This window comes from Pseudomonas sp. SBT1-2, from assembly GCF_028640875.1.
GTDB classification, from domain to species: Bacteria; Pseudomonadota; Gammaproteobacteria; order Pseudomonadales; family Pseudomonadaceae; genus Aquipseudomonas; species Aquipseudomonas chlororaphis_I.
In genome coordinates, this window is record NZ_JAQZAA010000076.1 from 55,647 (window position 1) to 98,730 (window position 43,084).

Here is a 43,084-nt window from a genome sequence, read left to right on the forward strand (position 1 = left end):
ACGCGGTGCGCTGAGGATCGTGATCGCGGGCCAGCCTCGCTCCTGCGCAGGAAAGAGGCTGGCCCGCGATAATCGCACTGCCATCAATCAGGCTTGGCTACTTTCCAGGCGCCGTCCATCTTGCCGTCGCCGGTCATGTCACCGGCTTTCTTGTCCATCACGAAGGTGTACAGCGGCTTGCCGTCGTAGGCCCACTGCATGGAGCCGTCGTCACGCTTGATGACGGTCCACTCGCCCATAGCCTTGTCGCCGCTGGCGGCCATCAGCGGCGGCCAGTTGGCGGCGCACTTGTCGTTACACATGGACTTGCCATCGGCATCCTTGGCAAAGGTGTACAGGGTCATGCCCTTGTGGTCGACGTACATACCGTCTTTGACCATCGCCGGTTCCGCGGCGAACGCCAGCCCCGGCAGGGCCAGCGCAGCGCTCAGCAACAGGGTTTTCCAGGATTGCGTGAGTTGAGTCATAGAAACCTTCTTTGGTGGTTGTCAGGATTCGGACCCAAAGCTTAGTCCACGAATGCAGCCCTCGCCCCAGCACCTAAAATACTGTCACACGACTGCAATAATTCCGTTATCTAATGCGGCGCAAGACAGTTAAATGACAAGAGGATTAAGCATGGTTGGCAGGAGCATTCTGATCGTTGACGACGAAGCGCCCATTCGCGAAATGATCGCCGTTGCGTTGGAAATGGCCGGCTACGACTGCCTGGAGGCGGAGAACTCCCAGCAGGCCCATGCCATCATCGTCGACCGCAAGCCCGACCTGATCCTGCTCGACTGGATGCTGCCCGGCACCTCCGGCATCGAGCTGGCCCGGCGCCTGAAACGCGATGAGCTGACCGGTGACATCCCGATCATCATGCTCACCGCCAAGGGCGAAGAGGACAACAAGATCCAGGGCCTGGAAGTCGGCGCCGACGACTACATCACCAAGCCGTTCTCCCCTCGCGAGCTGGTCGCGCGCCTCAAGGCCGTACTGCGCCGCGCCGGCCCGACCGACGGCGAGGCACCGATTGAAGTCGGCGGCCTGCTGCTGGACCCGATCAGCCACCGCGTGACCATCGACGGCAAACCGGCCGAGATGGGCCCGACCGAATACCGCCTGCTGCAATTCTTCATGACCCACCAGGAGCGCGCCTACACCCGCGGCCAGTTGCTGGACCAGGTCTGGGGCGGCAACGTCTACGTCGAAGAGCGTACCGTCGACGTGCATATCCGCCGCCTGCGCAAAGCCTTGGGCGATGCCTACGAGAATCTGGTACAAACCGTGCGCGGCACCGGCTACCGGTTCTCAACTAAAAGTTGAGAAAGCTGCAAGCCTCAAGCTGCAAGAAAGAGCAAAAGCAAACGCAGATCCGCTTCAACCTTGCAGCTTGTAGCTTGCAACTTGCAGCTGATCCGCTAAGGATCCCAAGTGAACCAGAACTGGCATGGCACCCTGATTCGCCACATGCTGCTGTTGGTCACCGGCTGCCTGCTGGTCGGCCTGATCAGCGGTTACTACGGCTGGAGCCTGGCCCTCGGCCTGGGGATCTATCTGGCCTGGACCCTCAAGCAACTGCTGCGCCTGCACGAATGGCTGCGCCTGCACCAACCTGATGAAGCACCGCCCGATGGCTACGGCCTGTGGGGCGAGGTGTTCGACAGCATCTACCACCTGCAACGCCGCGACCAACGGGTGCGCGGGCGCCTGCAAGCGGTGATCGACCGGGTCCAGGAGTCCACCGCGGCGCTGAAAGACGCGGTGATCATGCTCGACAGCGACGGCAACCTGGAATGGTGGAACCGCGCCGCGGAAACCCTGCTGGGCCTGAAGACCCCGCAGGACAGCGGCCAGCCGGTGACCAACCTGGTGCGCCATCCGCGCTTCAAGGAATATTTCGAGCAGGACAATTACAACGAGCCGCTGGAAATCCCCTCGCCGACCAACGACCGCGTACGCATCCAGCTGTACATCACCCGCTACGGCAACAACGAACACCTGATGCTGGTGCGCGACGTGACCCGCATCCACCAGCTGGAACAGATGCGCAAGGACTTCATCGCCAACGTCTCCCACGAGTTGCGCACGCCGCTGACGGTGATCTGCGGCTACCTGGAAACCCTGCTCGACAACGTCGAGGAAGTGAACCCACGCTGGAGCCGCGCCCTGCAGCAGATGCAGCAGCAAGGCGGGCGCATGCAGACCCTGCTCAACGACCTGCTGCTGTTGGCCAAGCTGGAAGCCACCGACTACCCGTCGGACAACCAGCCGGTGCCGATCGATGCGCTGCTGCAATCGATCAAGAGCGATGCCCAGGCGCTGTCCGGGGAGCGCAACCAGCGCATCACCCTGGAAGCCGACGCGCAGATCCAGCTCAAGGGCAGCGAGGCGGAACTGCGCAGCGCCTTTTCCAACCTGGTGTTCAACGCCGTGAAATACACCCCGGCCGAGGGCAACATCCGCATCCGCTGGTGGGGCGACGAGCAAGGCGCGCACCTGAGCGTGCAGGACTCGGGGATCGGCATCGACAGCAAGCACTTGCCGCGCCTGACCGAACGCTTCTACCGGGTCGACTCCAGCCGCAACTCCAACACCGGCGGCACCGGCCTGGGCCTGGCCATCGTCAAGCATGTGCTGCTGCGCCACCGGGCGCGCCTGGAGATCAGCAGCGTACCCGGCCACGGCAGCACTTTTACCTGCCATTTCGCCCCGGCCCAGGTGAAAAGATTCCGCGCCGGCACCCTGACCGACCAGCGGTGACAGCTACGCGCCACTAGGCAATCGCCCTGCCAGCCGCTACATTGGCTGGCTTGCGCCTGCCATTGCGCCGCGCATTTCTCTCTTTTTCGAATACACGGAACCCGCAAAACTCCATCATGGACCCTTCCCCTGGTTTTACCCTCGCGTCTCTTTTCGCCGACTTCGGCATGATTCTTTTTGCACTGCTCCTGGTTCTGCTCAACGGCTTTTTCGTAGCCGCCGAGTTCGCCATGGTCAAATTGCGCTCGACCCGGGTCGAGGCCATCGCCCACAAGAACGGCTGGCGCGGACAGATCCTGCGCACCGTACACAGCCAGCTGGATGCCTACCTTTCCGCGTGCCAGCTGGGTATCACCCTGGCCTCCCTCGGCCTCGGCTGGGTCGGTGAACCGGCCTTCGCGCACCTGCTGGCGCCGCTGCTCAGCGCCGTGGGCGTGGACTCGCCGGAAGTGGTCAAGGGCGTGTCGTTCTTTACCGCCTTCTTCATCATTTCCTACCTGCACATCGTGGTCGGCGAGCTGGCGCCCAAGTCCTGGGCGATCCGCAAGCCCGAGCTGCTGTCGCTGTGGACGGCGGTGCCGCTGTACCTGTTCTACTGGCTGATGTACCCGGCGATCTACCTGCTCAACGCCAGCGCCAACACCATCCTGCGCATCGCTGGCCAGGGCGAGCCCGGCCCGCATCACGAACACCACTACAGCCGCGAAGAACTGAAGCTGATCCTGCACTCCAGCCGGGGCCAGGACCCCAGCGACCAGGGCATGCGCGTGCTGGCCTCGGCCGTGGAAATGGGCGAGCTGGAAGTGGTGGACTGGGCCAATTCCCGGGAAGACCTGATCAGCGTGGAGTTCAACGCGCCGCTGAAGCAGATTCTCGCCCTGTTCCGCCGCCACAAGTTCAGCCGCTACCCGGTCTACGACAGCGAGCGCAACGAGTTCGTCGGCCTGCTGCACATCAAGGACCTGCTGCTGGAACTGGCGGCGCTGGACCATATCCCCGAATCGTTCAACCTGGCCGAGCTGACCCGCCCGCTGGAACGCGTTTCCCGGCACATGCCGCTGTCGCAGCTGCTGGAACAATTCCGTAAAGGCGGTTCCCACTTCGCCCTGGTGGAGGAAGCCGACGGCAAGATCATCGGCTACCTGACCATGGAAGACGTGCTGGAAGTGCTGGTCGGCGACATCCAGGACGAACACCGCAAGGCCGAGCGCGGCATCCTCGCCTACCAGCCCGGAAAGTTGCTGGTGCGCGGCGATACCCCGCTGTTCAAGGTGGAACGCCTGCTGGGCATCGACCTGGACCATATCGAGGCCGAAACCCTCGCCGGCCTGGTCTACGAGACCCTGAAACGGGTACCGGAAGAAGAAGAGGTCATGGAAGTCGAAGGCCTGCGCATCATCATCAAGAAGATGAAAGGCCCGAAAATCGTCCTGGCCAAGGTGTTGATGCTCGATTGAGCAAGGCCTGAGCCCCCTATCGCGAGTAATCGACGCTCGATTGCTCGCGCCCCCCTCCCCTGATGACACCCGCCCCGCAGATCACCCTGTAGCCGCTGCCGAAGGCTGCGATAAGGCCGAAGGCCTTCAGCGATCTCAAGATCCTGCGCCCGCTTCGTCGGAGTGCCACCCAGGTCGATCGCAGCCTTCGGCAGCGGCTACACGGCTACTTTTTGCCTAGCGCGAAATTCGGCAGGCTGCCGATGGGCTGGTTGAACTGATAGGGAATCGACACCAGCCCCAGCCCCGTATTGCGCTGCACCACGAAGTGCAGGTGCGGGCCGCTGCTGTTGCCGGTGTTGCCCGACAGCGCCAGCGGGCTGCCCACCACGACCCGCTGGCCTTCACGCACGCATACCGAGCCGCGCTTGAGGTGCAGGTACACCCCCATGGTGCCGTCGTTGTGCAGCACCCGCACGAAATTGCCGGAAGGGTCGGTGCCGCGCCCGCTCTGGCGGTTCTCGGTCTTCACCACCACCCCGCCCCGCGCCGCGATGATCGGCGTGCCCTCGGGCATGGCGATGTCCATGGCATACCGGCTCTTGGGGCCGAAATGGCTGTACCGGCCGTTGGCGCCCTGGGTCAGGCGAAAGGGGCCGCCACGCCAGGGCAGCGGGTAACGATAGGCCTGGGCGGCGCCTGCAGGGTCGCCCAGGGAATAACGGAACTGCGGGACATAGATCAGCGGCTTGCCCGCCTGCATCGCCGTGAGCTGCGCCAGGCGCTGTCGGCTGCGGGCCGGCAGTACCCGGCGAATCGGCTGCCTGGGGGCGCTGCGGATGTTCTTCAGGCCGGTAAACCCCAGCTCGATCTCCACCGGCGCATACAGGTCGTTACGCACAAAGACGCTGTCCACCCCCCAGCTCTTCTCGACGTCCAGACGCACCTGGCGCTCCAGGTGCTCGACCATGCGATCGCGAAACACGAACACCTGGGCGCCCGGCGACGGACGGTCGCTGTAGGACACCACGCCGTTGGCGTCGGTGGACTTGTAGATGGTCATGGCCATGGCCGAGGTGGCAGCCAGCAACAGACCACAGGAAATCAGCAAGTGCGTGAACATGGGCAAGATTCTGAAGAAAGCCTGAAGTCAGGCTAGCAGCCCGACGTGGACTTTGTATGAATCAACCCTGCACCAGAGGTTCCGCTGCCGACGAACTGAAACTGATATCGACACCCAGTTGCGCGGCGTCGGAGAGATTGACCAGCGCATCCAGGGAAAACTTGTTGATCTTGCCGCTGAGCACGTCGTTGAGTCGCGGCTGGGTGATATTGAGCCGCCGGGCGGCCTCCTTCTGCGAAACGCCCCAGGCCTTGATGGTCTTGCCCAGTTCCAGCATGAGCTTGGAGCGCAGGCGCATATTGGCGGCTTCCTGCGGCGAACCTTCGAGCGCGTCCCAGACACTGGCGAAACGCTCGGTATGCATGTGATCGGTCATGGCGTGCACTTATCTCCTGAAGTCTGGCCCGAGCCAGCTCGATGTCCCGCGCTTCGGTCTTGCGGGTGGTCTTGCGCATGGCGTGCAGCACATAAATGGCCGCGGGCCGGTTGGCCACGTAAAACACCCGAAACGCCCCTGAATCCTCACTGATCCTGATCTCGAACACTCCCGGCCCCACGGTTTTCATCGACCGGCAGTCATAGGGCTGCTCGCCCTGCTGCAACAGATCCAGTTGAAAACCCGCGGCCCTTCGCGCATCCAGCGGAAAAGCCCGGAGGTCCCGGAGCGCGCTCCCGACAAACACCACATCCTTGTGCCTAGGCATCGAACCTCTCCCGTGACTGACCCCGGAGAGGTTAAACAACCCGACCGCCACAGCGCGCGGCCGGGTTGTTTCAAAGCGTGGCCAGGCACAAGAAAAGCCGAAAGCACAGACCACAACCTATATCAGTACAGATATAAATCAACCTGAAAAACCGAGAATCGGACACACGGCAGCAAACCACCGCCCCCTCCCCCAACGCCTTGTACTGTACGGCCTGCAAGACATCACAGCCATCCTCCAGCAACGGATGCAAGGCCTGGGTGACACGCCCCAGATCACCTTCGTCAGCGTGCAGAAGCGTGGTACAGGAAAGTGTTTGCAGCAGGTTTCGCGTGGCGCTCCGACGAAGCGGGTACAGTTTTTTGAGATCGCTGAAGGCCTTCGGCCTTATCGCAGCCTGCGGCAGCGGCTACAGGGTCGGGGGCAGCCGTCCAGAACATGTGGCGCCAGAACGGACGTCATCGCGGGCAAGCCTCGCTCCTACAGAGGCGTGGTTGCCCGCGAAACTGGGGGCAGGAAACCGTCAGGCGCCGGGGACGAAGTGTTTCTGCGCCGTGCCGCGGGCGATCAGGCGGGAGATGTAATCGAGCTTCTGCGCATCCTGGTCGACGAAGCGGAAGGTCAGCTGCAGCCACTCGCTGTCCGGCTTCGGCTCATACGCCACCACTGCATGCAGGTAGCCGTTCAGGCGCGCCACTTCGGCATTGTCACCCTGCTCCAGGTCCAGCACCGCGCTGTCGAGCACCTGCGGCAGCGTATCGGTACGCTTCACCACCAACAGCGCCTCCTTGATGCTCAGCGCCTTGATCACGCACTGCTGGGTACCGCTGGGCAGGCGCAACTGGCCCTGGCCGCGACCACTGGCAGGCGCAGCGGCGGCAGGAGCCGGCGCCTTCACCGGCGGGCTGTTGAGCAGGCCACGGGACGGCGCAGCAGCGGGAGCAGGAGCAGAGACGACAGCAGGCTTGGCAAACGGATTGACCGCCGCAGCCGCCGGCGCGGCGCCGATGACTTCGGCCTTGCCGCCGGTCAGGGCACTCAGGGAGTCGTTGCCGAACGCCGAGTTCATCTTGGTCGGCGCGCTGTTCATCAGGGTGTCGAGCTTGCCGACCTTGTTCAGCGCCTGCTTGACCTTGGTCAGCAGCTGCTCGTTGGTGAACGGTTTGCTGACGTAGCCGGAGACGCCGGCCTGGATCGCCTGCACCACGTTCTCCTTGTCGCCACGACTGGTGACCATGATGAACGGCATGGCCTTCATCGCTTCCTGGCCGCGGCACCAGGTCAGCAGCTCCAGGCCGGACATTTCCGGCATTTCCCAGTCGCACAGGACCAGGTCGAAGGCTTCACGGGCCAGCAGGGCCTGGGCTTTACGGCCGTTGATGGCGTCCTCGATCTTGATGCCAGGGAAGTAGTTGCGCAGACACTTCTTCACCAGGTCACGAATGAACGAAGCGTCATCCACCACCAACACACTTACCTTACTCATCGACCACCCCTTTAAAAATCCCGGCTAGCATAACGCTTTACTGATGGCACTTTGCCAAAACTCTTCAGTCACGCCAGGACTTTTCGTTCGCGGGCGCTGCTTTTCAAGTTCAATCCCATAAACGAAAACGCCCGGCCAAAAGGGCCGGGCGCTTCTCTCGGGCAACCTTACTTATCGTCAGCTTCACCCGGAACATTAGCGCTTTCGGCGCTTGTGCCTTCAACTTCTTCCTTCATCCGCTTGAGCCCCAGATGGCGCACATCGGTGCCGCGCACCAGGTAAATCACCAGCTCCGAGATGTTGCGCGCGTGGTCGCCGATCCGCTCCAGGGAGCGCAGCACCCAGATGATGCTCAGAACGCGCGAGATCGAACGCGGATCTTCCATCATGTAGGTGGCCAGCTCGCGCAGCGCGGTCTTGTACTCGCGGTCGATGATCTTGTCGTACTGGGCCACCGACAGCGCCAGGTCGGCGTCGAAACGGGCAAAGGCGTCCAGCGCATCACGCACCATGTTGCGCACCTGGTCGCCGATATGCCGCACTTCCACGTAGCCACGCGGGGCCTCGCCTTCTTCGCACAGCTGGATGGCGCGGCGGGCGATCTTGGTCGATTCGTCGCCGATGCGCTCCAGGTCGATCACCGACTTGGAGATGCTGATGATCAGGCGCAGGTCGGAAGCCGCCGGCTGGCGACGGGCGAGAATGCGCAGGCATTCTTCGTCGATGTTGCGTTCCATCTGGTTGATCTGGTCGTCGATCTCGCGCACCTGCTGGGCGAGCCCCGAGTCGGCTTCGATCAGCGCGGTGACGGCGTCGTTGACTTGTTTCTCGACCAGCCCGCCCATCGCCAGGAGGTGGCTGCGCACCTCCTCGAGTTCGGCGTTGAACTGCTGGGAGATGTGGTGAGTAAGGCCTTCCTTCGAAATCATCTTGTTCACTCCGCGAAAGTTGCAAGCTTCAAGCTGCAAGCTTCAAGCAGTTAAATATTGATCCGGTACCGCACCATTTCTGTCTTGCCGCTTGAAGCTTGCGGCTTGCAGCTGCTTCCTAGCCGTAACGACCGGTGATGTAGTCTTCGGTCTGCTTCTTCGCCGGATTGGTGAACAGGGTGTCGGTGTCGCCGAATTCCACCAGTTTGCCCATGTACATGAACGCCGTGTAGTCGGAGACGCGCGCGGCCTGTTGCATGTTGTGGGTCACGATCACGATGGTGAACTTCGATTTCAGTTCGTAGATCAGTTCTTCGACCTTCAGGGTGGAAATCGGGTCGAGTGCCGAGCAGGGTTCGTCGAGCAGCAGCACTTCCGGCTCCACGGCGATGGTCCGGGCGATCACCAGACGCTGCTGCTGACCACCGGACAGGCCGAGCGCCGAGTCGTGCAGGCGGTCCTTGACCTCGTCCCACAGCGCCGCGCCCTTGAGGGCCCACTCGACGGCCTCGTCGAGGATGCGTTTCTTGTTGATGCCCTGGATACGCAGGCCGTAGACCACGTTCTCGTAGATGGTTTTCGGGAACGGGTTGGGCTTCTGGAACACCATGCCCACGCGGCGACGCAGCTCGGCCACGTCTTCGCCCTTGCGGTAGATGTTGTTGCCGTAGAGGTTGATCTCGCCTTCCACGCGGCAGCCGTCCACCAGGTCGTTCATCCGGTTGAAGGTGCGCAGCAGGGTCGACTTGCCGCAGCCGGACGGGCCGATGAAGGCGGTCACGCGCTGCTTCGGAATGTTCATGCTGACGTCGAACAGCGCCTGCTTCTCACCGTAGAACAGGCTCAGGCCCGGGACTTCGATGGCCACGGTTTCCTGCTCCAGGCTCAGGCTCTGCTTGTCGCGGCCCAGGGCTGACATGTTGATGCCGTGGGTATGTGCTTCTTGCTGCATGGGTAACTCCCTACGCTAACAAATTCGTTTCAGTGAGCCGCTGGCCTCACCAGCGGTAACGCCGTTCTCTGTAGGAGCGAGCTTGCTCGCGAAAGGATGGTGAGACCAACGCAGCGTCTGCGCCTGGAAGATCCCATCGCGAGCAAGCTCGCTCCTACAGGGGGTGGCGGTGATTAACTGTCCAGTGCCTTGTATTTCTCGCGCAGGTGGTTGCGAATCCACACTGCCGACAGGTTGAGCGTCGCGATCACCAGCACCAGCAGCAGCGCCGTGGCGTACACCAGCGGCCGCGCGGCCTCGACGTTCGGGCTCTGGAAGCCGACGTCGTAGATGTGGAAGCCCAGGTGCATGATCTTCTGATCCAGGTGCAGGTACGGGTAGTTGCCGTCCACCGGCAGCGACGGCGCCAGTTTCACCACACCCACCAGCATCAGCGGCGCCACTTCACCGGCGGCGCGGGCCACGGCGAGGATCATGCCGGTCATCATCGCCGGGCTGGCCATCGGCAGCACGATCTTCCACAGGGTTTCCGCCTTGGTCGCGCCAAGGGCCAGGGAACCTTCACGCACGGTGCGGGGAATCCGCGCCAGGCCTTCCTCGGTGGCCACGATCACCACCGGCACCGCCAGCAGCGCCAGGGTCAGGGAGGCCCAGAGCAGGCCCGGAGTACCGAAGGTCGGCGCCGGCAAGGCTTCCGGGAAGAACAAGCGGTCGAGGGAGCCGCCCAGCACATAGACGAAGAAGCCCAGGCCGAACACGCCGTAGACGATGGCCGGAACACCCGCCAGGTTGTTCACCGCGATGCGGATCACCCGGGTCAGGGTGTTCTGCTTGGCGTATTCGCGCAGGTACACCGCGGCCAGTACGCCGAACGGGGTCACGATCATCGCCATGATCAGGGTCATCATCACCGTACCGAAAATCGCAGGGAAGATGCCGCCTTCAGTGTTGGCTTCACGCGGGTCGTCGCTGAGGAATTCCCAGACCTTGCTGAAGTAGAAACCCATTTTGGTCAGGGTGCCCATGCCGTTCGGCTGGTAGGCGTGCACCACCTTGCCCAGGCTGATTTCCACTTCCTTGCCGTTGGCGTCCCGGGCAGTGAGGCTGTCGCGGTTGAACTGCGCGTGCAGGTCGCTGAGGCGGGTCTCGACGTCCTGGTAACGGGCGTTCAGCTCGGCGCGTTCGCTTTCCATGTCGGCCTGGGCGGCGGCATCGAGCTTGCCGTCCAGTTCCAGTTTGCGACCGTGCAGGCGGATACGCTCGAGGCCGGCGTTGATCGCGCCGATGTCGACTTTCTCCAGGGTCTTGAGCTGGGCAGCCAGCTTGTTCACCCGCTCGATCCGCGCCTGCAGTTCCGGCCAGGCCGCTTCGCCTTCGGCGATGACCTTGCCATCCTGCTTGACGTTGACCAGGTAGCCGTAGAAGTTGCCCCACTCGCGCCGCTCGATGGCCATCAGCTCCGGCGGCGTGGTCTGGTTGGTCAGCCAGTCGCCGACGATCCAGGTGAAGTCGTTGCCGTTCAGGTCACGGTTGCCGACCTTGATCAGCTCGCGGGTCATGAACTCGGGGCCTTCGTCCGGCACCGGCAGGCCGGCGCTCTTCAGGCGTGCCCGCGGCACTTCTTCTTTCTGTACCACTTCGCCGATGACCAGGTGGTTGGCCTGGCCCGGTACGTCGTAGTGGGCATGCACCAGGTCCGCCGGCCAGAAGTGGCCCAGGCCGCGCACGGCGATCACCGCCAGCAGGCCGATGGTCATGATGACCGCGATGGACACCGCGCCACCGCTGATCCAGACGCCCGGGGCGCCGCTCTTGAACCAGTCTTTTAGGGAGTTCTGTTTCACAGACTTCTACCTTTCTTAAAGCGACGAGTATTTCTTGCGCAGACGCTGACGGATCAGCTCGGCGAGGGTGTTCATGACGAAGGTGAACAGCAGCAGCACCAGCGCCGAGAGGAACAGCACGCGGTAGTGGCTGCCGCCGACTTCCGACTCCGGCATTTCCACCGCGACGTTGGCCGCCAGGGTGCGCAGGCCTTCGAACAGGTTCATTTCCATGACCGGGGTGTTGCCGGTGGCCATCAGCACGATCATGGTTTCGCCGACCGCGCGGCCCATGCCGATCATCAGCGCCGAGAAAATGCCCGGGCTGGCAGTGAGGATCACCACGCGGGTCATGGTCTGCCACGGGGTCGCGCCCAGGGCCAGGGAGCCCAGGGTCAGGCCGCGCGGCACGCTGAACACGGCGTCTTCGGCGATCGAGTAGATGTTCGGGATCACCGCGAAACCCATGGCCAGGCCGACCACCAGGGCGTTGCGCTGGTCGTAGGTGATGCCCAGGTCGTGGGAGATCCACATGCGCATGTCGCCGCCGAAGAACCAGTTCTCCATGAACGGGCTCATGTACAGCGAGAACCAGCCCACCAGGATGATCACCGGGATCAGGATCGCGCTTTCCCAGCCGTCCGGCACCTTGAGGCGCACCGACTCGGGCAGGCGGCTGAAGACGAAACCGGCCACCAGGATGCCGATCGGCAGCAGCATCAGCAGGCTGAAGATGCCCGGCAGATGGCCTTCGACATAAGGCGCGAGGAACAGGCCGGCGAAGAAGCCGAGGATCACCGTCGGCATCGCTTCCATCAGTTCGATCACCGGCTTGACCTTGCGGCGCATGCCCGGGGCCATGAAGTAAGCGGTGTAGATCGCCGCGGCAACCGCCAGCGGCGCCGCCAGCAGCATTGCGTAGAACGCTGCCTTGAGGGTACCGAAGGTCAGGGGCGAGAGGCTCAGCTTGGGTTCGAAGTCGGTGTTGGCCGCGGTCGATTGCCAGACGTATTTAGGCTCGTCGTAGTTCTCGTACCAGACCTTGCTCCACAGCGCGCTCCAGGACACTTCCGGGTGCGGGTTGTCGAGCACCAGCGGTTGCAGCTTGCCGCCGGCTTCGACGATCACCCGGTTGGCCCGTGGCGACAGGCCGAACAGGCCTTCGCCCTCGACCACCTGGTCCACCAGCAGGGTGCGGTGCGCGGTGCTGTGGAACACGCCGAGCTTGCCCGAGGCGTCCAGCGCGACGAAGCCTTTGCGGCGCTCTTCAGCGGTGATTTCGATGATCGGCGTGGTGCCCATCTGGAAGGTGCGGATCTGCTTCAGGCGCAGTTCGCCGTCCGGATCGCGGGCCATGAACCACTGGGCCAGGCCGCCCTTGGAGGTACCGATGATCAGCGAGATGCCGCCCACCAGCTGGGTGCTGGCCGTCACTTCGGCATTGGCATCCTCCAGCAGCTTGTAGCGACCGTTGAGGCTCTTGTCGCGCAGGCTGAACACGTCGGCCTGGGCACGCCCGTTGATCACGTACAGCCACTGTTGGCGCGGGTCGATGTACATGGCCTTGACCGGTTCGGTCATCTGCGGCAGCTCGATGCGGTTCTGCTCGCTGGTGACCTCGCCGGTCATCATGTTTTCTTCGCGGGTCAGCTGCAGCACGTGCAGTTGCGCGCCGCTGGAACCGGCCACCACCAGCGCCGAATCGGTGGCGTTGAGGTTGACGTGCTCCAGGGCACCGCCCTGCTCGTTCAGCACGATCGGGGTTTCACCGTAGGGGTATTCGATGGCCGGCGAGATGGTCTTCTTGCCGTCCGGGTAGCTGACCTTATAGGTGTGACGGAACACCAGCGCCTGGCCGTTGGACAGGCCAACCACCACCAGCGGGCTGCCCGGCTGATCCTTGCCGATGGCGGTCACGGTGGCGCCAGCCGGGATCGGCAGGTCGACGCGACGCAGCTCGGCACCGTTGTCGATGTCGAAGAACAGCGCCTGGCCCTTGTCGGAAACCCGCATGCCGACCTGGTTCTGCTCTTCCAGGGAGAACATCAGCGGCTTGCCGGCGTCCTGCATCCAGGCCGGGGTCAGCGGGTCCTTGGCGGTCAGGTCGGCGCCCTGGAACAGGGGCAGCACGACATAGGCGAGGAAGAAGAAGATCAAGGTGATCGCGGCCAGCACGGCCAGACCGCCGACGAGGACGTACCAACGGGTCAGGCGATCTTTCAGCGCGCGGATGCGGCGCTTGCGTTGCAGCTCAGGCGTATTGAAGTCAATGCGCTTGGGGGGAGAAGTCGGAGTCATGGTGGAGTTGGCCAGATCATTCATGCGCACACCCTAGCGATCCTGTATGACAGAAAGATGACAATGCAGTGACGCAACAAATCCGCCGCGTAGCAGAGCTGGCAGCGGATCGAAAATTGGGGGGTGTAGGAGCGAGCCCGCTCGCTCCTACAAGGTCCGGGACTGGCCCGGACCTAGGGTGTTACTTCTTTACGACAGCAGAGCCTTCCTGCAGGCCCAGGTCAGCCAGTGCCTTGGCGGCGACTTTGGCTGGCAGTGGGATGTAGCCGTCTTTCACCACGACTTCCTGGCCCTGTTTCGACAGAACCAGTTTCACGAACTCGGCTTCCAGCGGGGCCAGAGGCTTGTTCGGGGCCTTGTTGATGTACACGTACAGGAAGCGGGACAGCGGGTACTTGCCGTTCAGGGCGTTTTCTTCGGTGTCTTCGATGAAGTCGCTGCTGCCTTTCTTGGCCAGGGCCACGGTCTTCACGCTGGCGGTCTTGTAGCCGATGCCCGAGTAGCCGATGCCGTTCAGCGAGGAGCTGATGGACTGGACCACCGAAGCCGAACCTGGCTGTTCGTTGACGTTAGGCTTGTAGTCGCCTTTGCACAGGGCTTCTTCCTTGAAGTAGCCGTAGGTGCCGGATACCGAGTTACGACCGAACAGCTGGACCGGCTTGTTGGCCAGGTCGCCGGTCACGCCCAGGTCGCCCCAGGTCTTGACGTCGGCTTTGGCGCCGCACAGGCGGGTCGAGGAGAAGATCGCGTCAACCTGTTCCATGGTCAGGTGCTGGATCGGGTTGTCCTTGTGCACGAACACCGCCAGGGCGTCCACGGCAACCGGGATGGCGGTTGGCTTGTAGCCGTACTTCTGCTCGAAGGCCGCCAGTTCGGTGTCCTTCATCTTGCGGCTCATCGGGCCCAGGTTGGAGGTGCCTTCGGTCAGCGCAGGTGGCGCGGTGGCGGAGCCAGCGGCCTGAATCTGGATGTTTACGTTCGGGTATTCTTTCTTGTAGTGCTCAGCCCACAGGGTCATGAGGTTGGCCAGGGTATCGGAGCCGACGCTGGACAGGTTGCCCGACACACCAGTGGTCTTGGTGTAGCTCGGGATAGCAGGGTCAACAGCGGCAACCGCGTGGGCAGTCGCAACGCCAGCAGCGACAAAAGTCATTGCCGCCATCAAACGCTTCAGTTTCATGCCTTACTCCTAGCAGATAGGGTGTGTTAAGTCGGGCCAAGTATCTGTAGGCCGTGTGAACACTCTATGGCTGAAATATGACAATTAGATGAAAGGCCAGCATTCGCGATGGAAGGCTGGCCTTTTTTTATAGAGGGTTTTGTAGCCGCTGCCGAAGGCTGCGATCGACCCGAAGGGTCGCGACGATCGTCAGCGCGCAGAAGGGCCTGCGGCCTTGCGGCAGCGGCTACAGGAAGGCCCGGATCAGCGATCCTTTTTCCACAGGTACAGGCCGACCAGGATCCCGATGCTGCAAATAATTGCAACATAATAGGCCGGGCCCATCGGGCTCTCCTTGAGCAGCGCGGTCACCACCATCGGCGTCAGGCCGCCGAAGATCGCGTAGGCCAGGTTGTAGGAGAACGACAGGCCGCTGAAGCGCACCACCGCCGGGAACGCCTTGACCATCACATAAGGCACCGCGCCGATGGTGCCCACCAGCAGGCCGGTCAGCGCGTACAGCGGGAACAGCCAGTCCGGGTGATCCAGCAGGCTGTGGTAGAAGGTCCAGGAAGTCGCCAGCAGCAGCGCACTGCCGAACACGAACACCCGGCCCGCGCCAAAACGGTCGGCCAGCGCGCCGGACGCCACGCACCCCAGGCTGAGGAACACGATCGCCAGGCTGTTGGCCTGCAACGCGGTGGTCGGGCTGAAGTGATAGACCGTCTGCAGCACGGTCGGGGTCATCAGGATCACCACGATGATCCCGGCGGACAGCAGCCAGGTCAGCAGCATCGAGAGAATGATCGCGCTGCGGTGGTCGCGCAGCACTGCGCGCAGCGGCACTTCCTCGGCCAGGGCCTTGCGCAGTTGCAGCTCGGCGAACACCGGGGTTTCGTGCAGCCAGCGGCGCAGGTACACCGAGAACAGACCGAACACGCCGCCCAACAGGAAAGGAATCCGCCAGGCGTAATCGGCGACTTCGCCCGGGGTGTAGATGCTGTTGATCGCGGTGGCCACCAGCGAACCCAGGAGGATGCCGGCGGTCAGGCCCGAGGTCAGGGTGCCGCAGGCGTAGCCGATATGCCGCTGCGGTACATGCTCGGAAACGAACACCCAGGCGCCCGGCACTTCACCGCCGATGGCCGCGCCCTGGATCACCCGCATCAGCAGCAACAGGATCGGCGCCCACATGCCGATCTGCGCGTAGGTCGGCAGCAGGCCCATGATCAGGGTCGGCACCGCCATCATGAAAATACTCAGGGTGAACATCTTCTTGCGCCCGAGCAGGTCGCCGAAGTGCGCCATGACGATCCCGCCCAGGGGCCGGGCCAGGTAGCCGGCGGCGAAGATCCCGAAGGTCTGCATCAGGCGCAGCCACTCGGGCATGTCCGCCGGGAAGAACAGCTTGCCGACCACCGTGGCGAAGAACACGAAAATGATGAAATCGTAGAACTCCAGCGCGCCGCCCAAAGCGGACAGCGACAGGGTCTTGTAGTCATTGCGGGTCAACGGACGAGCCGGTTGCGCGGGCTGCGCGACGCTCGAAGGCACAGTGGTCATGGCAAGGGCTTCTCTTATAGTCGGTTCTGGAAGCCGCAACAGCGCTGGTTGTGGCCTGGCAGGTTCGGCACGATAGCAAATTGTTCGAAAAAGCACATAGATGTGCACAATTGACAGTCAAAATCAGAACCGGATGGTCGTCGTGGAGCCTGTCGATCGATATACTCGCAGGCATTGGAGCAAAGCCGCCCCGGCAAGGGTTGCTGTGCGAAAACGCCGCTGGGCGCCCCAGGCGCCGACTCGGCCAGCCGGTTTCGCAGAGTTTCCCTTTAGTACGCCTTACGAAGAACGTGACGAACGTAGTATGTTCGGGCTGAATCGTTTTTCCTCAAGACGGCTATTCACCTGAAGTACCAATGAAGAGTCACGGGTCAGAGGCACCCCCGGCATGATAGAGCTCGAACAAGAAGATCCGATCCCGCAAGGCGACCTGGCCCTGCAAATCACCGCGCTTCCCCGCGAAACCAACGGCTTTGGCGATATTTTCGGCGGCTGGCTGGTGGCCCAGATGGATCTGGCGGGCACCGCAATGGCCAGTCGCGTGGCCGGCGGACGTGTCGCCACCGTCGCCATCGACCGCATGGCATTCCTGGTGCCGGTAGCGGTCGGCGCGCAGCTTTCCTTTTATACCCAGACCCTGGAAATCGGACGCAGCTCGATCCAGATGATGGTCGAGGTCTGGAGCGACGATCCGTTGTCCAGCGAATGGCGCAAGGTCACCGAGGCGGTGTTCGTGTTCGTTGCCATCGACGGCAGCGGCCGCACCCGCTCGGTTCCGCCCAGAGCCCGCTAAATTCGGCGAGGGTTAAACCCGGCGGCTGTTACGTGGTCCATAGCAGCCCTGCTTTTGAACGAGAACAGCACCATGCCTACCCCTCACGTTGAAACGGTGAAACTGGATGAACTGAACTGCTGGCGCATCCGCCACGGTCAGGCCGAACTGCTGGTGGCCCAGCAAGGCGCGCACATCCTCAGCTATCAATTGGCCGGGCAACCGCCGCTGATCTGGCTCAACGACGAGGCCGTGTTCAAGACCGGCAAAAGCATTCGCGCCGGCGTTCCGGTGTGCTGGCCGTGGTTTGGCAATTTCGCGCGCAACCCGCAAAGCGTCCAGGCCATGCGCCAGAGCAGCGAGCCAGCCGGAGCCCACGGCCTGGTCCGCGCCACCGACTGGGAACTGCTGGGCATCCAGAGCGAAGGCGAAAGCCTGCTGGTGGAACTGCAACTGCCGATCCCCGAAGGTGGGCTGCCAGGCTGGCCGCATCAGGTCGAGCTGAAGCTGAGCATCCGTCTCGACGACCAGCTGCACATCAACCTCACCAGCCACAACCTGGGCGACGACAGCGTCACCATCAGCCAGGCGCTGCACAGCTACTTCGCGGTCAGCGATGTGCGCAAGGTGCATGTCGAAGGGCTGGATGGCCTGAACTACATCGAGACCCTGGATGACTGGAAGACCCGGCAGCAGTCCGGCGACCTGCATTTCACCGGCGAGACCGACCGCATCTACCTCGATCCACCACCACAGCTGAGCATCGTCGACCCGGCCTGGGAGCGACGCATCCAGCTGACCAGCAACGGCTCGCGCTCGGCGGTGATCTGGAACCCGTGGATCGCCCGCGCCGAGCAGTTCAGCGACATGGCCAACGATGGCTGGCAACGCATGCTGTGCATCGAGACCGCCAACGTGATGGATGACGTGGTGACCCTGGCGCCGGGCGCCAGTCATACCCTGGGTGTGAGCGTTACCAGCGTGCCGCTGTAACGCCGGGTTCTTTCTGCGCGAGCAGTCGGGTCGAGGCTCGATTGCTCGCGATGAATGACCCACATTGATTCAGTGAAACCGCGTAATCGTTGACGTCCATCGCGAGCAAGCTTCGCTCCTACAGAAGCAAGTATTGCGCCTTACAGATCCGACTCCTGCACCACCCGCACTTTCTGTGCATCCAGCGCATAGGCCGCGTCGGCCAGGTCGTTGCTGACCGTCTCGATCTTCAGGTGGCCGGTCACCCACAGCGGCGTGTAGATATCGTCCAGCTTCACGCCCTTGGGGAAACGCACCAGCACCAGCTGGTTGGGCGGCGGTGGCGGCACATGGATGCAGGCGCCCGGATAAGGCACGAGGAAAAACAGGGTGCTGCGCCCCTTGGCGTCGGACTCCAGCGGCACCGGATACCCCCCGATGCGGATGTCCTTGCCGTTCATGGCCGGCACGGTCTTGGTCGAATACATCACCGCCGGCAACCCCTTGCTCTGCTTCAGGCCGCCCTTTTCGGTAAAGGTGCCATTGGCTTCGGGGGAGTTGTGATCGATTTCCGGCATTTGCTCGAGGGCTTTCTGGTCCGACTTGGGCATCAGTTCGAGCCAGTCGGTTTCCGGCAGTTCGCCGGCATGGACCAGGCCTGAACCCAGCAGAACAAGAGTCAACAGAAGACGGCGCATGGAGGAGCTCGGCAAGAAAGGGACAAGACAACGCCGGGCATTCTAGCCCTCTCTACCTGCGCAGCAGAGAGGGCTTTGTCGCTAAATCAGTTCTTTTTGACCAGGCCGTAGATCACCAGCAGCACGACCGCGCCAACCAGCGCGCCGATGAAGCCCGCGCCCTGGCCCGCCTGGTAGATGCCCAGGGCCTGGCCGCCGTAGGTGGCCGCCAGCGAACCGCCGATACCGAGCAGGATGGTCATGATCCAGCCCATGCTGTCATCGCCCGGTTTCAGGAAGCGAGCCAGCAGGCCAACGATCAAGCCGATAAAGATGGTTCCAATAATTCCCATGGCATTTCCCTCTGTATGAGTTAGGTATGCCAAAGCCTAGTTAGCGCATTGGCATCCTGCCATCAGAGAACGGCGGCCCCGATTGGTTCCACCGCAGCCCCAGGAAGTTATTCGGCGATCAACGCTTCGACCTTGAGGATCTGCGCCTCGAGGGTTGCCTTGTCCTTGCAGCGCAAGTTGGCGTGACCGACCTTGCGCCCGACCTTGAAGGCCTTGCCGTAGTGATGCAGGTGGCAATCGTCGATGGCGATGACCTTCTCCACCGCCGGCACTTCGCCGATGAAGTTGATCATCGCGCTCTCGCCGACCTTGGCGGTCGAACCCAGCGGCAGGCCGGCGACGGCCCGCAGGTGGTTTTCGAACTGGCTGCACTCGGCGCCTTCGGTGGTCCAGTGCCCGGAGTTGTGCACCCGCGGTGCGATCTCGTTGGCCTTGAGGCCACCGTCGACTTCAAAGAACTCGAACGCCATCACACCGACATAGTCCAGCTGCTTGAGCACGCGGCTGGAATAATCTTCGGCCAGGGCCTGCAGCGGGTGATCGCTGCTGGCCACGGACAGCTTGAGGATGCCGCTGTGGTGGGTGTTGTGCACCAGCGGGTAGAAGCGGGTTTCGCCATCGCGGGCGCGCACGGCAATCAGCGAGACTTCGCCGGTGAACGGCACGAAGCCCTCCAGCAGGCAGGCCACGCTGCCCAGCTCGGCAAAGGTGCCGGCCACGTCTTCAGGGCCGCGCAGGACTTTCTGGCCCTTGCCGTCGTAACCCAGGGTGCGGGTTTTCAGCACGGCCGGCAGGCCGATGCTGGCCACGGCGGCTTCCAGGTCGGCTTGCGACTGGATGTCGGCGAACGCCGGGGTGGGAATCCCCAGGTCCTTGAACATGCTCTTCTCGAACCAGCGATCGCGAGCGATGCGCAGGGCTTCGGCGCTCGGGTAGACCGGGACGAACTGCGACAGGAAGGCCACGGTTTCCGCCGGCACGCTTTCGAACTCGAAGGTCACCAGGTCCACTTCGTCAGCCAGCTGGCGCAGGTGATCCTGATCGCCGTAATCGGCTCGCAGGTGTTCGCCCAGGGCAGCGGCACAGGCATCTGGCGCCGGGTCGAGGAAAGCGAAGTTCATCCCCAGCGGAGTGCCCGCCAGAGCCAACATGCGACCCAGCTGGCCGCCACCGATTACACCGATCTTCATCGTCAAAAACCTCAGGCGACGCGTGGGTCTGGATTGTCCAGGACGCTGTCTGTCTGCTCAGCGCGGAATTTTTTCAGCACGGTATGAAATTGCGGATGCTTGGCGCCGAGGATGCTCGCCGACAGCAGCGCGGCGTTGATCGCGCCGGCCTTGCCGATGGCCAGGGTGGCGACCGGAATGCCCGCGGGCATCTGCACGATGGAGAGCAGCGAGTCCACGCCCGAGAGCATCGACGACTGCACCGGAACGCCCAGCACCGGCAGGTGGGTCTTGGCCGCACACATGCCTGGCAGGTGGGCCGCGCCACCGGCACCGGCGATGATCACCTCGATGCCACGCGATTCGGCCTCTTCGGCGTACTGGAACAGCAAGTCCGGGGTGCGGTGGGCAGAGACCACTTTCACCTCGTAAGGGATGCCGAGCTTTTCCAGCATATCGGCGGTGTGGCTAAGGGTGGACCAATCGGACTTGGAGCCCATGATCACGCCAACCAGTGCACTCATCGTCGTGCCTCTTCTCTCTGGGCGCCCGCAGGCGCGTCAAAAAACAACAAGCCACGCAGAGTGCGTGGCTTGATTGTACGAATTATGGCCGGGCAAACCGGCCGAAGGCCGCGCAGTATACCGAAAAAGGCGAGTTAAACGCACTTTTGCCGACCATCTGTCATACATCATGTTTCAGGCGCAAAGCGGCGGTTTTATTGACTTCGGGGTCAGTCAGCATGGGCCAGGATCGTTGCCAGATTCCTGTAGCCGCCGCCGCAGGCTGCGATCGACGGCGAAGCCGGCGCAAAGGCGGTATTCCCAATCCTTCAGACAGACCGCGTCGCCAGGTTTTGCGCCCCCTGCGACGGAGTGCCGCCCAGAGCGAGCGCAGCCTTCGGCAGCGGCTACAGGTCAGGTGTTGCCTGTGCCCTGCGCCGCGCCACCTTCCAGCTTGCGCCACAGCAACCGGACGTTGGCCTTGCGCACCAGGGCGCAGCGGTACAGGCGGATCTCCAGCGGCACATGCCATTGCGCGCCGCCGCAGACCACCAGTTCGCCGCGGGCCAGTTCGGCGCGTACGCTCAGGTGCGGCACCCAGGCAATCCCCAGGCCTTCCAGGGCCATGCTCTTGAGGCTGTCGGCCATGGCGGTTTCATACACCGTGGTGAACCGCAGGTTGCGCTGGCGCAGCAGCTGGTTCACCGAACGCCCGAGAAACGCCCCGGCGCTGTACGCCAGCAGCGGCACGCTGGCCTCGCCTTCCAGGTCGAACAACGGCTTGCCGGCGGCATCCGCCGCGCACACCGGCAGCATCTCGGTCTGCCCCAGGTGCAGCGAAGGAAAAATTTCCGGGTCCATCTGCATCGCCGAATCCGGGTCGTAGAAGGCCAGCATCAGGTCGCAGCCGCCTTCGCGCAGGGCATGCACGGCGTCGCCGACGTTGGTCGCCACCAGCCGCGTGGCGATGTTCAAGCCTTCGTTACGCAACTGTGCGATCCAGCGCGGGAAGAAGCCCAGGGCCAGGGAGTGCGCCGCGGCGACCTGCATCACTTCGCCCTGCCCGCCTTCGAGGTGATGCAAGTGCCGCAGCACTTCACCCAGTTGCTCGACCACCGTGCGCGCGGTCACCAGGAACAGCTGCCCCGCCGCCGTCAGTTCGATCGGCGTGCGCGAGCGGTTGACCAGGGTCAGCCCCAGCGCCGCTTCCAGGCTGCGGATCCGCCGGCTGAAGGCCGGCTGGGTCACGAAGCGCCGTTCGGCGGCCTGCGAGAAACTGCGGGTGGCAGCCAGGGCACTGAAGTCCTCGAGCCATTTGCTTTCCAGATTCATCACGTCCTCCCGGGGAGCGCACCATTTTAGGTCGCACGCTTGCCATGCAAGCGGCGTCACATGGGCATTATGCCGTTTATGCATAGGCCAGTGTTTAACAGCATTGGCCCAAATTTTCCCACAGGCCTAGGATTCGCAGCGTTCCGGCACAGACCGGGTCCATATCGAGATGATTTCTATCATGTCCTCCGCTGCATCTTTCCGCACAGAAAAAGACCTGCTTGGCGTACTCGAAGTACCTGCTCAAGCGTATTACGGCATCCAGACCCTGCGAGCGGTGAACAACTTCCGCCTCTCCGGCGTTCCGATTTCGCACTACCCAAAACTGGTCGTGGCCCTGGCAATGGTCAAGCAGGCAGCTGCTGACGCCAACCGCGAGCTGGGTCACCTGAGCGAAGCCAAGCACGCTGCCATCAGCGAAGCCTGTGCTCGTCTGATCCGCGGCGATTTCCACGAAGAATTCGTGGTGGACATGATTCAGGGCGGCGCTGGCACTTCGACCAACATGAATGCCAACGAAGTCATCGCCAACATCGCGCTGGAGGCCATGGGCCACAGCAAGGGCGAATACCAGTACCTGCACCCGAACAACGACGTGAACATGGCGCAGTCGACCAACGACGCCTACCCGACCGCGATCCGCCTGGGTCTGCTGCTGGGCCACGACGCGCTGCTGGCCAGCCTCGACAGCCTGATCCAGTCGTTCGCCGCCAAGGGTGAAGAATTCAGCCACGTCCTGAAGATGGGTCGTACCCAGCTGCAAGACGCCGTGCCAATGACCCTGGGTCAAGAGTTCCGTGCCTTCGCCACCACCCTGAGCGAAGACCTGGCCCGCCTGAAGACCCTGGCGCCTGAAGTGCTGACCGAAGTGAACCTGGGCGGTACCGCCATCGGTACCGGCATCAACGCCGACCCGCGTTACCAGGCCCTGGCCGTTCAGCGCCTGGCCACCATCAGCGGCCAGCCGCTGGTACCGGCCGCCGACCTGATCGAAGCCACCTCCGACATGGGCGCCTTCGTGCTGTTCTCCGGCATGCTCAAGCGCACCGCGGTCAAGCTGTCGAAGATCTGCAACGACCTGCGCCTGCTGTCCAGCGGCCCACGCACCGGGATCAACGAGATCAACCTGCCAGCGCGTCAGCCAGGCAGCTCGATCATGCCCGGCAAGGTCAACCCGGTGATCCCGGAAGCGGTCAACCAGGTGGCGTTCCAGATCATCGGCAACGACCTGGCCCTGACCATCGCGGCCGAAGGCGGCCAGCTGCAACTGAACGTGATGGAGCCGCTGATCGCCTTCAAGATCTTCGACTCGATCCGCCTGCTGCAACGTGCCATGGACATGCTGCGCGAGCACTGCATCACCGGCATCACCGCCAACGAGCAGCGCTGCCGCGAACTGGTCGAGCACTCGATCGGCCTGGTCACCGCGCTGAACCCGTACATCGGCTATGAAAACGCCACCCGTATCGCCCGCATCGCCCTGGAAAGCGGCCGCGGCGTACTGGAACTGGTGCGTGAAGAAGGCTTGCTCGACGACGCCATGCTCGCCGACATCCTGCGCCCGGAAAACATGATTGCCCCGCGTCTGGTCCCGCTCAAAGCCTGACCAACGCCCGCCCTGGCCACAGGGCACCGCTCACCAGGTCGAGGGACTAGACACCTCTCACCTTTTGAGGGCTTGGAGATTCTTCTCCAAGCCCTTTTTTTTGCCTGCTGGAAACGGCCTGCCGTTTTCCCATCGATGCTCTTTGCCCTTGAAATCGCCACGCCCGCTTCGTCGGAGTGCCGCCCAAGCCGATCGCAGCCTGCGGCAGCGGCTACACCAACGAGCGTCATCAGCATTAAGATCGCCGCATCCCTCCGACCGATCACAACCCGCGACACCATCGATCCCGGATCGACATTGGCCCGTAGCCGCTGCCGAGCCTGCGAGGCTGCGATCGGCACCGCAGGGGCCGCAAAACCTGACAGTACAATCTGCCTGGCAAACCACTCGTTTCAAACAAGCACACTCCCCCAACGCGGAGGATAATCGGCCTCCCGCCCAATCAGACACCGAGGCACCGCCGTCGATGGACCCGACGCAATTCCAGGCCATACAGCAACTGCGCAGCTTGATCCCCGTGGGCCTGCGCCATGCCCAGGCCTTGCTCGAACGCTGCGCAGGCAACCCCCAGCAGGCTGCCGAGCACTACAAGAACGAGCTGCTGCAGGTGCTGGCGAGTAAGTCCGGGCTGCCCCTGGAGCAAGTCCGGGAGCCGCTGCACAACGCCGGTTATGACCTGGGCCGCGCCTTGAGCGCTATTGAAGAAGCGCGCTTCACCCTGACCCAGCGCATCCTGCGTAAACATCACCGAGACAAGGGCCGGGCCCTGGACCTGATCGCCCAGGCCATAGAAGTCGCCGAGCAGCTACAACGACAGTACTGGCTGGCCTTCGAACAGCTGGAACGACTGGCACCGGCGCCGCGCTGCTTCATGGTGCTCCACGAGTGGCTGGCCTTTGAGGGCTGGGAAGGCTTTGACAGTGCCCTGCACTTTCACCTGCCCCAGGTCATCACCCAATTCCGGCACCTGCAACTGGATGCCCTGGCGGACACCCTGGAACAGGCCGACCAGCGACAGAAACACCTGAGGGCGAGCCATGCCGCGAGCGACAGCCCTAGCGCGCTGGCCATACGAGTCAATCAGGACCCGCTCTTCAACAACCACCAGGACGCCTACAACCGTTACCGGCCGCAGCTCGATGAGCGCCTGTTCGAGTGGGTGGAACAGCATGTACCGCAGTTTCCAGCCTGAGCGGCGAGCGGCCGGGCTTTGCCCAAACCGCTGGATTACCGCCCTCATCCGAACAGGGACATCGGGTTCAGCCCCATCTGCTGGACCTTAGCCCGCTACGTAATAGCTATGTAACCGTTACGTAATCGCTACGTAATCGTTGCCAGGCACAGGCTGTATGAACGGTATGTAACCGCTGCGTAGCCGTTGCCGAGCTTGCGAGGCTGCGATCGGTACCGCAGGGACCGTAATCCAGGCGCTGCAGCACATCGGCCGAATCGCACTGGCAGGTTTTGCAACCGTTTCGCAGGCTCGCGACAGCCGCAAAGCGGCGCTTCACCAGCCCCACCGCGTCATCATTGACGCCCATCCCAGCCCACCGGCCGCGCCTGCGCAAAGCGCGCCAACGCGCTCCCACAAGAACCGATTCAGCCCCTTTCCCCGCCTGCCGTTCCTCGGCTCGACACGCAACATGCAGACGGCGGGCGCGCGCACCGGTATAGTGCGCCCCCTCTTCACGTGGGCAGCCGTCGGTAACGAGGCTCAACCTCACGGGGAACCCGAACTAATAACAACCCGCGAATTGGAACCGGGACGAACACTCGCCCCACCTGTCGTGCTGCCTGCGCGACGGTGTGTAACGCGATGTTTCGGACCGCCCAGCTTCTGCCTTTACAAAAAACAGCGAGGAATACTCCATGCTCGAAGTCATCAACGACTTCCTCTCAGGGAAAGTACTGATCGTGCTCATTGTCGGGCTCGGTAGCTACTTCACGATCCGCTCGCGTTTCGTTCAATTGCGCCACTTCTTCCACATGTTCGCGGTGTTCCGCGACAGCCTCAAAGGCAGCGCCGGACAACTCAGCTCGTTCCAGGCCCTGATGCTCAGCCTTGCCGGCCGCGTCGGTGCAGGCAACATCGCCGGTGTCGGCATCGCCGTGACCCTCGGTGGTCCGGGTGCGGTGTTCTGGATGTGGGTGACCGCACTGGTCGGCATGTCCAGCAGCTTCTTCGAATGCACCCTGGCCCAGGTCTACAAGCGCGCCGATGGCGACGGCCTGTACCGTGGCGGCCCGGCTTACTACATCCAGCACGGCCTCAAGCTCAAAGGCATGGCGGTGGTGTTCTCGATCCTGCTGCTGGTCACCTACGGCTTCGCCTTCATTGGCCTGCAGTCCTACACCGTGACCCACTCGCTGCAGAACGCCTTTGCTTTTGACCCGCAACACACCGGTATCGTCCTGGCAGTGCTGCTGGCCATCACCTTCATCGGCGGCATCAAGCGCATCGCCTCGGTGTCCGACCTGTTGGTACCGATCAAGACCCTGGCCTATATCGGCGTGACCCTGTACGTGATCGGCACCCAGATCGAACACGTGCCAGCCATGCTGGAAACCATCTTCAAGAGCGCCTTCGGTCTCGACCCGGCCTTCGGCGGCCTGCTCGGCAGCGCCATCATCATGGGCGTGAAGCGTGGTGTGTTCGCCAACGAAGCGGGCCTGGGCAGTGCGCCGAACGTCGCCGCCGTGGCCGCCGTGAAGCACCCCGGCGCCCAAGGTGTGGTCCAGGCCTTCAGCGTGTTCCTCGACACCTTCGTGATCTGCACCTGCACCGCGCTGCTGATCCTGCTGTCGGGCTTCTACACCCCGGGCTTCGAAGGTGACGGCATCGTCCTGACCCAGAACTCGCTGGCCGCCGTGGTCGGTGACTGGGGCCGCATGTTCGTCAGCGTCGCGCTGTCGCTGTTCGTCTTCACTTGCATCCTCTACAACTACTACCTGGGCGAGAACAGCCTGCAGTTCCTCACCCGCAACCGCGCTGCGCTGATGACTTTCCGCGGCCTGGTGCTGGCGCTGGTGGTCTGGGGTTCGATGCAGGACCTTTCGACCGTGTTCGCCTTCGCCGACATCACCATGACCTGCCTGGCCTTCGTCAACCTGGTAGCGCTGGCCATGCTGTTCAAGGTCGGCCTGCGCGTAATGCGCGACTACGACGAGCAGCGCCGCGCCGGCGTCGACCAGCCTGTGTTCGACTCCAGCAAATTTCCCGATCTGGACCTGGACCTGAAGGCCTGGCCGACCAGCCCGTCGGTTGCTGTCAAGGCTGACGCTCAGCCGCAAGGCATTCCCGCAGCGCAACGCTGATCGGGTAAAAACCGGGCGCATGTCTTGCGCCCGACGTGACACTCCCTGCGGTCGGCGTCATGCTCGACCGCACGCTGTCATCGTTCCGGAGACTCCCCAATGAATGCCAACACCTATCCTGCCGCGCAGAACGTCATGGTGCTCTACACCGGCGGCACCATCGGCATGCAGGCCAGCGCCCATGGCCTGGCCCCGGCCTCGGGTTTCGAGGCGCGGATGCGCGACTACCTGCACAGCCAGCCCGAGCTGGTGGTGCCCAACTGGCGCTTTCGCGAGATGGCGCCGCTGATCGACAGCGCCAACATGACCCCCGCCTACTGGCAGCGCCTGCGCGAAGCCGTGGTCGATGCGGTCGACGTGCAGGGCTGCGACAGCGTGCTGATCCTGCACGGCACCGACACCCTGGCCTACAGCGCCGCGGCCATGAGCTTCCAGCTGCTGGGCCTACATGCCCGCGTGGTGTTCACCGGCTCGATGCTGCCGGCCGGCGTGACCGACAGCGATGCCTGGGAAAACCTCGGCGGCGCGCTGGTCGCCCTCGGCCAGGGCCTGGCCCCGGGCGTGCACCTGTACTTCCACGGCGAACTGCTGGCGCCGACCCGTTGCGCGAAAATCCGCAGCTTCGGCCGTCATCCGTTCGCGGCCTTGCAGCGCCAGGGCGGCGCAGCCAAGGCGACGTCGATTCCGCCGCAGCTGGATTACCGCCAGAGCAAGCAACTGGCCAGGGTCGGCGTATTGCCGCTAGTGCCCGGCATCGCCGCCGAACAGCTCGACGCCCTGCTGGGCAGCGGCCTCCAGGCGCTGGTACTGGAGTGCTTCGGCAGCGGCACCGGGCCGAGCGACAACCCGCAGTTCCTGGCCAGCCTGCAACGCGCCCGGGAACAGGGCATCGTGGTGGTGGCCATCACCCAATGCCATGAAGGCGGCGTGGAGCTGGACATCTACGAAGCCGGCAGCCGCCTGCGCAGCGTCGGCGTGCTGTCCGGCGGCGGCATGACCCGCGAAGCGGCGTTCGGCAAGCTCAACGCCCTGCTCGGCGCCGGCCTGGACACCGCCGAAGTGCGGCGCCTGGTGGAGCTGGACCTGTGCGGTGAGCTGAGCTGACAACGCGTCATCGTTCACCGTAATCGCGAGCAAGCTCGCTCCTACAGAAGCTCCACAGCCCTTTGTAGGAGCGAGCTTGCTCGCGATAGCCGCAACGCGGCGATCCAACAACCGCCCCACACCATCATTGGCGTTCGCCGCAGGCGCGGCATACAAATTGCTCCGTTTTCAGCATCCCCCGGGCTGGAAACGGACATGCTGCATTCCCACCTCACCACCCTCAACGCCGTCTCGCTGGTGCTCAATACCTTCAAGGACCAGGGCCAGGACAGCGAAGCGCTGCTGGCTGGCAGCGGCATCAACGCCGCCGACCTGAGCCGCGCCGACACCCGCATCACCACCAACCAGGAAATGCTGGTGTGCGCCAACGCCGTGGCCCTGCAACGGGATATCGGCCTGGAGCTGGGCCGGCGCATGCACGTTTCCAGCTACGGCATGCTCGGTTATGCCCTGCTCACCAGTGCCACCTTAGGTGACGCTTTGCGCCTGGCGCTGCGTTATCCGGCGCTGTTGGGAACACTTTTCGAGCTGAGCCTGGAAGCGGACGGCGAGCTGATCTGGCTGACCGCCGCGGATTACCGCGAGAACCCGGCGCTGGCGACCTTCAATATCGAGTTCTGCCTGGTGTCGTTGAAGGTCATCTGCGACGACCTGCTGGGCCATCCGCTGCCCTTGCGCGGCGCCCGCTTCGACTACCCCGCCCCCGACTACCAGGGTCGCTACGCCGAGCGTTTCGACTGCCCGCTGCAATTCGATGCAAAGTCCAACGCCTTCGCCTTCGACCGGCGCTGGCTCGAGCAGCCGCTGCCCCTGGCGGACGCCATCACCCACCAGGCCATGGCCGAACGCTGCCGCAAACAGAACACCGAATTCACCGGGCGCCAGGCCTGGCTGGGGCGCATCCGCCAGCTGCTGGCGGCGCAACTGGACGCCGCGCCGGGCCTGGAAGGCCTGGCTGAACAGATGAACTGCTCGGCCCGCACCCTGCGCCGGCACCTCAAGGACCTGGGTTGCAGCTATCAGGAGTTGCTCGACGAGCTGCGTTTCGAGCGGGCCAAGCAGATGCTCTGCGAGGACGACCTGCCGATCTACCGCATCGCCGAGGCCCTGGGCTTCAGCGAAACCGCGAGCTTCCGCCATGCCTTCGTGCGCTGGAGCGGCGTCGCTCCCAGCCAGTTCCGGCCCTGACACAAACCCCGGCATAAAACCGCCGATTGCATTACATTGCCGGCCTTTCATACCGGCAAGGGACTGCAATCTTGAAACTCTTCACAGGCACTGTTGCCAGGCACAACCGCTTTTACGGGATCTGCCTGACGCTGCTGATGCTCACTGTCGCACCCGCCGCCCAGGCATTCGACCTGGACCTGGCCAAGATCAAATGGTGGCAAGTCTCCCGCGGCATTGTCCTGGACGAACCGGAAACCGCCACCCTGCAGATCAAGCCGTTCCCCCTGCCCGGCCTTGCGCAGCTTCCGGCGCGGATCGTGCTCAGCCAGTACCGCGGGTTGTTCTATCTCAACGCCTATCAGGACGCGCAGTACCAGCAGCGCATCTACAAGTCGCCGCCCTTGCCGCTGTTCAGCCCCGAGGAACTGCGGGCCTGCGTCTCGCCGGACGACCCGATCCAGGTCTCGGACAACTGGCCGCCCAGCAATCAACTCGAAGTCGGGCTGAGCCTGACGCCCTTGAGCTTCAACTGCATCAGCCCGGACTGGCAGCTCAGCCAGCGTTATCTGTTGATCGACCAGCGTTATCCACAACAGCCGATGCTGGCCATCAGTCACCGCCGCGACCTGACCCAGATGGACTTCACCCCATTGCAACCGATCGGTAGCGAGATCGAGCAACAGTGGCTGTATGCCCTGCAGCGCTTTCCCCAGTGGTTCCGCCCCTTCAGCAGCGGCACGGGGCCGATCACCTTCAATGCCTATTCGCCACCGGCCACGGCGGACGACGTCTGGACCCAGTTCCGTGAGCTCCACGAGCAACTGCGCAAAGCCAAGGACAAGGCGCCGGGCATCCGCCAGGTGGAAGGTTTCTTCGCCGCCCATGACTTTCGCACCATCGCCCAGGACCGCAGCGAGTACCCGGGCCTGCTCAACGACGTCGCCTACTGGAGCAGCGAGGCCGGCCAGTTGAAAACCGCCCGCCCCTGGCTGCTGGAGGTGCTGCGCCGGGAACCCGGGCGCATGCCGACCTACCTCAACCTGGCCGACCTGGACTGGGCCCAGTTCGAACAACGGCCGCTGGACAACATCCACCAGGGCCGTGCCATCGAGCGCTATCGGCTGTATTGCGGCATGCGCCTGCAACGCCAATTGAGCGTGCCGCCGCGGGTATTGCAGCGTTTGGGCCTGAAGTCCGCCAACCCACAGGCGTGCCAGGGCTTCTGGCCGCTGGTGGCCGCCGTGGACGCGGGCGACGACGCCGAAGTCCGGCGCTTGCTGGCCGGTGGCGTCAGCGGCGAAGTCATGGCTGATGACGGGCGCAGCGCGCTGCTGCACGCCCTGGACGCGCCAAACCTGGAGATCGCCCGACTGCTGCTGGCCCACGGCGCCCATACCAGCGGCCAGTACAACTGGAGCACCCTGGCCCTGCTGGCCATGGAGCGTGACCTCAAGGACAGCCCCGACCTGAGCCAGGGCGGGCGCCTGAAGTTCCTGCTGGAGGCCGGCGTCGCCATCGACGAGCAAAACAGCCGGGGCTACACCCCGCTGCTGCAACTGGCCGAGCAGAAGCGCAACCTCGAAGGCTTCACCTGGCTGCTGCAACACCCGCAGAACCTCGAACTGCGGACCGTGGATGACAACGAAACCGCACTGTACCGGGCCTTCTGGGGCAACAATTACGCGGCCATGAGGCTGCTGATAGATGCCGGCGCCAACCTCAACCTGAGCTACGGTCGTGGCACCTGCCATGACCAGCCCATGGGCCAGAGCCTGCTGATGTTCGTCGCCGACAAGACCTCCGCCGACGACAAGTCGCCCACTGTCAGCCAGCAGGAGACCCTGGACATGTTCACCCTGCTGCTGGAAAAAGGCGCCGATCCCGATGTCGGCCAGCGTTGCGAGAAAAAGGGTCGCGTCCTGCTGTTGGATATCATTGCCCGGAAAAAACGCGAGGACATGCTCCAGGTGCTGCAGCGCTTCATTCAAGTACCGTCCGCAAGCTGAACCCGCTGGCGCCCCGCAATGGGGTGCCGTGCTGCGTCAGGGGGGGGCGAATTTCGGTCAAACGTTTTGGCCATATCGATCCCCTTTTGGCCGCTCCTGCCGTTCTCCAAAAAGCCTGGCGCCGCAAGACTGTGAGCACCGAACCAGCCTGCGGAGAACAAGAAATGCTGACGATCTACTCGGACGATCACCACCTGCACCACGGCCGCTGCGAACTGATCGACGGGCAACTGATGCCCTGCTTCGAAATGCCGTCGCGCGCCGACCACGTGCTGGACCGCGTGAAATATCGCAACCTGGGCCCGGTCGAGGCGCCCAGGGACTTCGGCCTGGGGCCGATCGAACGCATCCACAGCCGCGCCTACCTGGACTTTTTCAAGGGCGCCTGGGACCGCTGGGCGGCCCAGGGCATCGACGGCGACCTGCTGCCCTACACCTGGCCGGCGCGCACCCTGCGCAGCGTGATCCCCACCAGCCTGCATGGCCAGCTCGGCTACTACAGCTTCGACGGCGGCGCGCCGATCACCGCCGGCACCTGGCAGGCGGCCTACAGCGCCGCGCAAGTCGCCCTGACCGCCCAGGCGGTGATCCAGCGCGGCGCGCGCAGTGCCTTCGCCCTGTGCCGGCCACCGGGACACCACGCCGCCGGCGACCTGATGGGCGGCTACTGCTACCTGAACAACGCGGCCATCGCCGCCCAGGCCTTCCTCGACCAGGGCCACAAGAAGGTCGCGATCCTCGACGTCGACTACCACCACGGCAACGGCACCCAGTCGATTTTCTACGCGCGCAACGACGTGCTGTTCACCTCGATCCACGGCCACCCGGAAGCCGAATTCCCGTTCTTCCTGGGTTATGCGGACGAGCTCGGCGAAGGCGCAGGGGTTGGCTTCAACTTCAACTACCCGCTGCCCGCCGGCAGCGGCTGGGACAGCTGGAGCGCGGTGCTGGAACAGGCCTGCGAGGAAATCCGCCGTTATGGCGCCGACATCGTGGTGGTGTCGCTGGGCGTGGACACCTTCAAGGACGACCCGATCTCGCAGTTCAAGCTCGACAGCCCGGACTACCTGGCCATGGGGCAACGCATCGCCGCCCTGGGCACGCCGACGCTGTTCGTCATGGAAGGCGGCTACGCGGTGGAAGAAATCGGCATCAACGCCGTGAACGTTCTCGAAGGCTTTCAAAGCGCCCAGTGAAGGAAACCCGCAACATGAACAGGCTCAAAAGCTACATCGCGCCCGCGCTCTGCGCGGCGCTGCTGGGCGGTGCCGCACAGGCTGAAGAACGTACCCTGCGTGTCTACAACTGGTTCGACTACATCACCCCCAAGGCCCTGGAAGACTTCAAGGCCGAGAACAGCCAGGTCAAGCTGATCTACGACATCTTCGACACCAACGAGGCGCTGGAGGCCAAGCTGCTGACCGGCAACTCCGGCTACGACGTGGTGGTACCGTCCAACGTGTTCCTCGCCAAGCAGATCGAGGCCGGGGTGTTCCAGCCGCTGGACCGCAGCAAGCTGCCGAACTGGAACCACCTCGATCCCAAGCTGATGAAGCTGATCGAAGCCAACGACCCGGGCAATAAGTTCGCCGTGCCCTACATGTACGGCACCATCCTGATCGGCTTCAACCCGGCCAAGGTCAAGGCCGCCCTCGGCGAGAACGCGCCGGTGGACAGCTGGGACCTGATCTTCAAGGAAGAGAACATCAGCAAGCTCAAGCAGTGCGGCGTGGCCCTGCTCGACTCGCCGTCGGAGATCCTGCCGCTGGCCCTGCAGCACCTGGGCCTGGACCCCAACAGCAAGCAGCCGGCGGACTACGCCAAGGCCGAAGCGCTGCTGCTGAAGATCCGCCCCTACGTCACCTACTTCCATTCGTCCAAGTACATGGCCGACATCGCCAACGGCGACATCTGCGTGGCGGTGGGGTATTCCGGCAGCTTCTCCCAGGCCGCCAACCGCGCCAAGGAAGCCAAGAACGGGGTGGTGGTGGACATGCGCCTGCCCAAGGAAGGGGCGCCGATCTGGTTCGACATGCTGGCGATCCCCAAAGGCGCGAAGAACCCGGACGATGCCTACACCTTCATCAACTACCTGCTGCAACCCAAGGTGATCGCCCCGGTCAGCGACTTCGTCGGCTACCCGAACCCGAACAAGGACGCCACCGAACTGGTCGATCCGGCGATCCGCAACAACCCCAACCTGTACCCGACCGACACGGCGATGAGCACGCTGTACACCTTGCAGCCGCTACCCCGCGACGCAGAACGGGCACGGACCCGGGCCTGGACCAAGATCAAGGCCGGGACCTGATCGCCCGGCGCCTGTCTGTAGGAGCGAGGCTTGCCCGCGATAGGGACGCCGNGTATCGGCTACACCGCGTTATCGTTCATCGCGGGCAAGCCTCGCTCCTACAGAAGCTAGAAGCTCAAGGTCGATTCAACACCCCGTCAGCCCTTGCGGCTGGCGTTCCTCGGCAAAGAACCACGGCCGCAGGCGCACGCCCACGCCGTTGCCGATAAAGGCCGCCACCAGCCACAACCAGCCGTGCAGGCTGCCGGAGGCGATGCCGCTGAAGTAGGCGCCGATGTTGCAACCGTAGGCCAGGCGCGAACCGTAGCCCAGCAGCAAACCACCGATCACCGCCGCCACCAGCGAACGCGCAGGAATCTTCAGGCTCGGCGCGAAACGCCCGGCCAGGCCCGCCGCCAGCAAGGCGCCGAAGACGATGCCGATATCCATCACGCTGGTGATGTCCTGCCACACCGGCGCGGCCAGGGCCTTGGCGTTCGCCGCGCCCTGCCAGAACACCCAGCCGCCGACATCCACCCCCAGCCCGCTGGCGACCTTGGCGCCCCACAGGGCAAACGCCGAGGTGATGCCCCAGGGCCGTCCGGCCAGGGCCAGGGTGGCGAAGTTCAGCAAGGCCAGGGCGACCGCGCCCCACACCAGCGGCCAGGGCCCGCGCAGCAGACGGCGCCAGCCTTGGTGCGCGCTGTCGAGCGGTGCTTCCAGCGCGCCGTGGCGGTTCTTTTCCAGGCGCACCGTGACCAGGGCAATCAAGGCGAACAGACCCAGGCTGAGCCCCAATGCCGGCGCCACACCGAAGCGCTGCACGATGGAAACCGGCGGCAGCGACGGCAAGGCAAACCACCAGTCCACATGGTGGGTGGCGATCAGCGAACCGCAGATGAAAAACAGCAGGGTCACCAGCATCCGTGCGTTACCGCCGCCCACGGTGAACAGCGTGCCGGACGCGCAACCGCCGCCCAGCTGCATGCCGATACCGAAGATGAACGCACCGACAATCACCGAGACCCCGGCCGGCGCCACCAGCCCCGTGACCGGCGAACCGAACAGACTGCCCGCGCCCAGGGCCGGGAAGAACAGCAGCACCGCCAGCGCCAGCATGACCATCTGCGCCCGCAGGCCGGCGCCGCGACGATCGCGGATGAACACCCGCCAGGCCGAAGTGAAACCAAAGGCCGCGTGATACAGGGTCAGGCCCAGGGCCGCGCCCAGCAGCAACAGCCACACCTGGCGCGAGCCGACCTGGGCCTGCAGGAATACAGCGCCGGCCAGCAGCGCGATCAAAGCGAACAAGGGCGCACCGAACTTGCGTTCGGGCACCGCGGAAAGAGTCAGGCTCATAAGGGTTCTCGGCAAAGACAATGGCCGCGAGTATAGCCGTCACACGCCCCAGGCCCGACGCAGACGCTCCAGGGCACAGGCGATAGCGGCCTCGGGCACCGCGGCGAAGCCCAGCACCAGCCCCGCGCGCTGGTCCTGCGGCAGCGGTGAATCCGGCAGCCAGTAGTTGCTCAGGCCATTGATCTCGACATCCACCGCCGCGGCCTGCGCCACCAGTTCCTGCTCCCGGGCCAGGCTGTCCACCGGGATCGTCAGGTGCAGGCCCGCCGCCACGTTCGGCAACTTGCCTACTCCGGGGATATCCACAGGCCAGCCGGCCAATAAGGCATCGCGCCGGCTCAAGGCGGCGCGGCGCATGCGCCGGATATGCCGCTGGAAATGCCCGGCGGCCATGAATTCGGCCATCACCGCCTGGGTGCTGACCTCGGAGTGGCGCACATCCACCGCCCGGCGCTGGGCGAAGGGCTGCACCAGCGCCGGCGGCAACACCAGGTAACCCAGGCGCAAGGCCGGGAACGCGACCTTGCCGAAGGTACCGACGTACAGCACCCGACCCTGCCGGTCGAGGGCCGCCAAGGGTGCCAGCGGTGCCCCGCTGTAGCGGTACTCGCCGTCATAGTCGTCCTCGACTATCCAGCCGTTGCTGCGCTCGGCCCAGGCCAGCAGTTCCAGGCGCCGGGCCAGGCTCAGGGTCACCCCGGTGGGGTACTGGTGGGACGGCGTGACATAGGCCAGGCGGCAATCGCTCAGGCCCGCCAGGGCTGCACAGTCGAAGCCCTCGTTATCCACCGCCACCCCGTGCAGGCGTGCGCCGGCAATCGCGAAGGCATGCCCCGCCGCCCGATAGCCGGGGTTTTCCACAGCCACGCCGTCGCCGGGGTTCACCAGCAACTGTGCACAAAGGCTTATGCCCTGTTGTGCACCACTGGTGATCACAATTTGTTCAGCGCTGCACTGCATGCCGCGTGAACTGCGCAGGTAGGCCGCGATCAATCCGCGCAGACGTTCTTCGCCGGCCGAATCGCCATAACACAGCTGGCCCAGATCCGGCTTGCGCCAGAAAGCCGCATTCAGCTTGGCCCAGACCTCGAACGGAAACAGATCGAAGGCCGGAATCCCCACCCGAAAAGCCCGTGGCGGACCGCTTTGCGGGGTCGACAAATGATGCTGTTCGACCCGCTCCAACGCCTCGCTGTGGATAACTTTACTGGATGTAATCCCAGGTAAATTCGCGCTTTTTGTGGATAACCCTGTGGGTAAGCCTGGTGATAACCCTGTGGATACTTTTGTGGATAAATTTTTCACCGCCTTTTTGATTGGCAACCGGCTCTCGGGCAATTGCGCCACATAGGTGCCGTCGCCGACCCGGCCTTCGATAAAACCTTCGGCGTACAGCTGGTCGTAGGCACGCACCACGCTGTTGCGGGAAATCTCCAGGGCCGCCGCCAGGTCGCGGCTGGCCGGCAGCCGCGTGCCGCTGGCCAGCCGGCCGTCCAGCACCCGCTGGCGCAACGCCTGGTACAGCTGGCGGCTGAGGCCCTGACCGCGGTCCAGCTCGATACCGGCGGGGTTGAAGGAAAGCGGCAATGTCGGGCTGTTCATGGGCTTGCCCCTCTGAGCGACGGGAAAGAGCGATCAAATGGACCTATGAAAATGACCAAAGATGGCTCTTACAACAGACCAATAGCCTGCCTAGGATGCAGCCATTCGCCAAGGATATTTTTCCATGTACCTACCCCGCGCTTTCGCCGAAGAAGACCTGCCCACCCTGCACCAGCTGATCGGGGAAACCCGCCTGGCCACCCTGGTGACCTACGGGGAACGCGGCCTGCAGGCCAATCACCTGCCGCTGTTGTTCGCCCCGGACCAGGGCCCGTACGGCACCCTCTACGGCCATCTGGCCAGGGCCAACCCGCAATGGCAGGAACTGGCCAACGGCGCCGAGGCGCTGCTGATCTTCCAGGGCGCCGAGGCCTACGTCAGCCCGTCGCTGTACCCGAGCAAGGCCGAGCACGGCAAAGTGGTGCCGACCTGGAACTACGTGAGCGTGCATGCCTATGGCGTGGCCGAGGTGTTCCATGAGCCGCAGCGCATCCGCGAAGTGGTCAGCGCCCTGACCAACCAGCATGAAGCCGGCCGCGCCAGCCCCTGGAAATTCGAGGACGCCCCCGCCGAGTTCATGGACAGCATGCTGCGCGCCATCGTCGGTTTCGCCCTGCCGATCCAGCGCCTGGAGGGCAAACGCAAACTCAGCCAGAACCGCACCGCCGCCGACATCGACGGCGTGCGCGACGGATTGGCCACCAGCGCCGATCCCCATGACCAGAGCATTTCCCAACTGATGCGCCAGGAGCAGCCATGAGCCAGATCCAGATCCGTCCCGTCACCGCCAATGATCACGCAACCTGGCTGCCGCTGTGGCAGGCCTACCTGCGGTTCTACGACACCGAGCTGGCCGATGCGGTCACCCGCAGCACCTGGCAGCGCTTCCTCGATGCCGCCGAGCCGACCCACGCCGCCCTGGCCTGGGACGGCGAGCAGGCGGTGGGCATGGTGCATTTCATCTACCACCGCTCCAACTGGAGCATCGAGAATTCCTGCTACCTGCAGGATCTACTGGTGATCCCGGAGCAACGCGGCACCGGCGTCGGTCGCCAACTGATCGAATTCGTCTACGCCACCGCCAAGGCCGACGGCTGCTGCAAGGTCCACTGGCTGACCCACGAAACCAATGCCACCGCCATCCAGCTCTACGAACGGATTGCCGAACGCCCGGGTTTCATTCAATTTCGCAAAGCCCTTTAAGCGTTCAAGGAGATTCCCATGCCGACCTCACTCGCCGACTGGCAAGGCGTGCCGCCGCCGTCGACCACCCTGCTCGAAGGGCGCTTCATCCGCCTGGAAAAACTCGACCCGGCGCGCCACGCCGACGACCTGTGGCAAGCCTTCCAGGGCCCGGGCGCCGACCCCAAGCTGTGGGACTACCTGCCCTACGGCCCCTTTACCGAACGCAGCGCCTTCAATGACTGGCTGAACAACCACGCGACCAACAGCGACCCGTATTTCTTCAGCGTGATCGACCGGGCCAGCGGCCAGGTGCAGGGCTTGCTCAGCCTGATGTCGATCGTCCCGGCCCAGGGCCGCATCGAGATCGGCCACGTCACCTTCGGCGCGCCCATGCAGCGTTCGCCCAAGAGCACCGAAGCGGTGTACCTGCTGGCCAAGGAAGCCTTCGCCCTGGGTTATCGCCGCCTGGAATGGAAGTGCAACAACGCCAACGCCCGCTCGCGTTATGCGGCCGAGCGCCTGGGCTTCAGCTTCGAGGGGGTGTTCCGCCAGCACATGGTGGTCAAGGGCCAGAACCGCGATACCGCCTGGTATTCGATCCTCGATTCCGAGTGGCCGAAGGTCGGCGCGGGGTTCGAGCGCTGGTTGAGCGAGGACAACCAGAGCGGTTCGGGGCAGGTGAAGGGGTTGGTGGAGTGCCGGGGGTAACGCCCTTGTCCCGTGGTGTTTGATCTGACGTCATCGCGGGCAAGCCTCGCTCCTACAAGGCCGGGTGCTGAACCTGTAGGAGCGGCCGGTCGACGCTCGATTGCCCGCGATGCTTTTAAGCCAGCTTCTGCGCCAGCACGGCGATGTGCTCCGGCCCGATACCGCAGCAACCGCCCAGGTGGCTGGCGCCGCGTTGCCGCCAGTCGGCCGCCCACTGCAGGTAACCCGGCGGGTCGAGGTCTTCACGCAACGGATCGAGGCCATCGTTGGCCGTGGCTTCCTTCGGTTGCGGCGGGAAGGCGTTGGCGTAGGCGCCGATATGGATCTTCACCCCCAGCCGCTCGAAGGTTGCCCGCGCCGCGTCGATCGCCGCGCCTATCACTTCCGGCTGGCTGCAGTTGAACAGCAGGGTTTCCACCCCCAGTTCGGCGGCCACCGCCGCCGCGTCCGCCACCGGCTCGCCGGAGCGCAAGCGCGGCACCTCGTCAGGGTTCTCATCGTGCAAGGTGAACGATAGCCAGAAGGCCTTGCCGTCCTTGGGCAGGCCGGCATGGATCGCCCGCGCCTCGACCGTGGAGCTCTGGGTTTCCGCCAGCCACAGGTCGACATGGGGGGACAGGCCGTTGACCAGCGGGGCCAGCAACTCCGCGGCGCGGTCGGCCTCGAACAAGTCCGGGCGGTAGGAGCCGAACAGCGGCGGCAGCGAACCGGCGACCCGCACCGGCTTGCCGGAAGCCTGGACCGCTCGCCGCGCCAGCTCACCGGCCAAGGCCGCCAGCGCCTGCCCTTCTGCGGCAAACCGCGCTTCGCCGATGTGGAACGGCACCACCGCGTAGCTGTTGCTGGTGATGACATTGGCACCGCTTTCGATATAAGCCGCATGCACCGCTTCCACCGCCTGCGGCGCTTCACTCAGGGCCAGCGCCGACCACTCGGGCTGCCTGAATGGCGCCCCGCGGCGTTGCAGTTCACGACCCATGCCGCCATCCAGAATTACCCTGCTGTCTGCGCCCATATGCTCTTTACTCATATGCTTATGAAAATAACTCACTATCTGAGTCGTTCTTATAACTATTTAATACGCACCATTCGGTTAATAACAACCTTTTTTCTGCTCGGGACTTCCATGAATTTTAAACCGCTGCTGGCCCTCGGCCTGACGATTCTCGCTGCCTCCAGCCAGGCCTTTGCCGGCGCTACCCTGGACCGTATCGAACAGAAAAAAGAGTTGGTGGGCGTACTGATGGAAAGCTACCCGCCCTTCTCCTTCCTCAACGATCAGAACCAGCTCGACGGCTTCGACGTCGACGTGGCCAAGGCCGTGGCTGACAGACTGGGGGTGAAGCTGCGCCTGGAAACGCCGTCCTGGGACGTGATCGCCGCCGGCCGCTGGAGCGGTCGCTACGACATCTGCATCTGCTCCATGACCCCGAGCAAGGCCCGCGCCGAGGTCTTCGACTTTCCGGTGCAGTACTACGCCTCGCCGGCGGTGATCGTGGTCAACGCCAAGGACCAGCGCATCCACGGCGCCAAGGACCTGAGCGACAAGAAGGTCGGCCTGACCAGCGCTTCCAGCTACGAGAGTTACCTGAACAAGAACCTGGTGATCGAGGGCGCCGAGGACACCCAGCTGCAGTACCCGTTCGACAACGTGCAGATCGCCCCGTACGACACCGACAACGTGGCCTTCCAGGACCTCGGCCTGGGCGCTGGCGTGCGCCTGGACGCGATCCTCACCAACCTGGTGACCGCCCAGCCGCGCCTGGCCCAGGACCCGCGCTTCAAGCTCGCCGGCGAGCCACTGTACGCCGAGCCCAACTCGGTGGCCATCGAGAAAGGCGACGCCCAGTGGCATGCCAAGGTCCGTGAAGTGTTCGCCCAGCTGAAGCAGGACGGCACCCTGAGCAAGCTCTCGCAGAAATGGATCGGCGCCGACATCAGCCAATGACTTCTTTTTCCCAACCACCTCGGCCACCACAAACGCTGGCCGAGCCGCCGCTCAAACGCCTCTTCGGTTTCCGCACCCGCCTGTACCTGACCTGGGCGGTGCTATTCGGCCTGTTCGCCAGTTTCTTCCTGAGCTTCGACCTGAAGTTCTCGATCATCCTCGACAAGCTGCCCAACCTGCTCGGGGTGACCCTGGCCCCCAACGGCTTTCTGCAAGGCGCGGCGCTGACCCTGTTCCTCTGCCTCTGCTCGATCGCGCTGTCGTCGCTGCTGGGCTTCGTCACCGCCCTCGCCCGGCTGTCGAAAAGCGCCGTGGCCTTTGGCATCGCCAGCTTCTACGCCTCGTTCTTTCGCGGCACGCCGCTGTTGATCCAGATCCTGCTGATCTACCTCGGCCTGCCGCAGCTGGGCGTGGTGCCGGGCGCCATCGCCGCGGGGATCATCGCCCTGTCGCTGAACTACGGCGCCTACCTCAGCGAGATCTTCCGCGCCGGCATCCTCGGCGTGCCCCACGGCCAGCGCGAAGCCTCCCTGGCGCTGGGCATGCGCGACAGCGTGATCTTCTGGCGCGTGACCCTGCCGCAAGCCATGCGCACCATCATTCCGCCGGCCACCAACCAGTTCATCTCGATGCTCAAGGATTCGTCGCTGATCTCGGTGATGGGCGTCTGGGAAGTGATGTTCCTGGCCCAGTCCTATGGCCGCTCCAGCTACCGCTACATCGAAATGCTCAGCACCGCGGCGATCATCTACTGGCTGCTGTCGATCGGCCTGGAACTGATCCAGGCGCGGATGGAAAGGCATTACGGCAAGGCTTACGCCCAGCGCGGTTGAAGCTCAGTTGAGCGCCGAGGGCCCGGGTATGCCCGGGCCCTTTTCCAGGCGCTCCAGATCATTGAGCAGCGAGCGGGCGCGACTGGCTTTCTGCACATTCACCACCCCCATCTGCAAACCGAAGGGCTTGAACACCGCGTTCAGCGACTTGAGGGTCGGATTGCCGTCACCGTGTTCGATGTGGATCAGGGTGCGCAGGGAAATCCGGCACATCCTGGCGAACTGGCTCTGGTGCAGCCCCGTGACTTCGGTGCGCAGGCGCCTGACCGCATCGCCCAGCGGCAAACGGCCGGCAGCCAGCTCCTGCTGGATGTTGTCGATCAGCGCGCCGCGCTCTTCCAGGGTTGTAGTCATCGCAGTCCCCACTCCTGCAGGCGCCGGTCCAAGTGGCGCAAGTGAATGCGCGGGTGATTCAGGGTGGCATCGGGCAAGCCACTGGCGCTCAACAGGTCCGGCAGGGCCCGCAGCCGTTCGGCATCCTCCCGCAGGCGCGCCAGGGCGGCTTCAGGGTCGATCAGCGGCTTCAGGCTCGCGCACACCAGGCGCCAGTCCACGTCACCCGCCACCTCCATGCGCCCGGGCCATTTGATGGTCCGGGTAATGCCCTCGTCGTCCATGACCATGGGCGCCAGATCGTAGATTGGCGCCAGTTGCACCGCAGCTTCGGTGCGGATGATCGAGATGTTGTGTCCATGGTTGGACGAGTTGCCGAGGATCTTGTTGAGCAGATCCCGGCGCAGGTAATCCGCCACCAGCTCGGGGATCGACGACTCCTGGCCCGTGGACCGCCACAACTCGGCAAGAATCCCCAACACCTCGGTGTGCCGCATTCCCTGTCCATGGCCCACCAGCCCCGCCAGGGAATAGATCGACTCCACCGCCAGGCGCTCGACACCCGCCTGCGTCACCCGGCGGTCAAAGCGCTGCATCCAGAGGCTGGGCCTGGGCCCCTCTTCCAGGGCCAGGCCCTCGGCCGGCAGCGTATCGATGCCCAGTTGCTGCAGCGCCCGGTAATAGTGGAACTCGCTCCTGAGGATGTCGCCGGCATTCTGCGTGGCCGGGTTACGCGGGAACTTCACCCACCAGTGGCGCGCCGCCGAGACATCGTCGAGCAGTGCGTCGGGGTACAGCAGGCCCTCAGGGTTCTGTGTCAGCAACAGCCTGGGGGCCTGGTCACCGATGCTCGCGGTACCGCCGAAAGCCACGCCCTGCTCATGGGCGTACTCGAGAAAGCGGTTATCGAGGGCGATCACCTGGTCCTGGGAAAACCCCAGCGCCGGACGCCGGCGCAACCCCGTCAGCGACTCCTTGATCCGCAGGTTGCCGAGGGGCGCCGCCGTGGAGCGGGCCAACAGGAACAATTCGACGCCCATGCCGTCCGGCCGCTCGTGGCCAATCTGGCGCAGCAGGAAGCGCCCGGCCGCCGCTGTCGGGGCAAGGTCATAGAGAAAGGCCGGGGCCCGATCTTCGCGCCAAGGCTCCCAGCCCAGGGGAATCTGCGCACTGACCGACCTGGCCAGCGGACTGCCAACAGCCTCCAGGTTATCCACCAGGTACTGCTGCACATAACCAAAACTGCAGGGGCTGGCGAAGCCCTGTTCAGGCCTGTCGAAGGTCAGGGTCATGGCGTCGCTCCACGCCCCTGCGCGGTAGAGCTGCAACGTCAGCCGAAGCACTGTATCACCTGCAATTTGATGCACTTTCAATGAGCCGTATGGCAATTGCGTGCATTCTAATGCAGATAGATTAATTTCAGGATGAAATAAGTGTATTAAATTGCACTTAAATAGCCCCTCCCAAAGGCTGAAAATACCCCCTCAGGCGGCTTGCGGCGGCACGCCGGACTGTTCCGCCAGCGCCTGGCAACAGGCAAAAAAAAGGTTCTTCACGGAATACCGGGAAAGACGCTCTTGATCTTCATGAAAAAGAATTCGCTATCCCGGTAACCGTACGCCATTCGTT

The 43,084-nt window shown here is 63.8% G+C and carries 38 protein-coding genes and 2 pseudogenes (1 of these 40 running past the window's edge); 19 read left to right on the forward strand and 21 right to left on the reverse strand.

All coding sequences use genetic code 11. The features are described 5' to 3' along the window. Positions 1–14, forward strand: the end of a protein-coding gene (gene ubiA / locus PVZ78_RS13200; protein ID WP_009051597.1) for a 4-hydroxybenzoate octaprenyltransferase. Its footprint begins 877 nt before the window's first position; the window shows 14 of its 891 coding nt (coding positions 878–891); its start codon lies off the left edge, out of view; its stop codon occupies positions 12–14. A 69-nt stretch (positions 15–83) separates the two neighbouring features. Here the strand turns inward: ubiA and PVZ78_RS13205 are convergent, their stop codons facing one another. After that, positions 84–467, reverse strand: coding sequence for a COG4315 family predicted lipoprotein (locus tag PVZ78_RS13205; protein WP_009051598.1), 384 nt, complete (start codon positions 465–467; stop codon positions 84–86). A 151-nt stretch (positions 468–618) separates the two neighbouring features. Here PVZ78_RS13205 and phoB point away from each other — a divergent pair, with 151 nt between their 5' ends. From phoB to PVZ78_RS13220, 3 genes are all read left to right on the forward strand, one after another. Next, positions 619–1,308 carry a phosphate regulon transcriptional regulator PhoB gene (gene phoB, locus PVZ78_RS13210; RefSeq protein WP_016703132.1) on the forward strand — a complete coding sequence of 230 codons (690 nt, stop codon included), beginning with the start codon at positions 619–621 and terminating at the stop codon, positions 1,306–1,308. Positions 1,309–1,452: 144 nt separating this feature from the next. Further along, positions 1,453–2,745: a phosphate regulon sensor histidine kinase PhoR gene (gene phoR / locus PVZ78_RS13215; RefSeq protein ID WP_231999353.1), complete on the forward strand. Its 1,293-nt coding sequence runs from the start codon at positions 1,453–1,455 to the stop codon at positions 2,743–2,745. A gap of 116 nt (positions 2,746–2,861) precedes the next feature. Next, on the forward strand, positions 2,862–4,202 hold the full coding sequence (locus PVZ78_RS13220) for a hemolysin family protein (RefSeq protein ID WP_009051600.1): 1,341 nt from the start codon (positions 2,862–2,864) through the stop codon (positions 4,200–4,202). Between the two features lie 205 nt (positions 4,203–4,407). Here the strand turns inward: PVZ78_RS13220 and PVZ78_RS13225 are convergent, their stop codons facing one another. The 10 genes and pseudogenes from PVZ78_RS13225 to PVZ78_RS13270 all read right to left on the reverse strand — a co-directional run bounded on the left by PVZ78_RS13225 (position 4,408) and on the right by PVZ78_RS13270 (position 16,218). Beyond that, positions 4,408–5,304, reverse strand: a complete 897-nt coding sequence (locus PVZ78_RS13225; protein WP_009051601.1) for a peptidoglycan DD-metalloendopeptidase family protein — start codon at positions 5,302–5,304, stop codon at positions 4,408–4,410. A 61-nt stretch (positions 5,305–5,365) separates the two neighbouring features. Continuing rightward, the gene (locus PVZ78_RS13230) at positions 5,366–5,680 is read right to left on the reverse strand and encodes a helix-turn-helix domain-containing protein (protein WP_016703130.1); all 315 of its coding nucleotides are present in this window, start codon (positions 5,678–5,680) and stop codon (positions 5,366–5,368) included. 7 nt (positions 5,681–5,687) lie between these two features. Then, a pseudogene (locus tag PVZ78_RS13235) lies at positions 5,688–6,008 on the reverse strand (type II toxin-antitoxin system RelE/ParE family toxin); the annotation flags it as partial. A gap of 523 nt (positions 6,009–6,531) precedes the next feature. After that, the gene (locus PVZ78_RS13240; protein WP_016703129.1) at positions 6,532–7,494 is read right to left on the reverse strand and encodes a response regulator; all 963 of its coding nucleotides are present in this window, start codon (positions 7,492–7,494) and stop codon (positions 6,532–6,534) included. 167 nt (positions 7,495–7,661) lie between these two features. Continuing rightward, entirely contained in the window at positions 7,662–8,423 is a 762-nt protein-coding gene (phoU, locus tag PVZ78_RS13245) for a phosphate signaling complex protein PhoU (RefSeq protein ID WP_007928528.1), read from the reverse strand. A 118-nt stretch (positions 8,424–8,541) separates the two neighbouring features. Next, positions 8,542–9,375 (reverse strand): phosphate ABC transporter ATP-binding protein PstB, encoded by an 834-nt coding sequence (gene pstB / locus PVZ78_RS13250; RefSeq protein ID WP_009051604.1) that lies wholly within the window; start codon positions 9,373–9,375, stop codon positions 8,542–8,544. 173 nt (positions 9,376–9,548) lie between these two features. Then, positions 9,549–11,219, reverse strand: coding sequence for a phosphate ABC transporter permease PstA (gene pstA, locus PVZ78_RS13255; RefSeq protein ID WP_198919531.1), 1,671 nt, complete (start codon positions 11,217–11,219; stop codon positions 9,549–9,551). Positions 11,220–11,234: 15 nt separating this feature from the next. Beyond that, the gene (locus tag PVZ78_RS13260; RefSeq protein WP_172833406.1) at positions 11,235–13,268 is read right to left on the reverse strand and encodes an ABC transporter permease subunit; all 2,034 of its coding nucleotides are present in this window, start codon (positions 13,266–13,268) and stop codon (positions 11,235–11,237) included. Positions 13,269–13,677: 409 nt separating this feature from the next. After that, entirely contained in the window at positions 13,678–14,676 is a 999-nt protein-coding gene (locus PVZ78_RS13265) for a phosphate ABC transporter substrate-binding protein PstS family protein (protein WP_016703125.1), read from the reverse strand. A 243-nt stretch (positions 14,677–14,919) separates the two neighbouring features. After that, complete coding sequence (locus PVZ78_RS13270) at positions 14,920–16,218, reverse strand: MFS transporter (protein WP_028683641.1); 1,299 nt, start codon at positions 16,216–16,218, stop codon at positions 14,920–14,922. 388 nt (positions 16,219–16,606) lie between these two features. Between PVZ78_RS13270 and PVZ78_RS13275 the strand changes: the two genes are divergently transcribed. Both PVZ78_RS13275 and PVZ78_RS13280 read left to right on the forward strand, forming a co-directional pair. After that, complete coding sequence (locus PVZ78_RS13275; protein ID WP_003229628.1) at positions 16,607–17,011, forward strand: acyl-CoA thioesterase; 405 nt, start codon at positions 16,607–16,609, stop codon at positions 17,009–17,011. 72 nt (positions 17,012–17,083) lie between these two features. After that, the gene (locus tag PVZ78_RS13280) at positions 17,084–17,983 is read left to right on the forward strand and encodes a D-hexose-6-phosphate mutarotase (protein ID WP_110176212.1); all 900 of its coding nucleotides are present in this window, start codon (positions 17,084–17,086) and stop codon (positions 17,981–17,983) included. Between the two features lie 140 nt (positions 17,984–18,123). On the opposite strand, the gene PVZ78_RS13285 is transcribed toward PVZ78_RS13280, so the two are convergent. From PVZ78_RS13285 to PVZ78_RS13305, 5 genes are all read right to left on the reverse strand, one after another. Beyond that, positions 18,124–18,660, reverse strand: coding sequence for a DUF3299 domain-containing protein (locus tag PVZ78_RS13285; RefSeq protein ID WP_150085976.1), 537 nt, complete (start codon positions 18,658–18,660; stop codon positions 18,124–18,126). A gap of 86 nt (positions 18,661–18,746) precedes the next feature. Then, positions 18,747–18,992 carry a GlsB/YeaQ/YmgE family stress response membrane protein gene (locus tag PVZ78_RS13290; protein WP_007928514.1) on the reverse strand — a complete coding sequence of 82 codons (246 nt, stop codon included), beginning with the start codon at positions 18,990–18,992 and terminating at the stop codon, positions 18,747–18,749. 107 nt (positions 18,993–19,099) lie between these two features. After that, the gene (locus PVZ78_RS13295) at positions 19,100–20,182 is read right to left on the reverse strand and encodes a 5-(carboxyamino)imidazole ribonucleotide synthase (RefSeq protein ID WP_016703122.1); all 1,083 of its coding nucleotides are present in this window, start codon (positions 20,180–20,182) and stop codon (positions 19,100–19,102) included. Between the two features lie 11 nt (positions 20,183–20,193). After that, on the reverse strand, positions 20,194–20,685 hold the full coding sequence (purE, locus tag PVZ78_RS13300; protein ID WP_009051611.1) for a 5-(carboxyamino)imidazole ribonucleotide mutase: 492 nt from the start codon (positions 20,683–20,685) through the stop codon (positions 20,194–20,196). 393 nt (positions 20,686–21,078) lie between these two features. Then, a complete protein-coding gene (locus PVZ78_RS13305; RefSeq protein ID WP_009041373.1) occupies positions 21,079–21,996 on the reverse strand; it encodes a LysR substrate-binding domain-containing protein in 918 nt (305 codons plus the stop codon). Positions 21,997–22,177: 181 nt separating this feature from the next. Between PVZ78_RS13305 and aspA the strand changes: the two genes are divergently transcribed. From aspA to PVZ78_RS13345, 8 genes are all read left to right on the forward strand, one after another. Then, entirely contained in the window at positions 22,178–23,602 is a 1,425-nt protein-coding gene (aspA, locus tag PVZ78_RS13310; protein WP_007928510.1) for an aspartate ammonia-lyase, read from the forward strand. 466 nt (positions 23,603–24,068) lie between these two features. After that, entirely contained in the window at positions 24,069–24,794 is a 726-nt protein-coding gene (locus tag PVZ78_RS13315; protein WP_273828781.1) for a hypothetical protein, read from the forward strand. Positions 24,795–25,471: 677 nt separating this feature from the next. Next, complete coding sequence (locus PVZ78_RS13320; RefSeq protein WP_016704014.1) at positions 25,472–26,917, forward strand: alanine/glycine:cation symporter family protein; 1,446 nt, start codon at positions 25,472–25,474, stop codon at positions 26,915–26,917. 99 nt (positions 26,918–27,016) lie between these two features. Continuing rightward, complete coding sequence (locus tag PVZ78_RS13325; protein ID WP_124340913.1) at positions 27,017–28,021, forward strand: asparaginase; 1,005 nt, start codon at positions 27,017–27,019, stop codon at positions 28,019–28,021. Positions 28,022–28,216: 195 nt separating this feature from the next. Beyond that, the gene (locus PVZ78_RS13330; RefSeq protein WP_041988033.1) at positions 28,217–29,209 is read left to right on the forward strand and encodes an AraC family transcriptional regulator; all 993 of its coding nucleotides are present in this window, start codon (positions 28,217–28,219) and stop codon (positions 29,207–29,209) included. A 71-nt stretch (positions 29,210–29,280) separates the two neighbouring features. After that, positions 29,281–31,197 (forward strand): ankyrin repeat domain-containing protein, encoded by a 1,917-nt coding sequence (locus PVZ78_RS13335; protein ID WP_273828782.1) that lies wholly within the window; start codon positions 29,281–29,283, stop codon positions 31,195–31,197. Between the two features lie 164 nt (positions 31,198–31,361). Beyond that, on the forward strand, positions 31,362–32,393 hold the full coding sequence (locus tag PVZ78_RS13340) for a histone deacetylase family protein (protein ID WP_273828783.1): 1,032 nt from the start codon (positions 31,362–31,364) through the stop codon (positions 32,391–32,393). A gap of 14 nt (positions 32,394–32,407) precedes the next feature. Next, positions 32,408–33,508 (forward strand): polyamine ABC transporter substrate-binding protein, encoded by a 1,101-nt coding sequence (locus tag PVZ78_RS13345; RefSeq protein ID WP_124339297.1) that lies wholly within the window; start codon positions 32,408–32,410, stop codon positions 33,506–33,508. A 126-nt stretch (positions 33,509–33,634) separates the two neighbouring features. Here the strand turns inward: PVZ78_RS13345 and PVZ78_RS13350 are convergent, their stop codons facing one another. Together PVZ78_RS13350 and pdxR are read right to left on the reverse strand one after the other, a co-directional pair. Continuing rightward, positions 33,635–34,846, reverse strand: coding sequence for a YeeE/YedE family protein (locus PVZ78_RS13350; protein ID WP_273828784.1), 1,212 nt, complete (start codon positions 34,844–34,846; stop codon positions 33,635–33,637). A 39-nt stretch (positions 34,847–34,885) separates the two neighbouring features. Continuing rightward, on the reverse strand, positions 34,886–36,448 hold the full coding sequence (gene pdxR, locus PVZ78_RS13355) for a MocR-like pyridoxine biosynthesis transcription factor PdxR (RefSeq protein ID WP_110176221.1): 1,563 nt from the start codon (positions 36,446–36,448) through the stop codon (positions 34,886–34,888). A gap of 124 nt (positions 36,449–36,572) precedes the next feature. Here pdxR and PVZ78_RS13360 point away from each other — a divergent pair, with 124 nt between their 5' ends. The 3 genes from PVZ78_RS13360 to PVZ78_RS13370 are packed head-to-tail and all read left to right on the forward strand — an operon-like array spanning position 36,573 to position 38,341. Continuing rightward, positions 36,573–37,208 (forward strand): FMN-binding negative transcriptional regulator, encoded by a 636-nt coding sequence (locus PVZ78_RS13360; RefSeq protein WP_041988013.1) that lies wholly within the window; start codon positions 36,573–36,575, stop codon positions 37,206–37,208. After that, positions 37,205–37,651, forward strand: coding sequence for a GNAT family N-acetyltransferase (locus tag PVZ78_RS13365; protein WP_041988009.1), 447 nt, complete (start codon positions 37,205–37,207; stop codon positions 37,649–37,651). The genes PVZ78_RS13360 and PVZ78_RS13365 overlap by 4 nt, the downstream gene beginning before the upstream one ends. 18 nt (positions 37,652–37,669) lie before the next feature. Then, positions 37,670–38,341 carry a GNAT family N-acetyltransferase gene (locus PVZ78_RS13370; protein WP_273828785.1) on the forward strand — a complete coding sequence of 224 codons (672 nt, stop codon included), beginning with the start codon at positions 37,670–37,672 and terminating at the stop codon, positions 38,339–38,341. Between the two features lie 115 nt (positions 38,342–38,456). On the opposite strand, the gene PVZ78_RS13375 is transcribed toward PVZ78_RS13370, so the two are convergent. Beyond that, positions 38,457–39,356: a homocysteine S-methyltransferase family protein gene (locus PVZ78_RS13375; RefSeq protein ID WP_101284018.1), complete on the reverse strand. Its 900-nt coding sequence runs from the start codon at positions 39,354–39,356 to the stop codon at positions 38,457–38,459. Positions 39,357–39,467: 111 nt separating this feature from the next. Here PVZ78_RS13375 and PVZ78_RS13380 point away from each other — a divergent pair, with 111 nt between their 5' ends. Together PVZ78_RS13380 and PVZ78_RS13385 are read left to right on the forward strand one after the other, a co-directional pair. After that, positions 39,468–40,289 (forward strand): ABC transporter substrate-binding protein, encoded by an 822-nt coding sequence (locus PVZ78_RS13380; protein WP_025806960.1) that lies wholly within the window; start codon positions 39,468–39,470, stop codon positions 40,287–40,289. Beyond that, the gene (locus tag PVZ78_RS13385) at positions 40,286–41,122 is read left to right on the forward strand and encodes an amino acid ABC transporter permease (protein ID WP_028683631.1); all 837 of its coding nucleotides are present in this window, start codon (positions 40,286–40,288) and stop codon (positions 41,120–41,122) included. The genes PVZ78_RS13380 and PVZ78_RS13385 overlap by 4 nt, the downstream gene beginning before the upstream one ends. A 90-nt stretch (positions 41,123–41,212) precedes the next feature. Here the strand turns inward: PVZ78_RS13385 and PVZ78_RS13390 are convergent. Both PVZ78_RS13390 and PVZ78_RS13395 read right to left on the reverse strand, forming a co-directional pair. Further along, positions 41,213–41,476, reverse strand: a pseudogene (locus PVZ78_RS13390) (helix-turn-helix domain-containing protein); the annotation flags it as partial. Beyond that, a complete protein-coding gene (locus PVZ78_RS13395) occupies positions 41,473–42,747 on the reverse strand; it encodes a type II toxin-antitoxin system HipA family toxin (protein ID WP_273828786.1) in 1,275 nt (424 codons plus the stop codon). The pseudogene PVZ78_RS13390 and the gene PVZ78_RS13395, both read right to left, overlap by 4 nt. Positions 42,748–43,084: the final 337 nt, after the last annotated feature.

Bases quoted from the DNA above. Each gene is read 5' to 3' on its own strand.
- PVZ78_RS13205 (WP_009051598.1), bottom strand. From the start codon at position 467: ATGACTCAACTCACGCAATCCTGGAAAACCCTGTTGCTGAGCGCTGCG.
- phoB (WP_016703132.1), top strand. From the start codon at position 619: ATGGTTGGCAGGAGCATTCTGATCGTTGACGACGAAGCGCCCATTCGC.
- phoR (WP_231999353.1), top strand. From the start codon at position 1,453: ATGCTGCTGTTGGTCACCGGCTGCCTGCTGGTCGGCCTGATCAGCGGT.
- PVZ78_RS13220 (WP_009051600.1), top strand. From the start codon at position 2,862: ATGGACCCTTCCCCTGGTTTTACCCTCGCGTCTCTTTTCGCCGACTTC.
- PVZ78_RS13225 (WP_009051601.1), bottom strand. From the start codon at position 5,304: ATGTTCACGCACTTGCTGATTTCCTGTGGTCTGTTGCTGGCTGCCACC.
- PVZ78_RS13230 (WP_016703130.1), bottom strand. From the start codon at position 5,680: ATGACCGATCACATGCATACCGAGCGTTTCGCCAGTGTCTGGGACGCG.
- PVZ78_RS13240 (WP_016703129.1), bottom strand. From the start codon at position 7,494: ATGAGTAAGGTAAGTGTGTTGGTGGTGGATGACGCTTCGTTCATTCGT.
- phoU (WP_007928528.1), bottom strand. From the start codon at position 8,423: ATGATTTCGAAGGAAGGCCTTACTCACCACATCTCCCAGCAGTTCAAC.
- pstB (WP_009051604.1), bottom strand. From the start codon at position 9,375: ATGCAGCAAGAAGCACATACCCACGGCATCAACATGTCAGCCCTGGGC.
- PVZ78_RS13260 (WP_172833406.1), bottom strand. From the start codon at position 13,268: ATGCAGGACGCCGGCAAGCCGCTGATGTTCTCCCTGGAAGAGCAGAAC.
- PVZ78_RS13265 (WP_016703125.1), bottom strand. From the start codon at position 14,676: ATGAAACTGAAGCGTTTGATGGCGGCAATGACTTTTGTCGCTGCTGGC.
- PVZ78_RS13270 (WP_028683641.1), bottom strand. From the start codon at position 16,218: ATGACCACTGTGCCTTCGAGCGTCGCGCAGCCCGCGCAACCGGCTCGT.
- PVZ78_RS13275 (WP_003229628.1), top strand. From the start codon at position 16,607: ATGATAGAGCTCGAACAAGAAGATCCGATCCCGCAAGGCGACCTGGCC.
- PVZ78_RS13280 (WP_110176212.1), top strand. From the start codon at position 17,084: ATGCCTACCCCTCACGTTGAAACGGTGAAACTGGATGAACTGAACTGC.
- PVZ78_RS13285 (WP_150085976.1), bottom strand. From the start codon at position 18,660: ATGCGCCGTCTTCTGTTGACTCTTGTTCTGCTGGGTTCAGGCCTGGTC.
- PVZ78_RS13290 (WP_007928514.1), bottom strand. From the start codon at position 18,992: ATGGGAATTATTGGAACCATCTTTATCGGCTTGATCGTTGGCCTGCTG.
- PVZ78_RS13295 (WP_016703122.1), bottom strand. From the start codon at position 20,182: ATGAAGATCGGTGTAATCGGTGGCGGCCAGCTGGGTCGCATGTTGGCT.
- purE (WP_009051611.1), bottom strand. From the start codon at position 20,685: ATGAGTGCACTGGTTGGCGTGATCATGGGCTCCAAGTCCGATTGGTCC.
- PVZ78_RS13305 (WP_009041373.1), bottom strand. From the start codon at position 21,996: ATGAATCTGGAAAGCAAATGGCTCGAGGACTTCAGTGCCCTGGCTGCC.
- aspA (WP_007928510.1), top strand. From the start codon at position 22,178: ATGTCCTCCGCTGCATCTTTCCGCACAGAAAAAGACCTGCTTGGCGTA.
- PVZ78_RS13315 (WP_273828781.1), top strand. From the start codon at position 24,069: ATGGACCCGACGCAATTCCAGGCCATACAGCAACTGCGCAGCTTGATC.
- PVZ78_RS13320 (WP_016704014.1), top strand. From the start codon at position 25,472: ATGCTCGAAGTCATCAACGACTTCCTCTCAGGGAAAGTACTGATCGTG.
- PVZ78_RS13325 (WP_124340913.1), top strand. From the start codon at position 27,017: ATGAATGCCAACACCTATCCTGCCGCGCAGAACGTCATGGTGCTCTAC.
- PVZ78_RS13330 (WP_041988033.1), top strand. From the start codon at position 28,217: ATGCTGCATTCCCACCTCACCACCCTCAACGCCGTCTCGCTGGTGCTC.
- PVZ78_RS13340 (WP_273828783.1), top strand. From the start codon at position 31,362: ATGCTGACGATCTACTCGGACGATCACCACCTGCACCACGGCCGCTGC.
- PVZ78_RS13345 (WP_124339297.1), top strand. From the start codon at position 32,408: ATGAACAGGCTCAAAAGCTACATCGCGCCCGCGCTCTGCGCGGCGCTG.
- PVZ78_RS13350 (WP_273828784.1), bottom strand. From the start codon at position 34,846: ATGAGCCTGACTCTTTCCGCGGTGCCCGAACGCAAGTTCGGTGCGCCC.
- pdxR (WP_110176221.1), bottom strand. From the start codon at position 36,448: ATGAACAGCCCGACATTGCCGCTTTCCTTCAACCCCGCCGGTATCGAG.
- PVZ78_RS13360 (WP_041988013.1), top strand. From the start codon at position 36,573: ATGTACCTACCCCGCGCTTTCGCCGAAGAAGACCTGCCCACCCTGCAC.
- PVZ78_RS13365 (WP_041988009.1), top strand. From the start codon at position 37,205: ATGAGCCAGATCCAGATCCGTCCCGTCACCGCCAATGATCACGCAACC.
- PVZ78_RS13370 (WP_273828785.1), top strand. From the start codon at position 37,670: ATGCCGACCTCACTCGCCGACTGGCAAGGCGTGCCGCCGCCGTCGACC.
- PVZ78_RS13375 (WP_101284018.1), bottom strand. From the start codon at position 39,356: ATGGGCGCAGACAGCAGGGTAATTCTGGATGGCGGCATGGGTCGTGAA.
- PVZ78_RS13380 (WP_025806960.1), top strand. From the start codon at position 39,468: ATGAATTTTAAACCGCTGCTGGCCCTCGGCCTGACGATTCTCGCTGCC.
- PVZ78_RS13385 (WP_028683631.1), top strand. From the start codon at position 40,286: ATGACTTCTTTTTCCCAACCACCTCGGCCACCACAAACGCTGGCCGAG.
- PVZ78_RS13395 (WP_273828786.1), bottom strand. From the start codon at position 42,747: ATGACCCTGACCTTCGACAGGCCTGAACAGGGCTTCGCCAGCCCCTGC.